This window comes from Paractinoplanes pyxinae (assembly GCF_026626335.1).
In the GTDB taxonomy this organism is placed as follows: domain Bacteria; phylum Actinomycetota; class Actinomycetes; order Mycobacteriales; family Micromonosporaceae; genus Actinoplanes; species Actinoplanes pyxinae.
The window spans coordinates 335,876-392,956 of the sequence record NZ_JAPNTZ010000009.1 but is presented as its reverse complement, the minus strand read 5'-3'; the positions used below and the strand labels follow the sequence as shown (position 1 = coordinate 392,956).

General features: G+C 69.0%; 50 protein-coding genes and 1 tRNA gene (1 of these 51 running past the window's edge). 24 read left to right on the top strand and 27 right to left on the bottom strand.

What is annotated here, in order from left to right:
• Window positions 1–295 precede the first annotated feature (295 nt).
• Window positions 296–1,411: a site-specific integrase gene (locus tag OWR29_RS26860; RefSeq protein WP_267566026.1), complete on the top strand. Its 1,116-nt coding sequence runs from the start codon at window positions 296–298 to the stop codon at window positions 1,409–1,411.
• Here OWR29_RS26860 and OWR29_RS26855 read toward each other — a convergent pair.
• The 10 genes from OWR29_RS26855 to OWR29_RS26810 form a co-directional block, all read right to left on the bottom strand.
• Window positions 1,385–1,506 (bottom strand) — tRNA-OTHER (locus tag OWR29_RS26855). The genes OWR29_RS26860 and OWR29_RS26855 overlap by 27 nt on opposite strands.
• A complete protein-coding gene (locus OWR29_RS26850) occupies window positions 1,485–3,716 on the bottom strand; it encodes a YhgE/Pip domain-containing protein (protein WP_267566025.1) in 2,232 nt (743 codons plus the stop codon). Before OWR29_RS26850 ends, OWR29_RS26855 begins: the two co-directional genes overlap by 22 nt.
• The gene (locus OWR29_RS26845; RefSeq protein WP_267566024.1) at window positions 3,713–6,388 is read right to left on the bottom strand and encodes an MMPL family transporter; all 2,676 of its coding nucleotides are present in this window, start codon (window positions 6,386–6,388) and stop codon (window positions 3,713–3,715) included. Before OWR29_RS26845 ends, OWR29_RS26850 begins: the two co-directional genes overlap by 4 nt.
• A gap of 90 nt (window positions 6,389–6,478) precedes the next feature.
• Window positions 6,479–7,606 (bottom strand): amidohydrolase family protein, encoded by a 1,128-nt coding sequence (locus OWR29_RS26840; RefSeq protein WP_267566023.1) that lies wholly within the window; start codon window positions 7,604–7,606, stop codon window positions 6,479–6,481.
• 123 nt (window positions 7,607–7,729) lie between these two features.
• Entirely contained in the window at window positions 7,730–8,632 is a 903-nt protein-coding gene (locus OWR29_RS26835) for a GGDEF domain-containing protein (protein WP_267566022.1), read from the bottom strand.
• A 66-nt stretch (window positions 8,633–8,698) separates the two neighbouring features.
• Entirely contained in the window at window positions 8,699–9,361 is a 663-nt protein-coding gene (locus OWR29_RS26830; protein WP_267566021.1) for a TetR/AcrR family transcriptional regulator, read from the bottom strand.
• 317 nt (window positions 9,362–9,678) lie between these two features.
• Window positions 9,679–10,653 carry an amidohydrolase family protein gene (locus tag OWR29_RS26825; RefSeq protein ID WP_267566020.1) on the bottom strand — a complete coding sequence of 325 codons (975 nt, stop codon included), beginning with the start codon at window positions 10,651–10,653 and terminating at the stop codon, window positions 9,679–9,681.
• A 71-nt stretch (window positions 10,654–10,724) separates the two neighbouring features.
• The gene (locus tag OWR29_RS26820) at window positions 10,725–12,275 is read right to left on the bottom strand and encodes a bifunctional 3-(3-hydroxy-phenyl)propionate/3-hydroxycinnamic acid hydroxylase (RefSeq protein ID WP_267566019.1); all 1,551 of its coding nucleotides are present in this window, start codon (window positions 12,273–12,275) and stop codon (window positions 10,725–10,727) included.
• Entirely contained in the window at window positions 12,272–13,258 is a 987-nt protein-coding gene (locus tag OWR29_RS26815) for a VOC family protein (protein WP_267566018.1), read from the bottom strand. Before OWR29_RS26815 ends, OWR29_RS26820 begins: the two co-directional genes overlap by 4 nt.
• Window positions 13,255–14,097 (bottom strand): alpha/beta fold hydrolase, encoded by an 843-nt coding sequence (locus tag OWR29_RS26810; protein ID WP_267566017.1) that lies wholly within the window; start codon window positions 14,095–14,097, stop codon window positions 13,255–13,257. Before OWR29_RS26810 ends, OWR29_RS26815 begins: the two co-directional genes overlap by 4 nt.
• Window positions 14,098–14,209: 112 nt before the next feature.
• On the opposite strand from OWR29_RS26810, the gene OWR29_RS26805 reads away from it, so the two are divergent.
• The 5 genes from OWR29_RS26805 (at window position 14,210) to OWR29_RS26785 (ending at window position 19,436) form a co-directional block, all read left to right on the top strand.
• Window positions 14,210–14,848 carry a TetR/AcrR family transcriptional regulator gene (locus OWR29_RS26805; RefSeq protein ID WP_267566016.1) on the top strand — a complete coding sequence of 213 codons (639 nt, stop codon included), beginning with the start codon at window positions 14,210–14,212 and terminating at the stop codon, window positions 14,846–14,848.
• Between the two features lie 22 nt (window positions 14,849–14,870).
• Entirely contained in the window at window positions 14,871–15,644 is a 774-nt protein-coding gene (locus OWR29_RS26800) for a 2-keto-4-pentenoate hydratase (protein WP_267566015.1), read from the top strand.
• Window positions 15,644–16,567 (top strand): acetaldehyde dehydrogenase (acetylating), encoded by a 924-nt coding sequence (locus tag OWR29_RS26795; RefSeq protein ID WP_267566014.1) that lies wholly within the window; start codon window positions 15,644–15,646, stop codon window positions 16,565–16,567. Before OWR29_RS26800 ends, OWR29_RS26795 begins: the two co-directional genes overlap by 1 nt.
• Window positions 16,564–17,577, top strand: a complete 1,014-nt coding sequence (gene dmpG / locus OWR29_RS26790) for a 4-hydroxy-2-oxovalerate aldolase (protein ID WP_267566013.1) — start codon at window positions 16,564–16,566, stop codon at window positions 17,575–17,577. The genes OWR29_RS26795 and dmpG overlap by 4 nt, the downstream gene beginning before the upstream one ends.
• A 1,022-nt stretch (window positions 17,578–18,599) precedes the next feature.
• Entirely contained in the window at window positions 18,600–19,436 is an 837-nt protein-coding gene (locus OWR29_RS26785; RefSeq protein WP_267566012.1) for an AbiV family abortive infection protein, read from the top strand.
• A gap of 362 nt (window positions 19,437–19,798) precedes the next feature.
• Here the strand turns inward: OWR29_RS26785 and OWR29_RS26780 are convergent, their stop codons facing one another.
• The 3 genes from OWR29_RS26780 to OWR29_RS26770 are packed head-to-tail and all read right to left on the bottom strand — an operon-like array spanning window position 19,799 to window position 23,986.
• Window positions 19,799–21,613 carry a glycoside hydrolase family 15 protein gene (locus tag OWR29_RS26780; RefSeq protein WP_267566011.1) on the bottom strand — a complete coding sequence of 605 codons (1,815 nt, stop codon included), beginning with the start codon at window positions 21,611–21,613 and terminating at the stop codon, window positions 19,799–19,801.
• 13 nt (window positions 21,614–21,626) lie between these two features.
• Entirely contained in the window at window positions 21,627–22,676 is a 1,050-nt protein-coding gene (locus OWR29_RS26775) for a glucose 1-dehydrogenase (protein ID WP_267566010.1), read from the bottom strand.
• Window positions 22,676–23,986, bottom strand: a complete 1,311-nt coding sequence (locus OWR29_RS26770; protein WP_267566009.1) for an NAD(P)/FAD-dependent oxidoreductase — start codon at window positions 23,984–23,986, stop codon at window positions 22,676–22,678. The genes OWR29_RS26775 and OWR29_RS26770 overlap by 1 nt, the downstream gene beginning before the upstream one ends.
• Window positions 23,987–24,218: 232 nt before the next feature.
• On the opposite strand from OWR29_RS26770, the gene OWR29_RS26765 reads away from it, so the two are divergent.
• Window positions 24,219–25,289, top strand: coding sequence for a sodium:calcium antiporter (locus OWR29_RS26765; RefSeq protein ID WP_267566008.1), 1,071 nt, complete (start codon window positions 24,219–24,221; stop codon window positions 25,287–25,289).
• Window positions 25,290–26,016: 727 nt separating this feature from the next.
• Here OWR29_RS26765 and OWR29_RS26760 read toward each other — a convergent pair.
• From OWR29_RS26760 to OWR29_RS26750, 3 genes are all read right to left on the bottom strand, one after another.
• A complete protein-coding gene (locus OWR29_RS26760; RefSeq protein ID WP_267566007.1) occupies window positions 26,017–26,718 on the bottom strand; it encodes a PP2C family protein-serine/threonine phosphatase in 702 nt (233 codons plus the stop codon).
• 321 nt (window positions 26,719–27,039) lie between these two features.
• Window positions 27,040–29,022: a SpoIIE family protein phosphatase gene (locus OWR29_RS26755; protein ID WP_267566006.1), complete on the bottom strand. Its 1,983-nt coding sequence runs from the start codon at window positions 29,020–29,022 to the stop codon at window positions 27,040–27,042.
• A gap of 325 nt (window positions 29,023–29,347) precedes the next feature.
• Window positions 29,348–30,286: an AraC family transcriptional regulator gene (locus tag OWR29_RS26750; RefSeq protein ID WP_267566005.1), complete on the bottom strand. Its 939-nt coding sequence runs from the start codon at window positions 30,284–30,286 to the stop codon at window positions 29,348–29,350.
• 442 nt (window positions 30,287–30,728) lie between these two features.
• Here OWR29_RS26750 and OWR29_RS26745 point away from each other — a divergent pair, with 442 nt between their 5' ends.
• Entirely contained in the window at window positions 30,729–31,103 is a 375-nt protein-coding gene (locus tag OWR29_RS26745) for an STAS domain-containing protein (protein WP_267566004.1), read from the top strand.
• Window positions 31,104–31,344: 241 nt separating this feature from the next.
• Window positions 31,345–32,085 carry a GAF and ANTAR domain-containing protein gene (locus tag OWR29_RS26740; RefSeq protein WP_267566003.1) on the top strand — a complete coding sequence of 247 codons (741 nt, stop codon included), beginning with the start codon at window positions 31,345–31,347 and terminating at the stop codon, window positions 32,083–32,085.
• Between the two features lie 470 nt (window positions 32,086–32,555).
• On the opposite strand, the gene OWR29_RS26735 is transcribed toward OWR29_RS26740, so the two are convergent.
• Together OWR29_RS26735 and OWR29_RS26730 are read right to left on the bottom strand one after the other, a co-directional pair.
• The gene (locus tag OWR29_RS26735; protein WP_267566002.1) at window positions 32,556–33,530 is read right to left on the bottom strand and encodes a helix-turn-helix domain-containing protein; all 975 of its coding nucleotides are present in this window, start codon (window positions 33,528–33,530) and stop codon (window positions 32,556–32,558) included.
• A 447-nt stretch (window positions 33,531–33,977) separates the two neighbouring features.
• Window positions 33,978–34,610, bottom strand: a complete 633-nt coding sequence (locus OWR29_RS26730; RefSeq protein ID WP_267566001.1) for a chemotaxis protein CheB — start codon at window positions 34,608–34,610, stop codon at window positions 33,978–33,980.
• Between the two features lie 434 nt (window positions 34,611–35,044).
• Between OWR29_RS26730 and OWR29_RS26725 the strand changes: the two genes are divergently transcribed.
• The 4 genes from OWR29_RS26725 to OWR29_RS26710 are packed head-to-tail and all read left to right on the top strand — an operon-like array spanning window position 35,045 to window position 37,446.
• A complete protein-coding gene (locus OWR29_RS26725; RefSeq protein ID WP_267566000.1) occupies window positions 35,045–35,494 on the top strand; it encodes a hypothetical protein in 450 nt (149 codons plus the stop codon).
• A gap of 7 nt (window positions 35,495–35,501) precedes the next feature.
• Window positions 35,502–36,734: an NRAMP family divalent metal transporter gene (locus OWR29_RS26720; RefSeq protein ID WP_267565999.1), complete on the top strand. Its 1,233-nt coding sequence runs from the start codon at window positions 35,502–35,504 to the stop codon at window positions 36,732–36,734.
• Window positions 36,735–36,737: 3 nt separating this feature from the next.
• A complete protein-coding gene (locus OWR29_RS26715) occupies window positions 36,738–37,109 on the top strand; it encodes a PRC-barrel domain-containing protein (protein WP_267565998.1) in 372 nt (123 codons plus the stop codon).
• Window positions 37,099–37,446: a PRC-barrel domain-containing protein gene (locus OWR29_RS26710; protein WP_267565997.1), complete on the top strand. Its 348-nt coding sequence runs from the start codon at window positions 37,099–37,101 to the stop codon at window positions 37,444–37,446. The genes OWR29_RS26715 and OWR29_RS26710 overlap by 11 nt, the downstream gene beginning before the upstream one ends.
• A gap of 131 nt (window positions 37,447–37,577) precedes the next feature.
• Here OWR29_RS26710 and OWR29_RS26705 read toward each other — a convergent pair whose 3' ends face one another.
• Together OWR29_RS26705 and OWR29_RS26700 are read right to left on the bottom strand one after the other, a co-directional pair.
• On the bottom strand, window positions 37,578–38,126 hold the full coding sequence (locus OWR29_RS26705) for an ATP-binding protein (protein ID WP_267565996.1): 549 nt from the start codon (window positions 38,124–38,126) through the stop codon (window positions 37,578–37,580).
• A gap of 24 nt (window positions 38,127–38,150) precedes the next feature.
• Window positions 38,151–38,543: an MEDS domain-containing protein gene (locus OWR29_RS26700; RefSeq protein WP_267565995.1), complete on the bottom strand. Its 393-nt coding sequence runs from the start codon at window positions 38,541–38,543 to the stop codon at window positions 38,151–38,153.
• Window positions 38,544–39,094: 551 nt separating this feature from the next.
• Here OWR29_RS26700 and OWR29_RS26695 point away from each other — a divergent pair.
• Window positions 39,095–40,330 carry a PP2C family protein-serine/threonine phosphatase gene (locus OWR29_RS26695; RefSeq protein ID WP_267565994.1) on the top strand — a complete coding sequence of 412 codons (1,236 nt, stop codon included), beginning with the start codon at window positions 39,095–39,097 and terminating at the stop codon, window positions 40,328–40,330.
• A gap of 27 nt (window positions 40,331–40,357) precedes the next feature.
• Here OWR29_RS26695 and OWR29_RS26690 read toward each other — a convergent pair whose 3' ends face one another.
• The 5 genes from OWR29_RS26690 to OWR29_RS26670 all read right to left on the bottom strand — a co-directional run bounded on the left by OWR29_RS26690 (window position 40,358) and on the right by OWR29_RS26670 (window position 45,367).
• A complete protein-coding gene (locus tag OWR29_RS26690) occupies window positions 40,358–41,164 on the bottom strand; it encodes an RNA polymerase sigma factor SigF (protein WP_267565993.1) in 807 nt (268 codons plus the stop codon).
• A gap of 146 nt (window positions 41,165–41,310) precedes the next feature.
• Window positions 41,311–41,697, bottom strand: coding sequence for an ATP-binding protein (locus tag OWR29_RS26685; protein WP_267565992.1), 387 nt, complete (start codon window positions 41,695–41,697; stop codon window positions 41,311–41,313).
• A 212-nt stretch (window positions 41,698–41,909) separates the two neighbouring features.
• Window positions 41,910–42,518, bottom strand: coding sequence for a flavodoxin family protein (locus OWR29_RS26680; RefSeq protein ID WP_267565991.1), 609 nt, complete (start codon window positions 42,516–42,518; stop codon window positions 41,910–41,912).
• A 156-nt stretch (window positions 42,519–42,674) separates the two neighbouring features.
• Complete coding sequence (locus tag OWR29_RS26675; protein WP_267565990.1) at window positions 42,675–43,814, bottom strand: glutathione-independent formaldehyde dehydrogenase; 1,140 nt, start codon at window positions 43,812–43,814, stop codon at window positions 42,675–42,677.
• Window positions 43,811–45,367, bottom strand: a complete 1,557-nt coding sequence (locus OWR29_RS26670; RefSeq protein WP_267565989.1) for an alpha/beta hydrolase fold domain-containing protein — start codon at window positions 45,365–45,367, stop codon at window positions 43,811–43,813. The genes OWR29_RS26675 and OWR29_RS26670 overlap by 4 nt, the downstream gene beginning before the upstream one ends.
• A 136-nt stretch (window positions 45,368–45,503) precedes the next feature.
• Between OWR29_RS26670 and OWR29_RS26665 the strand changes: the two genes are divergently transcribed.
• Window positions 45,504–46,157: a TetR/AcrR family transcriptional regulator gene (locus OWR29_RS26665; protein ID WP_267565988.1), complete on the top strand. Its 654-nt coding sequence runs from the start codon at window positions 45,504–45,506 to the stop codon at window positions 46,155–46,157.
• Window positions 46,158–46,510: 353 nt separating this feature from the next.
• Here the strand turns inward: OWR29_RS26665 and OWR29_RS26660 are convergent, their stop codons facing one another.
• Together OWR29_RS26660 and OWR29_RS26655 are read right to left on the bottom strand one after the other, a co-directional pair.
• Window positions 46,511–46,981 (bottom strand): hypothetical protein, encoded by a 471-nt coding sequence (locus tag OWR29_RS26660; RefSeq protein WP_267565987.1) that lies wholly within the window; start codon window positions 46,979–46,981, stop codon window positions 46,511–46,513.
• Window positions 46,981–49,470, bottom strand: a complete 2,490-nt coding sequence (locus OWR29_RS26655) for a molybdopterin oxidoreductase family protein (RefSeq protein ID WP_267565986.1) — start codon at window positions 49,468–49,470, stop codon at window positions 46,981–46,983. Before OWR29_RS26655 ends, OWR29_RS26660 begins: the two co-directional genes overlap by 1 nt.
• A 93-nt stretch (window positions 49,471–49,563) precedes the next feature.
• Here OWR29_RS26655 and OWR29_RS26650 point away from each other — a divergent pair, with 93 nt between their 5' ends.
• The 9 genes from OWR29_RS26650 to OWR29_RS26610 form a co-directional block, all read left to right on the top strand.
• Entirely contained in the window at window positions 49,564–49,878 is a 315-nt protein-coding gene (locus OWR29_RS26650; protein WP_267565985.1) for a hypothetical protein, read from the top strand.
• Window positions 49,879–49,924: 46 nt separating this feature from the next.
• Window positions 49,925–50,752 carry a site-specific integrase gene (locus tag OWR29_RS26645; protein WP_267565984.1) on the top strand — a complete coding sequence of 276 codons (828 nt, stop codon included), beginning with the start codon at window positions 49,925–49,927 and terminating at the stop codon, window positions 50,750–50,752.
• 204 nt (window positions 50,753–50,956) lie between these two features.
• Window positions 50,957–51,109, top strand: coding sequence for a hypothetical protein (locus OWR29_RS26640; protein ID WP_267565983.1), 153 nt, complete (start codon window positions 50,957–50,959; stop codon window positions 51,107–51,109).
• Between the two features lie 566 nt (window positions 51,110–51,675).
• Complete coding sequence (locus OWR29_RS26635) at window positions 51,676–52,617, top strand: ferritin-like domain-containing protein (RefSeq protein WP_267565982.1); 942 nt, start codon at window positions 51,676–51,678, stop codon at window positions 52,615–52,617.
• A 79-nt stretch (window positions 52,618–52,696) separates the two neighbouring features.
• On the top strand, window positions 52,697–53,944 hold the full coding sequence (locus tag OWR29_RS26630; protein WP_267565981.1) for an Nramp family divalent metal transporter: 1,248 nt from the start codon (window positions 52,697–52,699) through the stop codon (window positions 53,942–53,944).
• Between the two features lie 134 nt (window positions 53,945–54,078).
• A complete protein-coding gene (locus OWR29_RS26625; RefSeq protein ID WP_267565980.1) occupies window positions 54,079–54,693 on the top strand; it encodes a sigma-70 family RNA polymerase sigma factor in 615 nt (204 codons plus the stop codon).
• On the top strand, window positions 54,690–55,427 hold the full coding sequence (locus OWR29_RS26620; protein WP_267565979.1) for an anti-sigma factor: 738 nt from the start codon (window positions 54,690–54,692) through the stop codon (window positions 55,425–55,427). Before OWR29_RS26625 ends, OWR29_RS26620 begins: the two co-directional genes overlap by 4 nt.
• A 72-nt stretch (window positions 55,428–55,499) precedes the next feature.
• Entirely contained in the window at window positions 55,500–56,144 is a 645-nt protein-coding gene (locus OWR29_RS26615) for a fasciclin domain-containing protein (RefSeq protein ID WP_267565978.1), read from the top strand.
• On the top strand, window positions 56,144–57,081 hold the 5' portion of the coding sequence (locus tag OWR29_RS26610; RefSeq protein WP_267565977.1) for a sulfite oxidase. 535 nt of this gene lie beyond the right edge of the window; the window shows 938 of its 1,473 coding nt (coding positions 1–938); its start codon is at window positions 56,144–56,146; its stop codon lies off the right edge, out of view. The genes OWR29_RS26615 and OWR29_RS26610 overlap by 1 nt, the downstream gene beginning before the upstream one ends.

Here is a 57,081-nt window from a genome sequence, read left to right as displayed (position 1 = left end):
CTTCCCGTCACAAGCGGCCGCCCGGCAGGCCCGCGACGAGTTCGTGGCTGCCAGCACCGCCAGCCGGACCGCGCAGGGATGGACGGTCGAGCGGTGGCTACGACACTGGCTCGACTCCCGCACCCACATCCGGCCAACGACCCGGTTCCACTACACCCGCGACGTCGACACCGTCCTGATCCCCCACCTCGGTCACTACCGGCTCGCCGACCTCGACGCCCAGCTGCTGCGGACAGCCTTCGCCGCCATCGGCGACACCTGCAACAGCAAAGGCCGACCGCAGTCCCCGTCAGCGATGAACCACCTGCGGACCACCCTGCGCGCCGCGCTCAACCTGGCCGTTAAAGAAGGCGTGCTCGAGTGCAACCCGGCCCGGCACATCGAGATCACCGGCTATCGCCAACCCCACGCCAAGGTCTGGACCGAAGCACGGATCGAATCCTGGAAACAGACCGGCGCCCACCCGAGCGTGGCAGTCTGGACCGCCGACCAACTCGCCGCGTTCCTCGGCTCCGTCAACGACGACCCGATGCTCGCCCTCTGGTGGCTCGCCGGGCTCCGCGGTCTTCGCCGTGGTGAGCTGTGCGGGCTGCGCTGGGCCGACATCGACATCGACCTCGACCGCGCCACCCTGACCATCGAACGGAATCGCACCACCGCCGGCTACCAAGTGGTCGAAGGCGACCCGAAAACCGCCGCCGGCCGGCGGGCCGTCGCCTTGGACAAACGCAGCGTGCAAATCCTGCGGGTGCACCGCCGCCACGAGCAGGACCGCAAAGCGGAAGCGGCCGAGAACGGGAAACCGTGGCTCGACAGCGGGTATGTGTTCACCCGCTCCGATGGGCTGCCGATCAACCCGAACTACGCCACCACCCGGTTCGCCATCCTCGTCCGCCGCGCAGGCTTGCCGCCGGTGAGGCTGCACGACCTGCGGCACGGCGCCGCCTCCCTCGCTCATGAGGCCGGCGCCGACCTGAAGACCCTGCAGGACCTGCTCGGGCACTCCAGCATCGTGGTCACCGCCGACACCTACACCAGCGTCCTGCCGCAGATCCAGCGCCGCTGCGCCGACGCCACCGCCCAGCTCGTGCTGAACGCCGCCCGCCGCACCCGCAAGAAGATCAAAACCAAAGCCCGGAAGAACCGGCCCGACCGCGGCCCCAAACCCAGCACGTCAGCACCGGCGAAACTGCAAACAGGTGCTCCCGCCCCAGCGAAGCGGAAGCCGTCCGTAAACGCCCAGGTCACGGGTCGGTCACGGGACGAAAACGCCGTTTCCGGTGTGACACCCAAGTCGCACCCACGTGACACCCATCGTCCGAATGCGACGGACAACAGAAAAGGCCCGAACTGCGTTTCCGCAGCTCAGGCCCTTCCAAATCTGTGCGCCCGAAGGGACTCGAACCCCTAACCTTCTGATCCGTAGCAGCGCCGCAATCAGAAGAGCTGGGCGTGCCGCAGGTTGCCTTGGTGGTAGCGGCCGGTCATGACCACACCAGCACCCGCGACGTTCGGCGACGGCTGATGGCCAACAGGTATCCGGCCGCGCCGAGGCCGAGCCACAGCAGTGTGTAGGCGATGCCGGTCGGTCCGAGACCGGCGTCGGCGGTGATGGCGCGGATGGCCAGAACCGGCCCATAACCGGGCAACAGGTTGTCGAGGGTAGTTAGCCAGCCGGGGATGCCGGCGACGGCCGCAGTGGCGAGCACGACCGCCGGCACGATGGTGGCCACGATCCGGCCCCGGTTGCCGAAGGCTACGACGAGGGCCTGGTTGATCATCACGAAGGTGACGCTCACCAGAATGTCGACGGTCAGCAGGGCCAGCAGGTCGATGGCACCGCGGGTGAGGAACGCCTCGGCGGCTCCGGTGACCAGAAGTGCTTGAGCCAGGGCGAGCAGTGCGGGCTGGCGGGCGTTGCGGATCGCGAGTTGCCAAATCGGTCCGTGCCAGGTCAGCGGGTCGTGCCGGGTGGCCGGGGTGATCAGGAGGATGAGCATGGCGCCGATCCAGAGGGCGATCACGATGATCGCTGCGGCGCTCAGTCCGCCGAGGTCACCGAAGTCGTGCAGGTCGGCCGTGACGGGGGTGGCGGCGACGGTCTTGAGGTGGTCGCGATCGGCGGCGGTGTAGGTGGGGACCTGGTCGCGGCCGTCGTCGAGGGAGCTGACCAGTTCACCGGCGCCGTCGGCGAGTCGGTCGGAGCCGTCGGCGAGTTGCTGTCCGGCGGAATCGGCCTGGCGGGCGCCGCTGGTGAGGTCGTCGGCGCCGTCGGCGGCCTCGGCCGTGCCGGCGGCCAGTTGATCGGCGCCGTCGGCCGCGTCGTCCGCGCCGGTCGCGAGTCGGCCGGCTCCGGCGGCGAGTTGCTCTGCCCCGCTGGCGAGTCGATGGGCGCCGGTGTCGACTTGAGCGGCTCCGGTGGCGGCCTGGTCGGCGCCGTTGGCGAGCTGGTCTGCCCCGGTGGCGGCTTGGCCGATGGCGGACACTAGTTGGGGGGTTTGCTCGGCGAGCTCGGCGGTGCCGTCGGCGACCTGCTGGGCGCCGTCGGCGAGGTCGGTGATGTTGGTCTTGACGGCGACGACCTGGCCACGGACATCGGATTTGGCCGTCTCGGCTTGCTGGGCGTCGGCGACGAGTTGTTCGGCGATGGCCTGTAGCTGCTGGCACAGGGATGCGGGGGTTTCGCACTGCGCGGCGAGGTCCTCGGCGCGTTCGGCCTCGGCGGTCAGGTCGGGCAGGGCGTCGATGCCGTCGATGGCCTTGTCGGCGAGCGGGACGACGGTGTCGGCCAGTTCCTGGTTGCCGTCGGCCACCTGCTGGGCGCCGCCAGCGAGCTGGTGGGTCTGTGCGGGTAGGTCGGTGACGCTTTTGTCGAGGGTGTCGAGTCCGGTAGCGAGGGTGTCGGCGCCGTCGGCGACCTGGCGGGTGCCGGTGGTCAGTGAGGTGGTGCCGGTGGCGAGGGTGGCGGCGCCGTTGCTGAGTTGCCGGGTCCGGGTGGCCAGTTCGGTGGCGCCGTCGTTGAGCCGGCCGATGCCGTCGGCGAGGTTCTGGCTGCCGGTGTCGAGCTGGTCGAGGCCGGTGGCCAGGTCGGTGCTGCCGTCGGCGAGCCGGCCGAGGCCGACGACGAGTTGGTTGCTGCCGTCGGCGAGCTGGCCGGCGCCGTCGGACAGTTTTCCGGCGCCGTCGGCGGCGTCGCCGAGTTGTTCGTGCATGGTGTTGAAGCCGAGGTAGATGTTGTCGAGGTAGGTCTCGACGACGGTGCGGTTGAGCGCGTCTACGGCGGCGTCGGTCAGGGTTTTGGTGATGATCGGGTCGACGGCGTTGGTGGTGCGGGATGCGGTGACGTCGATGCGGGCCTGGGTGGCAGTGTTCGGGTCGTCGCCGGCGGTGGAGGTCGCGGCCCGGGAGAAGTATTGCGGGATGGTGACGGCGACGGCGTATTCGCCGGTCTTGAGGCCGGCGGTGGCGTCGTCAGGGTCGGTCAGGACCCAGGTGTAGTTGTCGCCGGTGTGGTTGACCAGGCGGCCGGCGAGTTCGCGGCCAAGGGGGACGGTCTTGCCGTCGATCTCGACCGGCTCGTCGTTGTTGACCACGGCGGCCCTGACGGTGCTCAGGTGGTCGGCGGGGCTGTCGAACGCGGCGAGTAGTGAGGTGGCGACCAGCACGGGGATCAGCAGGATTGCCGGACGGGACAGCCGGCGCAGGGCCGATGTCATGCGTACACCTCCGTGGCGGTCAGCGTGATGATCTGGGTGGCGGGCAGGCCGGGATCGTGCTCGTGGCGGGTGACGATGACGGTCGTTCCCTTCGCGGTGGCCGTCTGGAGTTCGCGGTGCACGGCGTCTCGCTCGTGCCTGGCGAGTACCAGGTCGAGACCGTCGATCAACAGCAGTGGTGGCGCTTGCCGCGCGGTCTCGACGATGGCCGGGCCGGGATCGGGGAGGTGCGCACATCGCATCAACCGCGTCTTGGTGCGTACGGCGGAAGCACGCTGCGGGAGCACGTCGCCGAGGGTCTTGACCGTGCCCTGGATGTCGGTGACACGTCCGCCGAGGGCCAGCAGGAAGGGGCTGGTCGCGGCCGGGTCGCCGATCACTTCGACGATCTCGCCCGGCCTGATGCGCAGGTGCTGGGGTGCGAACGGCGCCGGGGTGAGAGTGAAGTCGTCGGTGGCGATCACGTCGGTGCTGCCCGGTTCGGGCCAGTCGGCCAGGGCCAGCTCGTGGGTGATGCCTTCGCCTTCGACGTCGAAAGACGGCATGGCCCGGTCCCAGCTCTTCGGTAGCCACCAGGCCCGGTCACCGAGCAGCGCGAGCACCGCTGGGACCAAGGTCATCCGGACCAGGAACGCGTCGACGAAGACGCCGACGGCCAGGCTGAACGCGATGGGCTTGAGGGTGGCGTTGCCTTCGGGCACGAAGGAGGCGAAGACGCCGAACATGATGACGGCGGCGGCGACGACAACGGGTGCGGAGCCGCGGAAGCCGGCGTCGATGGCGTGCCGGGCGTCGCCGGTGTGGACGTACTCCTCACGGATGCGGGAGACGAGGAAGACCTCGTAGTCCATGGCGAGTCCGAACAGGACGCCCATCAGGATGATCGGCAGGAAGCTGATCACGCTGCCGGTGTGCGCCACGGTGAGCGCGTCGGCGAACCAGCCGCGCTGAAAGACCAGTGCGGTCGCCCCGAAGGCGGTGCCCACCGAGAGCAGGTAGCCGGCGGTTGCCTTGATCGGTACGGCGACCGACCGGAACACCATGGTCAGCAGGACCAGGGAGAGTCCGACCACGAGCAGGCCGAAGGGCAGCAGGGCACCGCCGAGCCGGGCGGAGACGTCGATGCCGACGGCGGTGATGCCGGTGACCGCGGTGTGCACCCGATACTCGTCGTAGAAGTGGTGTTCAAGGTCGCGCAGCCGGTTGACCAGGTCGGTGGTGGCCTGCGAGTCGGGGGCGCTGTCGGGGACGACCTGGACGATGCCGACCTGGCCCTTGGGGTCGGGGGTGGCAAGCGGAACCAGTGCGACGCCGGGCAGCGCGCCGATCTCCGCACCGAGCCGGTCCATCACGCCGACGGGGTCGGTGCTGGAGATGATGTTGGCGGTGACCAGCAGCGGGCCGTTGTAGCCAGGCCCGAAGTGCTCGCTGATCGTCTCGTACGTCTCGCGGGCGGCGCTGCCGTGTTCCTCGCTGGCGTTGTCGGGCAGCGCGAGCCGCAGCTCTCCGGCGGGCAGAGTGGCCGCGCCGAGACCGAGAACAATCACCACGATGGTGATCACCGGACGGCGGGTCGCCAGCGTCACCCACCGGCGGAAGACCCCGTCGGCGGAGACCCTCGGCAGCCGGACTCGCCCTGGGCGGCGGGGCTTGGGGCGCAGGCGCTCGCCGGCGGAGGCGAGCAGCGCCGGGATCAGGGTGATGGCGATCAGGACGGCCACCGCGACCGCCGCCGCCGCGGACAGGCCCATCGTGGTGAGGAACGGGATACCGGCCACCACCAGCCCGACTAGGGCGATGATCACGGTGAGGCCGGCGAACAGCACCGCCGAGCCGGCGGTGGCGACCGCCCGGGCGATCGACTCGTCCACGGTCAGCCCGTCGTGGAGCTGACTGCGGTGGCGCGACGGGATGAACAGCGCGTAGTCGATGCCGACGGCCAGGCCGAGCATCAGGGCCAGGCTGACCGCGGTGGAGGGGATGTCGAGTATCGCGGTGGCGCCGTAGAGCAGCGCGACTGACAGGCCCACGCCCAGCACCGCGGTCAGCAGCGGGATGCCGGCGGCGATCAGCGACCCGAAGGTGATCAGCAGGACCATCAGCGCCACCACCAGGCCCAGCCCTTCGGTGGCGCTGGGTTTGGGCACTCGGTTGGCGTAGGCGTCCCCGCCGACCACCACGCGTGCGCCCGTTCCGGCGTGGTCCTGCAGGGTCGCGCCGATGGCGGTGAGCTGCTGTTTGGTGACCGCCTGGACACCGGTGAAGGGTTCGTCGAGCTGGACGGTGATGATCGCCGCGGCGCCGTCGGCGGCAATGGCGCCTTTGACGGTCCCGTCGTAGGGCGAGACGACCTCGATGACCTGGTCGGTCTTCTTCGCGGCGTCGACCGCGTCGCCGACGGCGTCGCGGATCGCCTGCCCGTGCAGGTCCGTGCCGGGTGGAACGGTCAGGACGATCTGCGCCGACGAGCCGCTGACCTGAGGGAAGATCCGGGAGAGGATGTCCAGGGCGTCCTGTGACGAGGAACCGGGAATGGTGAACTCGTCGTCGGTGCCTGCTGAGATCGACGCGCCGGCGCCGGCCAGCAGCAGGATCGCGAGGAACCAGACGGTGATGGTGCGCCGACGGTGCCGTACGACGGCGGCCGCGGCGCGGTACAGGGTCGAGGACACGAACTTCCTCTCCAAGGGGTACGCGGAAACGCGCGAGGGGATGCCCGGCCCCGCCGAGGGACACAGGAGGGGCCGGGCGGTATCGGGGTGTCAGCCGGCCAGGCGGGCAGCGAGCAGCGGGAACTGGGCCAGGGCGTTGGTGCGCTCGACCTGCAGCCGCTGCGCGGCGGTGAAGGTGTCACTCAGCTGCGGCGCCGGGTCTCCCGGCACGGCGAAGACAGCCGAGGAGAACGGCCAGTCGGTGGCGAACAGGATGTGCGAGTCGGGGGTGACCTCTCGCACCGACTTCATGGCGGCGGCCACCGGCGACAGCGCCGTGTCGTAGAACAGCTTGGCGTACTGCACGTTCGCGTCGTCGAACGCGGTGATCCCGAGGTTCTGCGCGATCACCGGGTACAGCGTCAGCATGCTGGTGCGGTACGACAGGTAGGGCAGGGCGCCACCGGCGTGCGCCAGCAGCCACCGGATCTTCGGGAAGCGCGTGTAGACCCGCCGGTAGAGCATGTTGACGGCGGCGCGGGTGGTGTCGAACGGGAACTCGTACAGGAAGGTCGGCAGTTTCAGGTCCGGGTACTGCACCGGCGTCACCGGGTGCACGAAGACCATGGCGCCCAGGTCGTTGAGCACGGCCATCAGCAGATCGAGGCGCGGGTCGCCGAGGTAGACGCCTTCGTAGTTGCTGAAGATGCCGATGCCGTCGAGTTTGAGCTCGGTGATGGCCCGTCGGGCTTCGCGGCCGGCGTTGCGGATGTCGGTGGGGCCGAGGTCACCCAGCGGTAGAACCGCGAACCCGCCGAACCGTTTGGCGGTCACGGTGTCCGTGGTGTGTACGAGGGTCTTGCTGGTGTAGTCGTTGATCTCGGCGGCCAGGTCGCGGCGATCGGCGGCGCTGTTCAGGAACGTCACGCCGGGTTCGGAGATGGAGACGACCTGGGTCTGGATGCCGTACCTGTCCATGAAGTTCACGGCCAGCGTCGGGCTCCAGGCCGGGATCGGGACTCCGCCGGCGGTCAGCACACCGTGACTGGTCAGCGCCGCGCGGTAGAAGTCGGGGATGTGATGGCAGTGCACATCCACCCGATACGGCGAGGAGGTGTTCACTGTCGCCGCGCCGGCGGCCGGGCCGGTAAGCACGCCGGCGGCTGCCAGGCCGGTGGGCAACCCGGCTTTGAGCAGAGTGCGGCGGCCCAGCGGGAAGGAAGGGAACCGAGGGGTCAAGGAAGCCTCCGGGAAGCATGAAGTGCCTGTGCTCGCGGACGCTCGGCCGCCGAACATGCAACCTGCACAGCTACGTGCAGGTTATCTTCTTGCTCACCGGTGTGCAAATAAACGTGCGTGGTTCTAGCCTGTCCGCTGCTTCATCGCGCGCTTGCGGACGTACATCGCCTCGTCGGCCTCGGCGATCAGCTGGTCCGCGGTCCGCTCATCGCCGGCCGCAGCGGTCGCGATGCCCATCGCGACGCCGATGTGCAACTGTTCGCCGGCCCAGGTGATCGGTGCGCCGACCTCCGTTTCGATGCGGTCAGCGACCTGCATCCCCTCGATGGCGCCGGCGGCTGGGCAGATCACCAGGAACTCATCTCCGCCGATGCGGCCGACGACGTCGCCGTGCCGGGTCGCGGCCGACAGGCGGTGGGCGACGACCCGCAGCACCTGATCGCCTGCCTCGTGGCCGAGCCCGTCGTTGATCGGTTTGAAGCCGTTGAGGTCGCAGAACAGCACGGACACCGGCGCGGTCGAGGTGCCCGGCATGAGCAGGTGGTCGAGGCGCGCCAGGACGTCACGGCGGTTGGGCAGCCCGGTCAGTTCGTCGAAGCGCGCCTGGTGGTCGAGCGCCCGTTTCTGCTGCGCCTGACGGCGATCGAGTTGGCGGATGCGGAGCAGCGCGACCATGGTGATCATCACCTGCCCGGCGCAGAGCATGATCACGTCCGGCGGCCGGCCACACCCGATGGCGACCGCGGCACCGACTGGGATGATCAGTAGAGCGGCGGCCAGCCGCCGCGCCCGGATGGCTGGTTCCCGCTCGCGCCCTGCCGCTCGTCCGCCCTCGGCGGGGATTGTCCGGAGCACTTGAGCGGCCGCTCCCACGAATGCCGCCGATGCCATCACCCCGGCCAGCGTCAGCACCTTCGCTGCGGCCGACGCGCCGGCTTCGGCGAGCATGGGGCCCAGCCCGGCCAGCCACAGCGGGACCGTTACGCACATGCCGGCCAGGGCGGCTTCGACCGCGGCGCCGGTCACCGCCACACGCAAAGACCTCATGTCTGTTTCATCGGCGTGTGTGCGGGAAAGCCAAGCCTCAGCAGGTCAGCCCTTGTCCGGCGCGTGGCATCGGGGGCCCGGCAGTAGTTGCGCCTGCCGGATCGCCGCATCGGCCTCGGCGGCCGGAAGTCCCGAGGCGATGAGAATGGCGGTCGCCGCCTGAGCGCCGTCGTCGACCCACAGATCGTCGTTGACCGCTTGCAGCAGTGCCAGGGTCATGGCTTGCAGGGCGGCGCCGAGCACGGGCAACGGCAGGTGGGCGGCGAAGCGGCCCTGTTCGCGTCCGCGTTGGAGCAGGGCGAGCGCCTGTGCGCTGATCGGGGCCAGCAGGTCGCGTAAGCCGGCCGCGCCGACCTCGCTCTCGGCGAGCGCGATCAGCAGGCGATACTCGTCACCAGCAAGCCAAAGGGTGAGCGTGAAATCAGCCAGCGCCACCGCGGGATCGAGGGCTGAGCGGTCCAGCTCGCCGAGTGCGGCCAGCATGTCGGCGGCGGCCTTGTCGGCGAGTCCGGCGATCAGGGCGTCCCGGTTGGGGAAGTGGGCGTAGACCGTGCGCCGGACCACGCCGGCGGCCTGAGCCAGGTCATCCATGCTGGCGTTGGGCTCGGTGGAGAGCAGCGTGCGCGCGACACGCAGGATCCGATCGCGGTTCTCTTCGGCGTCGCGGCGGCGTCGCGCCACCGGGGCGGAAGCGGTCTCGGATGTCATGGGTGTCCTTCCGCCGTAACGAACAGCCGCCATATCCGCACAGCAGCGGGCAGATGAGGCCCCTGCGCCAGGGTGAGCCGACGGCCCTGACCATTTTGCCCCGTCCGGATGCAGGCGTGGACGCCGCCGTCGGGACAGGCGGTCACCCCACCTGCGCCGGGTCTCCGCTCAGGTGCAGCCTGGGCCACGGCCGTCCTGGTCGGCAGCATGATCTCTGCCGTTCTGGTGCCGCGCCGCCGCAACCGGGCCGACGCGATCCACTGGCACCTCGCGCATGGGGCGAGGGTGACCTGGTCACCTTCGCCCCGTGGCGGTGCTCAGGCGGTGAAGAAGCGGGGGAACAGTGGGCGCGCGTTGCCGTGGTCGATGAGCGTGCGCAAGTCGCCGTCGAACGGGTAGCTCTCGAACTCCTTGGCCATGTACTTGACCGCGGGGACGGGCGCGAAGGGATAGTCGCTGCCGTACAGAATGTGAGTGGGGTCGGCGACCGCGAGCAGCGAGGGCAGGGCCGCGCGGGTAGAGGAGAGCGCGACGTCGAAGTAGAACCGCCGGATCAGGTCGATGCGCTTCTCACGGGCGCGCTCGCGGTTGAGCAGCATCCGCGCCTGCGACAGCTTCGATTCGTCGCGCAGCATGGTGAGCAGGATCCGGTCGGCGATGTAGGGCACGAACCCGCCCGCGTGCGCCAGGATGAACCGGATGCCGGGGTAGCGGTCCAGCGCACCGGACATGATCAGGCTGATCGCGGTGCGGGTGGTGTCGAGCAGGAAGTCCGCGGTGAAGGCCGGGATGCCCGGCACCGGTTCGGCGGGCAGCTCACCGGGGTGGATGAAGACGACCGCTCGGCGTTCGTTCAGGTAGCGCAGCAGTGGGTCGAAGCCGGGGTCGCCGAGGTATCGGCCCTCGTTGTTGGCCAGCAGCACCACCCCGTCGGCGTCGAGGTGGTCGAAGGCGTGGTCGGCGGTCTTGATGGCTGTGCCCACGTCGGGCAGGGTGAGCGTGGCGAAGAACCCGAACCGGCCGGGGTGGTCGGCGGCGACCTGGGCGCCGTACTCGTTGACCTCGCGCGCCCATCGCTCGGCCTCGATGGCGTCGCCGAGCCAGACTCCGGGCGTGGAGACCGACAGGATGGCGGCACGCACCCGCGTGTCGTCCATCAGGTTGAGGGCGGCCTTCGGCGACCAGTCGGGCACGGCGACGCCACCGGGGCGGATGCCCTTGTCGTTGAGCCAGGCCGCGTAGTGCGGCGGCACCACGTGGTGGTGGACATCGATGCGATCAGCATGGGACATGAGTGCCTCACAGTCCGAACGGCGTACTTGCACATTCACGTGCAGAATATAAGTTGCTCACATTTGTGCAACTACAAGGATGTGACCGGATCGGCAGGGCCGCGGCCTGATGTGAACGGCGCGGGCGGCAGTACGCCATCGGCGCCCGCGCCGTAGACCAGGACATCAGGACGCAGTGCCAATACGGTGGTGTCCCGCTCGCGCATCCAGCGGATCAGGACGTCGTCGCAGTCGACGATGGTTCCGGGCGCCGGCGGCGATCCGGCTGGCGTGACGCGCAGCCGCGCCACGGTGTCCGGCCAACTCGGCCAGTCCTGCTGCGCGCCGAGGTGCAGCAGGGTCCAGCGTCCGGCGAGCACGTCGTCGAGGCGGGCGCGGTTGCCGTCCGGGGCGAGGACCCAGGGTTGCGGCGGATATTGGCCGGCTACCGTCGCCTTTCCGATGCGGTCGAGCAGGCCGTCACGATGCTCGGTCATCGGCAGCCAGCGGGCCTCGCGGGCATAGGCGCGCAGGGCGGGAATACGCAGACCGAGACGGAATACCACGTTGCGCAGAGCGGCGAGAGCGCGGCGACGTTCGGTGATGATCTTTCCGACGGCGACCGCTCGGCTGGTCACGACGCGCACGTGCGGCTGGCGTTCGATCTCGTAGGTGTCGAGGGCGGAATCGGGCAGCTCGCCGTTCAGGACGGCGGCCAACTTCCAGCAGAGGTTGGCCACGTCGCGCACGCCGGAGGCCATACCCTCACCGATCCAGGGCGGCATGACGTGGGCGGCGTCGCCGGCCAGGAAGATCCGTCCGATGCGCCAGCGAGTGGCGAACCGGACGTGGTGGCTGTAGATGACGGCCCGCAGGATTTCCACCTCGTCAGGGGTGCGCCCGTGCCGGCGCAGCAGTTTCCAGATGTGGTCGTGTTCGACCAGTTGCTGTTCGTCCTCGCCGGGCAGGACGGGGAACTCCCAGCGGTGGTGGCCGAGAGGGGTGGGGCAGTCGACGGCCGGGCGGGCCGGGTCGCAGTGGAAGCGCAGCCGGTCGACGCTGTCCCAGCCGCGGTGGACCTTGGTGTCGATAACCAGCCAGCGGTCCTCGTAGGTGCGGCCGTCGAAGCCGACGCCGAGCCGGGTGCGGATCGGGCTGGAGCCGCCGTCGGCGGCGATCAGGTAGCTGCCGTGCAGGGTGCCGAGACCGTCGGCCTCGACGGCGACACCGTCCGCGGTTTCGGTCACGCCGGTGCACTCGTGGCCGCAGAAGACCTCGACGTTCGGGTAGCGGCCGACGCCGTCGCGCAGCGTCTGCTCCAGGGCCGGCTGGTAGATGAACAGCTGCGGCGGGTAACCGTTGCCGCGGGTGACCGGTTTGATGCTCAGGAAGGAGCGGCCGCGGGCGTCGACGAAGTCGATCGGCCGTTCGGCGAGCATGTCCTTGAGCAGCTGGTCGACGAGGCCGATGCGCTGCCAGATCCGCAGGATCTCCTCGTCGGTGGAGATGGCCCGGGCGCGGGCGTAGATGTCCGGTTCCTTCTCGACGACGGCGACCGTCAGGCCCATGCCGCCGAGCAGGTTCGCGGCGGTGACGCCGACCGGTCCGTAGCCGACGATGATCACGTCGTAGCGCCCGTTCATGCCGGTACTCCGCTCAGCGCCGCGACGGTTTCCTCGCGTCGGCGCAGCGAGGCCGCGCCGAGCCGGAACTGGTTGAGCTTGTCGATGATCGTCTGTGCTTCGGGCCGGTGGCCCCAGAGGCTGATGCCTTTGTGGGTGGTGGGTTCCCAGGTTGATTCGTCGACGACGATCGGGTTCCAGCCCATCTCCCATTCGAAGCCCGAGGGGGTACGGGCGTAGTAGCTCAGTTCCTTGTCGTTGGTGTGCTGCCCGATGCCGAGCGCCATGCCGAATCCGAGCTGCTTGAGCCGCAGGTAGGCGTGCATCATGTCGTCGAGGCTGGCGGCCTGGACGTTGAGGTGCTGGATCCGGGTGCGGACCGGGTCGACGCGTAGTCCTTCGGTGTTGGCCACGGCGACCGAGTGGTGCCGGCCGTTGACCCGCAGGAACCGGATCCGTAGCCGTATCCCGCTGATCGTCTCGGTGATGAAGTCGCTGAGCCGGGCGTCGAACAGGGCGTCGTAGTAGCCGTGGATAGCCTCCGGTCGGCGTGATGTGATCGCCAGATGCCCCATCCCGGCCTCGCCGGTGACGAACCCGCTGGTCGTCATCGTCAGCGGCGCGGCCGCGGTGAGCGCGGTGGTGTAGAGCTCCTGGGCGATGCCCTTCGGCCCGGGGAACCGCACGAGACGTTCCACCCCGCGCAGGGCGGCCTCTTCGGTGGTCCCGTCCTCGACGGGCACCCCCTTGGCCCGCAGCCGGGTCAGGATCGCCTCGTAGGTGTCGTGGTCGTCGACGTGCCAGCCGGCCGAGGTGACGTCCTCGGCCGGGCCGTGCTCCAGCAGGAACCGGCACTGCTGCTCGTCGAGGCGGAACCGCATCCGGCCGGTGTCGAGGTCGTCGACGTGCAGGCCGACGCCGTCGGCGCCGAAGCGCCGCCAGTCGCTGAACTTGCGGGTCTCGATGCGCAGATAGCCGAGCTGGACGTTGCCGAACACGCTCATCGGACGCCTTCCAGAAACGCTGCCGTCAGGGTGTTGAACAGCTCCGGGCGTTCCCATTGCACCCAGTGGCCGGTGTTGGCGACCGTGTACAGGTCGCAGTCGGGCATCCGGCCGGCCAGCATCGGGCCGCCGGAAGGCCGGTTCACACGGTCCTGTGCACCCCAGAGGACGAGGGTGGGTGTTCGCAGAGCCGCGAGTCGCCGGTCACGGGTGAAGTCCATCCGCAGCAGCGTCTTGAGGCCGTCCGGCCGGCGTAGCGGCGGATGGGCTACCACCTCGGGGTCGATGCTCGCCGCGTACCTCTCGTCGATCACCGACGCGGGAACAGCGGTGCCGTCGAAGACCAGCGAGGTCCGGATGAAGTCGTCGAGCTTCTCCCGGCTCGGGCCGGTCCCGCCGTAGTAGGCGAGCAGCTTCTTCAGTCCCGCGGTCGGCAGTCCTCGGCTGGTTCCGATCCCGCCGGGGCCCATCAGCACCATCCGCGACACCCGGCCCGGCGCTTCCAGGGCCAGACGCAACGCCGCCGCCCCGCCGTAGGAGTTGCCGACCAGGTGTGCCTTGCCGATGCCGAGGACGTCGAGCAGACCACGGATTGCCGACGCCAGATCACCGAACGGGTCGCTGTGGTCGACGCGTTTGCTGGAGCCGCCGTAGCCAGGCAGGTCCGGCACGATCACCCGGAACCGCTCTGCGAGTACGTCCACGTTGCGCACGTAGTTCGACATGCCGGACGCGCCCGGCCCGCCACCGTGCAGCAGGACCACCGGTTCCCCGCTGCCCCGTTCGGTCAGGGCGATGTCCCGGTCACCGACCCGGATTAGTCCTTGCTCCACGTCCATGAGCCCTCCCACAGAGCCATTGCTGTAGCGATCACTCCAGTTGTAATGTTCGCTACGGTAGGGATCGGCGAAGACATCGTCAAGAAACCGATTCGCAACAAGGGAGTCCCTGATGACTGACGGCCGCGGCGAACGCAAGAAGCGCGCCAACGGCGAAGCATCCCGGCAGCGCATCCTCGACGCGGCCGCTGAGATCGCCGGGGAGCGCGGGTACGAGGGCACCAGCATCGCCCTGGTCAGCGCCAAGTGCGGGCTACCCGCCAGCTCTATCTACTGGCACTTCAAGAACAAGGACGACCTGATCGCGGCGGTCATCGAAAGCAGCTTCGGCATCTGGCTCGACGCCCTCGCCCTACCCGCCGACCTCGCTCCCGATCTCTCCTACGACCTGGTCGACGCCCTCGCCGCGCAGATCGGCAAAGCCCTGCTCGACCACTCCGACTTCCTGCGCCTGGGCCTGATGCTCGTGCTCGAGCGGCGACCGGACGAGCCCAGCGCCCGGACCATGTTCCTCAAGGTCCGGCACACCGCCCACACCCGCATCGCGGAAATGTTCGGCCAGTTCGCGCCCGGTCTCGACCACGACACGGTCCATCTGCTCGCCACCTACGCCGTCGCGGCCGCCGACGGGCTGTTCATCGCCAAGGAGATCGGTGGGGACGACATCGACCTCATCCGGCTCTTCGAGGTGCATGCCCGGGCCCTCTACGACCTGATCACCCGGCTGACCGGCGCCCCGCCGGCCGGCTGACCACTGCCTTCCCGGAGACCACATGACCCACGACCCGGTTGCCGCCGCCTTCGGGCGGCTGCGCGACGCCGCCGCCACCGGCACACCCTGCACGCCGGTACGCGACCTCATCGACGACCGTTCCGCTTACGCGGTGCAGCAGATGCTCACCCGGGCCCGGCTGCACGACGGCCACGCGATCGCCGGCCGCAAGATCGGCCTCACCTCCCCTGCGGTACAGCGGCAACTCGGCGTCGACCGGCCCGACTACGGCGTGCTCTTCGACGACATGGCCCGCGCCCAGTACCTGCCGATCGCCACCGACGGACTGCTCCAGCCGCGGGTCGAGGCCGAGGTCGCGTTCGTCCTGGCCGTCGACGTCCTCGAGCCTGATCGGATCCGCGAGCACGTCGCGTACGCGGTCGCCGCCCTGGAGATCGTCGACAGCCGCATCGCGAACTGGGACATCACCTTCGCCGACACCGTCGCCGACAACGGCTCCAGCGCCCTCTACGTCCTCGGCGACCACCGTGTCACTCTCGACCACTTCGAACCCCGCGACGTGCTCATGACCATGACGGCCGACGGCCGGACCGTCTCCGAAGGCTCCGGGCAGGACTGCCTCGGCGACCCGCTCCACGCACTCGCCTGGCTGGCCCGCACCGCCCTCGAACACGGCGAACCGCTGCGGGCCGGGCAGATCGTGCTCTCCGGCGCGCTCGGCCCGATGATCCCGGTCGCGCCCGGCCTGCACGTGCGCGCCCAGATCACCGGCCTCGGCACCGTCGAGGCGTCATTCGCGAAGGAGACCCGCTGATGGCCCGCACGAAGGTCGCCGTGATCGGCTCCGGCAACATCGGCACCGACCTGATGATCAAAATTCTGCGGCTGTCACCAACCTTGGAGATGGCCGCCATGGTCGGTATCGATCCCAGCTCCGACGGCCTGGCCCGGGCCCGCCGCCTCGGCGTGACCACCACCGCCAACGGGGTCGAAGGCCTGATCGGATTACCCGGCTTCGGCGAGATCGGCATCGTCTTCGACGCCACCAGCGCGGGCGCACACCGGGCCAACGCGGCTGCTCTCCAGCCGTACGGCAAGCAACTCGTCGACCTGACACCCGCCGCGCTAGGCCCCTACGTGGTCCCCGCGGTGAACCTCGACGCCCACCTCGCCGCCGGCGACGTCAACATGGTGACCTGCGGCGGTCAGGCCACCATCCCGATCGTCGCCGCGATCGCAGCCGTAACTCCGGTCGCGTACGCCGAGATCGTCGCGTCGATCGCCTCGAAGTCGGCCGGTCCCGGCACCCGGGCCAACATCGACGAGTTCACCAAGACCACCGCCGCCGCGATCGAACAGGTCGGCGGCGCCGGCCGTGGCAAGGCGATCATCGTGCTGAACCCCGCCGACCCGCCGATGATCATGCGCGACACCGTGCACTGCCTCATCGGCGACGCCGACACCGACGCGATCCGCGCGAGCATCGAGGCGATGGTCGCCGATGTCGCCGAATACGTGCCCGGCTACCGGCTCAAGCAGGCCGTCCAATTCCGCAAGATCGGCCCTGACGAGCCCGTGCACACGCTGACACCGCAACCGGTCACCACACAGGTCACCGTGCTGCTCGAGGTCGAAGGCGCCGCCCACTACCTGCCCGCATACGCCGGAAACCTGGACATCATGACCTCCGCCGCGCTGCGCGTCGCCGAGCGCCTCGCCGAAGGAGCCCGCCCGTGAGCCCGCGCCTTTACATCCAGGACGTCACCCTGCGCGACGGCATGCACGCCACCCGGCATCGCATCACCCCCGCCGACGTCACCCGGATCGTCACCGCCCTCGACGCCGCCGGCGTCGACGCCATCGAGGTCGCTCACGGCGACGGCCTGGCCGGTAGCAGCCTCACCTACGGCCCCGGCAGCCACACCGACCACGATTGGATCAAAGCCGCCGCCGACGCCATCAGCCGCGCCCGGCTCACCACCCTGATCCTGCCCGGCATCGGCACCATCAAAGAACTCAAGCAGGCGTACGCGCTGGGCGTTCGCTCGGTGCGGGTGGCCACCCATTGCACCGAGGCCGACATCGCCGCGCAACACATTGCCGCCGCCCGCGGCCTGGGCATGGACGTCTCCGGGTTCCTGATGATGAGCCATCTCGCGCCACCACACGAACTGGCCGCCCAGGCCAAACTGATGGAGTCCTACGGCGCCCACTGCGTCTACGTCACCGACTCTGGCGGCCGTCTCACCATGGACGGCATCCGCGACCGGTTCCGGGCCTACCGCGACGTCCTCGACCCGGCTACCGAGATCGGCATCCACGCCCACGAGAATCTGTCCCTGTCGGTAGCCAACAGCATCATCGCCGTCGAAGAAGGCGCCACCCGCGTTGACGCGTCACTGGCCGGTCACGGCGCCGGAGCGGGCAACTGCCCGATCGAACCGTTCATCGCCGCCGCAACCCTGCAGGGCTGGGAACACGGTTGCGACCTGTTCGCCCTGCAGGACGCCGCCGACGACATCGTCCGGCCACTGCAAGACCGGCCTGTCCGCGTCGACCGGGAAACCCTCACCCTCGGCTACGCCGGCGTCTACTCCAGCTTCCTGCGCCACGCCGAGAACGCCGGCCAGCTATACGACATCGACCCCCGCACCATCCTCATAGAAGCCGGGCGCCGCAAACTCGTCGGCGGCCAGGAGGACATGCTCATCGATATCGCGCTCGACCTTTTCAGAGAAGCAGCCTGACACAACGAACGACGCTGCCGCAGCCGAGCCATAACGTCTGACACGGCTGCGACAGTGCCGTCCACCGCCGCAGGTGGGAACGCAACAGCAGTGCCCTCCCCCAAAGCCCGTTGACCTACCTTCGGTCGGCAACGACAACAACCATGACCGTCGAGCAACGGAACAACGGAACAACAGGCGAAGCACCCAACGAGCGGTCACGGACCGTAACCAGCCACTATCGCTCACTCGGCTGGATTGCAGCAATGAAAGGCCAGCTCAAGGCGGCATTTGAAGGCCTTGGAACCAGCTGGGCAACACAGGATCACCCACCGATCACCCGCGTCCCATATAGCGGGAAGCGCGGGCCTGGAAATGGGAATGAAAAAGGCCGTGACCCTTGATCTTTTGTGCGCCCGAAGGGACTCGAACCCCTAACCTTCTGATCCGTAGGAAGGTTAGGGATGCACTCCTACGTCTAGCACTTTACACAAATTTGTCCAGGGCGCAAGCTTTAGTCCAAACGGGGGACGCCAGTCCAGCCGTGGCCGGTGCGTCCAACCCGGGTCAGAGACGGTGACGGGCGCACACGCTGGCAAAAGTCCAGAACGGGCTACTAAATCCAATTAGTAAGCCGGCGTTCGAGCACCATCCGAGCACCATCCAAGAAGGTCGATGAGACTGGCTGACCCCCCACGACAGCGGATGAGTCGACCTCGGATGGCATGAAGCTAAGGCACAGAATCCAACGCGCGGGCTCCGTCCAGCCAGCCCGACGGCGTCCGATCACCATCCGAGCACCAGCGATCGCCACCCACCACCGGCCAGGGGTGCGCCTTTCGCACCCTGTGTTTCGTGAAAACAGATGCGACCGCGCTTGGCCGGCAGTCACCGTCTGTAGCTGGAGATGGCGGCTTGTCGTCTGCAGGACGCCGGCCATTGAGTGCGGTGCCAGAGCGGCGAAGCCGCCGAGGCATCCCGGACGGCACGCTCCGGTGATATGCAGGCCAGCAAGTCTGTTGACGGATGTGGAGACTGGAAGCGTGCCGATCCGACGTCTTCCCGACCTGACGCCTGAGCAGGTCGTCAAACTGCAGGAGGCTCTGCTGGCGAACGCCAACACGCTGCTGGAGTCCGCTCTTGCAGTCCTGGATCTGGGGCACGCTGCTCTGGCCCGGTCTATCGCCATCCTCGGCCTGGAAGAGTCGGGCAAAGCCATCGCCATCCACGAGCGGCGAGTGCAGCTGGGCTACCTGCCCGACGGTGAGGTCTTCCGGTGCGAAGCACTCGACGAGCTGTGGTCCAGCCATGAGAAAAAGCTCGAGGCTGTTCACGGCTTCCTCGTCGATGAGCGGTACTGGTTCGGGGAACCCGCGGATCCCGAGCGCAACGCTGCAGCGCTGGGCAGCATTCGGGCGTGGCTGCGTCGCGACCGCATTAAGCAGCGAGGGTTCTACGTCGAGATCGACAAAGTCGGCGAGGCACTCGCGCCCGCGGGCGTGGTGAACGACATAGCCCTGCGTGAGACGATCGCCCAGGCACACCAGATCGGCTGGCAGTTACGCCTTGGCGAACACATCGAGGGCAAATATCAGGACGAGCAGGCAGCCGGCGTGCCGGCGCAAGATGATGCAGCTCTGACCTGGCTGGACGATGTCGAGGAAACCGCGGAGACCGGGTCGTTCCTCGCAGACCTCAAGCGCTCGCTGCAGAGCGGCTCACCGGGAAAAGCGCTGCCGAACTCGGCGTACAGCTTCAATCCGGCTGGCGCAGACCGGGAGCCATTCCGGAACCTCGGAAAACCTGGCTACGAAGCAGAAACGCGGGCGGTAACTCTCCTGGTTGGCGAAGGCGACGACGGTACTTCACCAGCAGGTTAGTGCAGACTGGACCAGCGGGCCGCGTGTCGCCACTGGTCGGCTACATGTCTCGGCCAGCATCTGACAATGACCGCCGACGCCGTCGCACACGGATTTTTCTCTATCGCACCAGCTTCAACCCCGGTCGCCGGTCGACCACGCCGAGCAACACTATCGGCGAGATGTTCACGATCGAGCAGTCCCGGCTGGCGCCGCTGCCGCACGAGGCGTTCGAGGCCGGCACCTGGCTCGGCCCGCGCGTTGACGCCGCGGGTACGGCGAGTTCGGGAGGCTCTTGCTGATCTCGCGGTCCCAGATGTTGTTCACGGTCACGCCGGGACCCGGTCATAAGCCGGCGCGACCCCGGCGACTAAGAAAGCAAGTCAGCCCGCAGGCTGGGTGTGTTGCCCGTCGGCGTCGGCGGAGGTGCGGGTGGTGCTTCCGCTGAGTTGTCGGGCGGAGTTGACGAGTCCGACGAGGCTGAACGCCTGTGGGGTGTTGCCCAGCTGGCGGCCGCTGGTCGGGTCGTACTCCTCCGACAGCAGGCCGACGTCGTTGCGCAGGTGGAGCAACCGTTCGAACAGATCTTCCGCCTCGGCGCGGCGGCCGATGGTGTGCAGGGCGTCGACTAACCAGAACGTGCACGCCAAGAACGCGCCCTCGGTGCCGGGCAGTCCGTCGGCGCTGTCGTGCTCAGGGCGGTACCGCAGCAGGAACCCATCCTGGAGCAGCTCACGCTGTACGGCGTCGATGGTGCCGGCCACCCGCGGGTCGGTGGTCGGCAGGAAACCGACGCGGGGGATGAGCAGCAGGGCGGCGTCGAGCCCGGCCGAGCCGTAGGACTGGGTGAAGGTGTTGCGGTCGGTGTCGAAGCCCTTGGCGCATACCTCGGCGTGGATGTCGTCGCGGATGCTGCGCCACCGGTCGATGGGACCGTCCAGGCCGTGCCGGTGCACGGCGGTGACGGCCCGGTCGAAGCCGGCCCAGGCCATGACTTTGGAGTGGACGAACTGCCGTCGTGGGCCGCGGACCTCCCACAGGCTGTTGTCGGGTTGCTGCCAGTTGCCTTCGAGGAAGTCGAGCAGGGCGCGTTGCAGGTCCCAGCCGGCGTCGGTGGCGGCGATGCCGGCTTCGCGGCTGTGGTGCAGGCTGTCGAGGACCTCTCCCCATACGTCGAGCTGCAGCTGGCTGGAGGCGGCGTTGCCGACCCGGACCGGGCTGGCTCCCTGGTAGCCGGGTAGCCAGTCGAGGGTGTACTCGGGTAGGCGGCGGGTGCCGTCGAGGGCGTACATGATCTGCAGGTCGGCGGGGTCACCGGCGACCGCGCGTAGCAGCCATTCCCGCCACGCCTTGGCCTCGGCGAGGTAGCCGGTGCCCAGCAGGGCTTGCAGGGTGAAGGTGGCGTCGCGTAGCCAGCAGTACCGGTAGTCCCAGTTACGGGGTCCGTCGAGTTGCTCGGGCAGCGACGTGGTGGCGGCGGCGAGGATGCCGCCGGTCGCCGCGTAGGTGAGGGTCTTGAGCAGGATCAGCGAGCGGCGTACGGGCTCGGGCCACCGGCCGTCGTAGTCGCAGCGGCTGATCCAGTCCGTCCAGAACCGTTCGGTGCCTGCCAGGGCGTGCTCGGCGTCGACCAGATCGGGACGCCGCAGGTGCGACGCCTGATAGGTCAGGACGAACGGCACTCGCTGCCCGGCCCGGACGGTGAACTCGGCGACGGTGGCACGGTCCTCGCCGTGGACCGGCACGTCGGTGCGCAGCCACACAGCGTCCGGGCCGGCGACCGCGGACAAGTCCTGGCCGCTGTGGCGGACCCACGGCACGACGTGGCCGTAGTCGAACCTCAGCGTCAGGTCCATGCGCATAGGCACGGCCCCGGAGACCCCATCGACGATCCGGACGACGTCGGCGGCTTGCCCGCGCAGCGGCATGAAGTCGATCACCCGCACGACCCCGTCCGGGGTGTCCCATTCGGTTTCCAGGATCAGGGTGTCGCCGCGGTATCGACGCGAGCTTGCCGGCCGGCCGTCAGCGGGGCAGAGCTGCCACCGCCCCGCGTTCCGATCGTGCAGCAGCGCGGCGAAGCAGGCAGGGGAGTCGAAGCGGGGCAGGCACAGCCAGTCGATGGAGCCGTCCCGGCCGACCAGCGCGGCGGTGTGCAGATCCCCGATGAGGGCGTAGTCCTCGATGTTTCCCGGCACGGTTCTGCCCTTGTCAGTTCAGCTCGAGGACGACTTTGATGTCGTCGGGCTGAGCGTGCAGGATCTCGCTGAAGTGCTCGAGGGGTACCCGGCGGGTGATGAGCCGGGCGAGCCAGTCGGTGTCGGCCTTCGCCAGCGCGTAGGCTGCGGCGGCGTAGTGGCTCAGGTTCGCGTTGACCGAGCCGATGACGACGTCGTTCTCCAGCACCATGTCGCGGTTGGTCGCGCCGAGGTCTACGGAGATCTTGTGGCCCACCGATGACACCCCGGTCAGGCACACGATGCCGTATCCGGCGGTGCTGGCCATGGCGTCGAAGACCACGCTGGACACGCCGGTGGCCTCGATGATGATGTCCGGCTTGCTCTTCGCGGTGGCCTCAGCCATGCCCGCGCAGTGGTACTGCGCACCGAGCGCCTTGACCACCTCGGGTTTGGGCCCGTCGGTGGCGACGTCGAGGACGTGAACCTCCAGGCCCCGCTGCACGCCCAGCAGGGCGGCGAGCAGGCCGATCGGGCCGGCTCCGGTGACCAGGACCCGTTGCGGGTCGAACCAGGACCGGGCGCCGACCTTCTCGACCTGTTCCCATGCCTTGGCGACCACCGTGGTGGGTTCCATCAGCATCCCGACGTGTTCCAACTGTGGGTCGAGTTTGACGGCGTAGTCGGTCTCGACGGTCCAGAGCTGGCTGCCGTACCCGTTGATCTGCTTGATGCCCCGCTCGGTGTATTGGCCGTTGCGGCACATGTCGAACTCGCCGTGCGCACAGGCTCCGCACGGTACCGGGTCGGGGCGGCGGACCACTCCCACGACGAGGTCCCCGGGGTGGAAGGAACTGCCGGATGGGGCGGTACGGACGCGGCCCAGCGATTCGTGGCCCAGCACCAGGCGGTCGCGGCCGGGCGGCGCCCACCCGTACTGCCCGGCGATGATCTCCCGGTCGGTGCCGCAGACACCCAGGGCAATCCCCTCGACCAGCATGTCCCCGACGCCTGGTTCCGGGTCGGGCACGTCGCGGACTTCGGCGGTGTTCGCCTGCAACGGCGTGACGGTCAACGCGCGCATCAGTGGTCCTTCCGGGACGCGATCAGTTCCGGGGCGTCGGTATCCAGCGGCACCGCGGGACCGGGCACCAGGCCGAGCTGCACCCCGGGACGCGACGAGACCGCGGTGAACAGCCAGTCGGTGGCGGTCCGAACCCGGTTCGCGGGCAGCGCAGTCAGGTGATAGCCGCGCGTCACCGCACGCGCCAGCAGACCCGACAGCGGCACGTGCAGCGGGTTCGCAGCCGCCTGCCAGCCGCCCAGATCGACTACGAAGCCGAGGTCGCGGTGCCGGTACGGCTTGCGGGTGCCGACGCCGTAGGAGGCGGCGATGTTGTGCGCGGCCAGTTTGCCCTGCCGTATCGCATGCTGCGCGGTCATCGGCGTGGGTTGCCCCGGATGCTGCGGATCGGGCACCGCGGCGCCGTCGCCGCAGGCCAGGATTTCCGGATGCCCCGGCACAGCCAGGTATTCGTCGACCTGCAGCCGGCCCTTGGTCGTGGGCAGGCCGGTAGCGGCGGTGAACGGGTCGGGGCGCACTCCGACGCACCAAACCAGTGTCCGCGATGCCACGAAACGGCCGTCGGTCAGCTTGACACCGTCGCCGGTGGCCTCGGCGACCGAGGTGCCCAGGTCGACCTCCACGCCACGTTCCCGCAGAACCCGTTCCGCCGTGCCGGCCATCCGCTCGTCCATCCCGGGTAGCACCTGCTTCGCGGTGTCCAGCAGCAGCCACCGGGCGGGGGTGCCGGCCAGGCGCGGGTGCCGGCTGAGAAGCGCGTGGGTCAGCAGGTTTCCCTGAGCGGCCACTTCCGTACCGGTGTATCCCGCCCCGACCACCACGAACGTCAACCGCGCCACCCGTTCGCCCGGGTCCTCGGCCGCATCGGCCAGCTCGACCTGCCGGATCACGTGATCACGCAGATGCAGTGCCTCCGGGATGCCCCGGAACCCGTGCGCGTGATCAGCCACCCCGGGGATGGGCAAAAGCTTGTTGATACTGCCCGCGGCCAGCACCAGCCGGTCGTACCCCAGCTCGCCCCGTTCACCCTCCGGACCGGTGAACGACACCGTCCGGGCGTCCACACCGACACCATCGGCTTGGCCGAGGACCAGCCGGACACCGGGTAGGGTGTCCGCCAACGAGATGGTGATCCGCCGCGGGTCCAGCACACCGCCGGTCACCTCCGGCAACAACGGCAGGTAGAGGAAGTAGTCGGTCGGGTTGACCAGGATGATCTCGGCTGCACCCCGCGCGGATCGAGACAAGGTCTTGGCCGTCTGATAGCCGGCGAACCCGGCCCCGACAATGACGATGCGCGGACGCGCCATACGAAGCACCTCGATGAAGTCGACAACTGGCCCTGGCTACCCCGGCATCGGCTGCAGTAACTGCCCCATGCCGTCGGAGACGCGGCGGCTCCCCGGCCAGGCGAATAGACCTCCATGCTTCCGGGGAAGGCGTTTAGTCGCTTCGGGGGCGGGCACCCGCCGATCGCGCAAGTGGGCAGCCCGTCCAGGTCCCCCGCCGCACCAGCGGCATCCACGAAACATGAGGTAGGCCGTGTCGGGTCTGTCATTGCCGCTGCTGCTGCTGATCTTCGTGGCGGCCGCCGCGGCGATCTGGGTCGCGGGCGTCCAACTGTCCAACCAGACCGACGTGCTGTCTGTACGGCTGCACCTGGGCTCGGCCCTGGGCGGGCTGATCCTGCTGGCTATCGCTACCAACTTGCCCGAGATGGCCATTGTTGCCAGCGCCGCGATCTCCGGCAACGTCGGCGTCGCTGTCGGCAACATCCTCGGCGGCATCGCCATCCAAACCGTCGTCCTAGTCGCCCTCGACGCGTTCGGTGTCCGCGGCCGCCACCCCCTCACCTACCGTGCGGCGTCGCTGGTCCTGGTGCTCGAGGCCGCCCTCGTCGTCGCCGTCCTGGCCGTCGTCATCGCCGGCAGCCAACTACCCGCCGGCCTGATCGCGCTGCGGCTGACCCCCGGCCCGGTCCTGATCGCCATCCTCTGGATCGCCGGGCTGCTGCTGCTCAAAAGGGCTGGCACAAACCTGCCCTGGCAGGAATCCGGCGAAGCCCCCGACAACCAGGGGCCTCCGCGCGGACACAGCCGACAGCAAAATGAGAAGCAGGCCACTACCAAGGGCACCAGCACCGCCCGGTCCGCGATCATCTTCGGCGTTGCCGCCCTGGTCACGCTGGCCGCCGGCGTCGTGCTGGAACGCAGCGGCGACGCCATCGCCGACCACATCGGCCTGTCCGGCGTCCTGTTCGGCGCCACCGTCCTGGCCGCCGCCACCTCCCTGCCCGAACTGTCCACCGGCCTCACCTCGGTGAAGAACGGCGACTACCAACTCGCCATGAGCGACATCTTCGGCGGCAACGCGTTCCTGCCCGTCCTCTTCCTGATGGCCACCCTCCTGTCCGGCAAGGCCGTGCTCCCCCAAGCGCAGAGCACCGACATCTACCTCACCGCCCTCGGCATGCTGCTCACCCTGGTCTACGCTGCCGGCCTACTGTTCCGCCCGCAACGCCGCATCGGCCGCATGGGCATCGACTCGCTCATCGTGCTACTGCTCTACGTGGTCGGCGTGGCCGGTCTGTTCGCCGTCGCCAACACCGGCTGAACGGGCCAGCCTTACATGGCGTCGGCGATGCACTGGTCGTCTCCTGCGACGGGCGCCGAGGACGCGTACACGATGGCCGGCGATTCGGGCGCTTGAGGTTGCTGAGCCCGGGCTACGCTCCCGCGGGTCAGCTCGAGCCATCAGCCGTGCCGACGTCCATCAGCTGCAGCGGAGACGTCAGGTATTCGAGCCCAGGGCTACCTCGGCCCACACGGTCTTTCCTGGCGGTCCGTGCCCGGTATCGCTGCCCACCTGTGCGAAAGGGCTGCGACCATGAGCAGGCCTCGGCCACCGACATGCCGAGTGCCGGGGCTGAGAAGTCGTGGCTGCCGTGGTGAGGCATCACGGGCTCCGATCCGGACGGTGTCGCGGCGCACTGTAAGGTGCAGGTGCGCTGTCGATGCTGGGGCCCGAAGGGGAAGGTGCTCCGTGTCCGTGACCCCGGTCTACCCTGCGGCGAGACCGGTACGCCGGAAGGATCATTCGGGAGCGTCACATTGTGGCAGCAACTCCGCGGCGCTGATCATCCGATGATCGCTGACCGCTAGGTTGCGTCGCCCGAACCATGGCCGAGAGCACCTTCACCGGTAGCGTGGTGCTGCTCGAAGGGGCGGCTTCGAGACCCGGGCGGTGGGTCAGGCACCGATGCGTGGCGTCAGCAGGGCGATGTCGTCGTGGGCGACGCCGGTCAGCTCGGCCAGCAGAGCGTCGCAGAGGGCGTCGACCGTCAGGTGGGCCGAGCGGGTGGCGGCGTCCGTAGCCGCTCGAGGCCCTCGTCGAGCAATTCGTGGCGCCGTTCGATCAGGCCGTCGGTGTAGAGCAGCAGCGTCGACCCGGGTTCCAGCAGCAGTTCGTGGTCGCTGCGCCGAACGCCGAGACGAGTCCCGAGAATCGGGTCGGGGCGGCGCTCGAGCACGCGTGCTTGGCCCCGTGCGTCGATCAGTACCGGGGGCGGGTGGCCGGCGTTGCACCACAGCAGGCGGTAGCGGCGCGGATCGCCGCCGGGCTGGCTCGGCTTCCAGATGTGGGCCGGCGTGGCGGAGGCGAGCACCTCGACCTGCAGGGCGGTCGAAGTTCCTTCAAGGCCCGCGAGGATCGCGGCCGGCGGGGCGCCGAGGACGTACGCGACGCCGCGCAGCGTGTTTCTGACCTGCCCCATCGCCGCCATCGCCTTGCGGTCGTTTCCGGTGACGTCACCGATCACCAGGGTCAGGGCGCCGCCGTCGGTGGCCGGGAAGGCGTCGTACCAGTCGCCGCTGGGCTGCTCATGCTCGGCAGCTGGGTGATATCGCACGGCGACTGTCAGACCGGGTGTCTGGGGCGGGTCGGTCAGCAGGTTGCGTTGCAACGCCTCCAAGGTGCGGCGCTGCTGCTCGTGGGACTGGATGCGGTCCAGGGTCTGCGCGCAGTTGGCCGCGAACGCATGCAACAGATCTCGTTCCCGACAGGTGAACGGTCGGCCGTTACGCCACCCCACCGTGAGGGAGCCCAGCATCCGCCCACTGACCTGCAGCGGCAGCGCTTCGTCCAAGACGCCGACGCGTCGTCATCTGCGGTGCAGGTAGGCCCACGGCTCGCCAGAAAGATCGGGCGCCGCTACGCGGCGTCGATCCAGGTGGCGAACGCGCATGCGTCGCAGGGGCTGTCGCTCGCCGGCACGACCAGCACGTCGCGAGTGAGGGCGATCGTGGGCAGCCACCGAACGCTACGGCGGGTGCCCGATCGTGCTCGGAATAACACCACGGCGCGTCTAACCGGCCCGGTCTAGGTGATCGCCGGCGGTGTCGGGGTCGGTGGTCGTGTGGGGCAGGTTGACCAGGCTGAGCACATGGTGGGCGGTGCTGCCGGCCGGGGCATACAGGCGTAGCGGGTAGGGGCGTCCGTCGCCGTAGCGTTGCGGCCGGTACAGCTCGGCGATCGCGGCGCTGGACAGGTGGGTGACCGCGGTCAGGTCCACGGTCAGCTCGTGGGTGCCGCCGAGGGTGAATCGGTCCAGTTCGGTGCCCAGCTCTTCGACGCTGTCGACGTCGAGGGGTCCGTGGACGGCGATGCGGCTGCTCGCCGCGTGTGGCTGCTCCAGGATGATCATCACCTCGGCGGGTTTGTCATCATCGCCGGGACGGCCGTGGCTGATCTGCGCGGCGGTGAGCAGCCGGGCCGGGTGGGAAAGCCGCCGCCGTACGGTAACTGTCGTGCCCTGTGGGCTGCGGTCGATGTCCAGGTGGTGGGCGAAGCTGGCGGTCATGGCCAGCCCGAAGCCGTGGTCGGCGCGGAACTGCTCGTCGCCCGGGCGGGTGCGGTGGCGCCAGCGTCCGTTGTCGGCGACGCGCAGCTGCGCCTCACCATCGTTGCGCAGGTCGGCGGTGACCGTCACGGTCGCGTCGCCGGCGTCGGGCCGGGCGTGCTCGGCGGCGTTGGTCACGAGTTCGACGACCGCGTGCGTCAGTGCGACGAGGTCTTCTTCACCGGCCTCGAGTGAGGTCAGCCAGTCCGTGACGGCGTTGCGGGCGATCCGCGGGGTCACCGCGGCGGCCGGACCGTTCAACTGCACCGCAGGAGGCGGGGTGCGCCGTTGCGCGGCGAGCAGGGTGATGTCGTCGATGTGCCCGGTCCGCCGGACCAGCAGCTCCAGAGTCTGCGTGCAAGCCCGCTCGACCGCGGACAGGTCGCCGGTGTCCATGCCGCGCCCGGCGACGGCGTCGACGGCGACCTGGGACAGCTCAACGGTGGCGGCGGCGGGTTCGCGGCCGGGGCGTTCGATGATGCCGTCGCTGTAGAGCAGCACCATTTCCGCGGCGGCGAGCCGGTCGGTCGCGACGGTGTATTCCGCGCCCGTGCCCAGCGGCGCGTTCCCGGACGATGGCAGGAACCGGGCGGTGTCCGCGTTGACCACCAGCGGCGGTGGATGCCCGGCGGAACACCAGGTCAGCGCGCCGTCGGCTAGATTGAGTACGACGATGCACAAGGTTGCGGCGTGGGCGGCCGGCGTCCGGCGGGCCATCCGGTCGGCGGCCCGGACCGCGGTCAGGATGTCGCCGCTGTTGTCGAGCCGGTCCTGCAGCACCGCGCGCAGTTGGCCCATCGCGGCGGACGCGGCGATGCCGTGTCCTACCACGTCGCCGACCACGAGCGCGACCCGCCCATCGGGCAGAGGTACGGCGTCGAACCAGTCGCCGCCCGCTGCGGTCTCGGTGTCGGCCAGCAGGTAGCTGCTCGCGATCCGCGCCGCGGGCAGAACCGGCAGCCCCGGGGGCAGCAGTTGCCGTTGCAGGCTGGTGATGACATCACGGGCCTGCTCATAGCGTTGCTCGGCCGCTGCGGTGCGGACCTGCGCAGCCTGCCGTTCGAGGACGCGGTCGGTCACATCGGTGGCGAATGCTCGCATACCGGCTACCGCCCCGTGCTCGTCACGAGCCGGGACCAGGTGAAAGTCGAGGTAGATCTCCCGCAGGTCACCGCCCGGCCCGGAACTGACCTGCATCCGCCATTCCCGTGCCACCTGTTCCCGGCCGGTCGCGTAGACCTCGTCGAACATCTCGAAGACCTGCTGCCCGGCGAGTTCCGGCATGGCCTCACGCACCGGCACGCCGATCAGCTGCTCGTGCTCACGGCCCACGATCCGGCGAAACGCCGCGTTGATGGCAGCGACCCGGTGATCGCTGCCCGCGTACTCGATCATGATCAGCGGCATGGACTCGAAGGCGCGCCGGACCGTTAGCGCTTCTCCAATCACCCTATCGAGGTCGTCAGCTGATGCATGGTGCACGACTCGCTCCTTAATTGCTCGAACCTGATAGGGCAAACGTCTCAGTGCGCAGCGACTGTCTGCAACACGCGAAAATTTACCTCCCTACGACCTCGCGTTCGTCGTGCGTCGACACCGTCGCGGAAAGAATGCTCAAGCAGGACATCGAGTTGGACCGGGCGGTCAGCCGGTACCCAGGCACCCGCCGAGGGCCCCTCGGACGGGCATTCTTACGGCCCAGTCCAGTATTCATTGCACGGCATCGCCGGGGTTTGCAGAGGCTCCTCAGCGGGCGGCAGGAAACACCCGCAGGTTAGGAGCGCAGCGTCTGTGACGGGGTGACGCCGTAGAGGCGGTGGTAGGTGGCCGTAAATCGGCTGTGGTTGGCGAAGCCCCAGCGGGCGGCGATCACACCGACCGTTTCCCTGCTCACATCGGCGGCTTGCAGGTCGCGGTGGGCGTGCTCCAGCCGGACCCGGCGCAGGTACTCCATCGGGGTGGTGTCGAGGTGCCGGCGGAACACGAGCTGGATGGCGCGGGTGGTGACATACGCGGCGCGGGCGATGTCGGCGACGCTCAGGTCGCGGTCGGCGTTGTCGTCGATGAACGCGATCGCCCGGCGCAGCGTCTGCGGGTGTGCGTCGTGCCGATCGGCCGTGGTGGGGTCGGCCAGGGTGTTCGAGGGAAACGCGGCGAGTGTGGCCGCGGCCAGCAGACGCGCGGCTTGCCGGTCGATCAGCGGGGCGTGGACGTTGTCCGGGCGGGTGCTCAACGTCCGGACGAACGCGGCAGTGTCCAGCCAGATCGCGGTGGCATGCGAGCTCAGAGCGCGGTACCCCGTCAGACGTACCGGCTCGTCGATACCCGGCGCGGTGGAGGCGACGTCGGACAGCAGCGCCGGATCGAGGATGACGAAATCGCAGTCGAGATAGTCCTGGGTGGCGGCGAACCCGTCGCCCGCGTAGGCGGCGACGCACAACTCCCCCGGCCCACACGGACGTTCCTCGCCCCGGCTGCGGTAGGTCGCGTGCCCGCTGCGGGGATACACGATGCCGAGAGCCCCCATCGGTTCGGCGTCGATGTCGACGTTCATGCCGTACGCCATGCTCCCGACGATGACCGACCCGACCCGGTCCTGCTCGATGGTCAAGGTGGGATCCGTCGGTCCGGGACGCAGCCGCACCGCGACGTACTGATCGCTGATCAACTGCTCGACGTCGTCGAGACCGGACGCGGACAGGACTTCGCTCATCGCCGGGGTCCGGTCGCCTCACGGCACATGCTGCTCATGACACATTGCACCATGAACAAGCGGAACCGCCCAGGTGCGTCACCGCCGCTGGCGTGAGTTGTTCTTCATCCGCAGTGCGAGGCCGCACCGGCAGGTTCGCTCGGTGCACAAACAGCCGCCGCAGCACTTCGTTATCCGTCGTTGTCCGGTCCGCGCAGCGCCTGCCATCCTGACACCGGAGCAGCCGCCACCGGCAGCGACCCCGAATCCCGCGCAGCTATCGCAGGGACATGTCAGGCCGTGAAGCAGGGAGTCCGGGTGGTCGAGGTGACGGGCACCATCCGAACCGACATCACCTGTTCTTGTCCAGCGCAGCGGCTTGCCGGAATGGAGTGGCTCCACGCGCCGATTTGCTCCTTCAAACGACGAGGGGCACGCGACCGGCGGAACCGACAGGACGGCCATGCGCACCTTCCCCACTGTCATCCCGGAGAACAAAACAGCCTATCCAGCCCCCGCCCTGACGCAGACCGTGATCATCGTCGACGCCGACACGGTCCGGCTGAGTTTCACCGGCGACCTCGACGCCGACACCGCACCCCAGTTTTCCCAAGCGATACGCCACGCGCTGAACTTCGGCCCGGCGTGGGTGCAGATCGACTTGGCCGCCGTAGGGTTCCTCGCCGCGGCCGGGATCCGTTCGCTGCTGCTGTGCCACCGGTACGCCGCCGACCAAGGGTCCCGGCTGACCATCGACCGCCCACAACCACTCGTACGGCACGTCCTTCAGGTCACCGGGGTCCTCGGCCTGCTGACCGAGGATCCGATCGTCACCTGACCTGCACGCGCCCGCATCCCACCCAACTGTCACGTCCACCGGTCACCTGGTCGCTGCCTTGTCCTCAGCCACCCGGCAGGCCCGAAGGCATATCGGCCGACCGAAGGGGAACACCGCGAAGCGGGTTCCTGCCCCGGCGCGCAGGCGCAGGGACCAAGGCTCCGGCCGGTAGACAAATCCCGACCGGAGCCGCCCCGAACCACCACGTACTCATTCGGGTCTGGCGCACCGGAGAACAGCGATGACCACCGCCGACACGCGCGCCGGCGGCACGGACGACAACCTGGCCGGCGACCTCAGAGGACCTGTCACCACCCTGCACGAGCAGGACACCGTAGCCGACACCCTGCGCGCGATCACCGCCGGTGTCATCGGCACCGTTCCCGGCGCCGACTACGCCGGGCTGATGGTCGTGCACGACGGCCGCATCGACACCCGGGCCGTCACCGACAACCTGGTCAGCCGCGTGGACCAGGCCCAGTACGAGACCGGCCAAGGCCCCTGTCTGGAAGCGGCCAACGACCGGGCCACAGTCTGGCTCAGTGACACCCGCACCGACCGGCGCTGGCCGGACTTCAGCGCCCAGGCCGCCCGCCTCGGGATCGGCAGCATGCTCTCACTGCAACTGCACGTCGCCGACGACAGCATCGGCGCCCTCAACCTGTACGCACGCCGACCGGCCGCCTTCACCCCGGAGTCCGAGCACGTCGGCCTGCTGTTCGCCATCCACGCCGCCCTGGCCATCGCCGACGCCCGCCGACGCGAACACCTCACCCGCGCCATCAACAGCCGAGACCTGATCGGACAGGCCAAAGGCATCCTCATGGAACGCCACAAAATCACCGGCGACCAAGCCTTCGCCGTACTCGTGCACACCAGCCAAGCGGCCAACATCAAACTCGCCGAGATCGCCACCCGGCTCATCGAAACCGGAGAACTCATCACCCCGCCCACCCGCAGTGCCCACGGCCATCAGCCCTGACCCGGTCGCCCACCCTCCAAGCACCGGAGCGCACACGCGGAAATGAAACGACGGACAACGCACGGCCGGAACCGTGGTGACCTCGCCATCGCCGCGCGGGATGTGACCCGACCGGGTCTGCGGGCGGCAGACGGCGCAACAACGGCGTCCGAGGCCGAGCGGCTAGACGCGCTGGGGACAGTGGCGACCTGCGGTCGCTGCGATCCGTTGGAGCAGCATCGGCACATGCCACGAGCGTCCCGGTGGCGTGCACGCTTCGCCAGCGACTCTGTGCGGCGGGTTTGGTCCGCCGCCTGCCATACCCGGCGCTACGACCTCAGGACCAAATCAACCAAGGTCGTTGTCCAGCATTGGGAGCGACCGTCAGCCGGTTCCCTTGCTCGTGGCACGGCATACTGCAGGCGTGACGCCCCGGGCAGTCCGCTCGGTGGCGGCGAAGCCATTGCGGACGCGGAACCCCCAACGTGTTTCTAGCGGTGCAGGGTGTCACGAGGCAGCCGGTTGAAGGTTCTACGGTAGTCAGCGGCAAACCGGCTCAGGTCGGCGAAGCCCCAGCGTCGGGCGATGGCGGCGACCGTAGCACCGGTGGTGGGGTCGGCGGTTTGCAGGTCGCGGTGGGCGCGTTCGAGCCGGACCCGGCGCAGGCAGGCCAGCGGGGTGGTGTTCAGGTGCCGACGGAAGCCGGCTTGCAGCGCGCGGACGCTGACCGCGGCCGAGGCGGCGATGTCCGCGCCGGTTATCGGCTGGTCGGCGTGCGCGTCGATGTAGGCGACGGCGCGGCGTACCGTCGCCGGCGGCACTCGGCCCGGGCCGGCAATGTAATCGACGGTCATGGTGGTGTTGGGAAACACGCTGAGCGCCGCGGTGACGGCGGCGTCGATCGCCGCGGTCAGCAGCAACTCGGGGATGCCGGTGCCGCCGTCGTTGGTCAGGAGCTGGGTGAGGTAGGTGTGGGTGGCCAGCCACCGCTGGTTCGCCGCGGGTGACACAGCAGTCATCGCGTCGAACCGGAAATCGGCCGGTGCCACGCCCGCGCGGGCCGCGGCCCGCGTCACCGCCTCGGCGGGGAACTGCGCGACCTCGTAGGTCGGCCAGTCTTGGACCATGTCGAGGCCGGTGCGGGGCAACAGCAGTGCCTCACCGCCGCCTACCCGGCAGCGCTGCCGCCCGGTCGATACGTCGAAGCCGCCACCACGCATGCTGATGATCAGCATGGAGTCGTGCGGATCAGCGGTGATGGCCATGCACGCCTGGTAGCTCACCCGGTCGATGCTCAGCGCCCCGGCCCCGGCGAACTGTGAGCGGAACCCGAAGCGGCGAGCGTCTCCACGCACACGGGGGACATGATCGGTGTACCGCTTATCGATCATCTCCTGAACCCAGTCCAGGTCACCGGAGCGCACCGTGACACGCTCGATGGGCAGGTGAGACTCCCGCGCGGCCATGAATCCTCTCCCTCCGCCGGTCATCACCCCGAATGAGTGTCAGGCGACGTGATTACCCCGTGGAGCGAACTTCAGCCCCGGCGTGGATTGTCGCGGACGTCAACCTGAGGTCACCTGCACGGATGGACGATCGTGCCACCGCAAGGCAGCGCGCGGAACGGTGGCATGCTACCGCCGAGCAGGCACACCGCCGGGCCGAGCAGCGTCGCGCCGCCTCGGACCGACTCGCTCATCGGGCTGCTGCCGCCCACGCCGCCGCAGCCTCCGCTCGAGCCGCCGCGACCGATGCCCGAGCCGCAACGGACGAGGCCCTCGCCCGACGCGACCAGCTACGCAGCCTGCTCAGCCGCTATTGGAGCAGGACTTCGGTGACACAAACGGATGCCCCTAGGCCATCAGCGAGGGCCGCACTCTCGTGAGGGCCGCCGGGATGCTGCGGCGTCGGGGCTAGCTGCGGTGGACGTGGTGCAAGATGGCAGCGCCGATGTCGTCGAGAGCGAGAACGTGTTGCACGTGGCCGGTGGCGATGGCGGCGGCGGGCATGGCGTCGAATTTGGCGGTGGTGTTGTCCTGGGCCAGGACGGTGCCGCCGCAGTGGGCGATGGCGCGGACGCCGGCTTGGCCGTCGTGGCCGAGGCCGGTGAGGATGACGGCCAGGGCGCGGGCGCCGCAGGTGACGGCGAGGGTGGCCAGCAGCAGGTCGGCGGAGGGTCGCGCTGGTGGCAGGGAGCCGGTTTCGATGAGTCCGAGGCGGGCTTCGGAGGTGACCAGCAGGTGCTGTCCGGGTGGGATGACCAGCACATGGCCGGGGCGCATCTCGGTGTCGCGGGTGACGACGTCAACGGGTAGGGCAGTGTGCCGCCGGAGAATGGGGACCAGCTGGTTGGGGCGGCTGGGGTCCTGATGCAGCAGGATCACGACGGCGGCGGGCAGGTCGGCGGGCAGGGGTGTCAAGACGCGGTTGAGGGCGTCGATACCGCCGGCGGAGGCGACCAGGACCACGACCGGGAACCGCACCGGGAAAGGGTCGGGGCCGGCCAGCGGGCGCAGGTCGGTGGCCGGGCCGGGCAGGTGCAGCATGGCATCGTCGTGGGCCGGGGTCAGTGGGGCTCATCGCGGGGCTCCCCGTTTCGTATCGGCCTGCGGACACCCTATGTGAGCCGGTCCCCAGTGCTGGCCGGCGTCACGCGGAGCTGTCGGCCCATGGTGTTCGTCCGCGTTTCGGCTAGATGCTCAGGTGTCCGGCTTCCAGCCGGGCCAGGTCGAGCAGGTCCCTGCGACCTGACGTTGAACCGGCCGGCGCCGCGGACGATGGTGGCGAGCATTGGGTTGAGCTGGTCCCGGTCGACAGTGTTCAGTTCGCGGTCGATCGTTTCGACGATGCCGGCATTGATCGACGACGGATTGCGCAGTTCGTGGGCGAGCGAAGCGAGCGATTCGTCTGTGGCGGGTCGGCTCGAACGGGTGACCTGCTGGCTGATACAGAGATCTCGCGGTGGGGTATACGGCCGATCATGTCGACTAGGACAAGGACGGCCGTGGCGGTGACCGCGGTGGTGCTGTTGTGGGCCGGGTTCGCCTACAACATGTCACGGCCCGCGGACTATCCGGCATACAAGCGCACCATGCTGCAGGTTGCCGCGTCAGCGCACGACGCGACGCAGACCGGCCGGCTGACCGCTCAGCAGAAGTGGGCGGATCGCATCACCACGGCATTCGCGCGGACCGCGTTCGACGAGGCCGGTCAAGCGCTGGCGGGAGCGCAGAAGAAGTTCGCCGCCCAAGGGCCACCCGATCCGCGCTCGGCCGCGCTGCGGGATGCCTTGGCGCCGCTGCTCGCGCAGGCCGTGACCACCCTCGGCGACACCGCCGAGGCATCCGACGACGGCACTCTCCGGGCCGGCGCGGCGCACCTGGACACGCTGGCGCAGCACCTCGACGACTTCATCACGGCCCACGAGTGAACCGGCCGTGAAACGCTTCCTCGCCATCGCGCTGGGCATCCTCACCGCCATCGGCGGATTCGTCGACATCGGCGACATCGTCGCCAACGCCGAAGCCGGCGCCCGGTTCGGCATCGCCCACGCCTGGGTGCTGCTGGTCGGCGTGATCGGCATCTGCGCCTACGCCGAGATGGCCGGACGGGTCACCGCGGTCAGCGGCCGGCCCGTGTTCGACCTGGTCCGCGAACGGCTTGGTCCGCGCGTCGCCCTGGCCAACCTTGCCGGGTCTCTGCTGGTCACCGTGCTCACCCTCGGCGCCGAGATCGGCGGTGTCGGCCTGGCCCTGCAACTGGCGACCAGCGTCGACTACCTGCTGTGGGTGCCGGTGGTCGCTTTCGTGCTGTGGGCGGCGCTGTGGCGCGCAAAGTTCAGCGTGCTCGAGAACATCTTCGGCCTGACCGGACTGGTCCTGATCGTCTTCGTGATCGCGTTCTTCCGACTGCCCGCCGACTACAGCAGCCTGTGGCAGCAAGCCAGCCACCCCGGCCCACCGACCGGAGAAGACTGGGGCACCTACTGGTTCTTCGCCGTCGCCCTGTTCGCCTCCGCGCTGACCCCGTACGAAGTGTTCTTCTTCTCCTCCGGCGCCGTCGAGGAACGCTGGAGCAGCAAAGACCTGCTCACCTCCCGCATCAACGTGTTCGTCGGCTTCCCACTGGGCGGGCTGCTCGCCTTCGCCCTCATGCTCACCTCCGCCACCGTCTTCCACCCGCTGTCGATGTCGGTGGACACCCTCTCGCAAGTCGCCATGCCCGCCGCGATCGCGCTCGGCAAACTCGGCCTCGCCGCGGCGATTCTCGGCTTCTTCGCCGCCACGTTCGGCGCCGCCATGGAAACCGGACTGTCCACCGGCTACACCGTCGCTCAATACTTCGGCTGGACCTGGGGCAAACTGCGCCGGCCCCGCAACGCCGCCCGCTTCCACACCGTGGTGATGATCGGCATCCTCGCCGGCGTCGGGGTGCTGATGACCACCATCGACCCGATCCAGCTCACCGAGTACACACTGGTGTTCAGCGCCGTCGCGCTGCCGCTGACCTATCTGCCCATCCTCGTGGTGGCCAACGACCGCGGCTACCTCGGCAACCGGGTCAACGGCCGCCTGGCCAACACCCTCGGCGTCATCTATCTGCTCATCGTGTTCGCCGCGGCGATCGCCGCGATCCCCCTCATGCTCACCACCCGGATGGGAGGCGGCTGAGCCATGCTCATCGGCTTCGACCTGCTCGACCGGCAGATCATCGACCGCGACGGCGCCCCCGTCGGTAAGGTCGACGACGTCGAGCTCACCTACGACGACACCGGCACCCCGCACGTCACCGCCCTGCTCCTCGGCCAGGCCGCACTCGGTGACCGCATCGGCGGGCTGCTCGGCCGCTGCATCGCCGGTACCGCACGCCGCCTGTCCGGCTCCTTGGACCGGCCACCTATGCGCATCAGCGTCGACCTCATCGACCACGTCGACAGCGCCGTCAACCTCACCGTCAACCGTGCGCTGCTGCAGGACCCGCCGCTGGAAACGTGGCTGCGAGACCACCTCATTCAGCGCATCCCCGGAGCCACCCATGAGTCCTGACCCCCGCACCGGACGCGCCAGCGACCTCCTCGGCCGCACCGTCTACGACGACACCGGCACACCGATCGGCTGCATCGCCGACCTCATCACCGAGCCCACCGCAGGCGGGAACCAGCGTGTCACCGCTGCGATCGTCGTACAGGGACGCTGGGGCCGACTGCTCGGCTACGAGCGCCGTGAAGTGAGCGGACCCTGGATCCTCGAACACCTGGCCCGACTGATCCTGCGCCGCAAGTCCCGAGATATCCCCTGGCAGCAGGTAAGGTTCACCGCACGTGAGCCCCAGCTGACACCGGTGGGCAAGACTTCCGACACAATCCCGAAGTCGCCGAGCTGAACACCAGGGCACACAGAGCCCCGCTCATGAGGTACATCTGCCGTCCGACCGACGCTCTCACTGAACGGGCAGCACCCTACCGTCACCACCGCAGACAGGGTTGAGCGTTTCACCCGGACGGCAGGGAGCCGCTATGCGGGGCTCCGGTGCATGACCTCGTACGGGAAGTGCAGCCGGACTGAGGTTCGGCCCGGCCCCGAGTCGGTGATCACGACGTCGGCCAGTTGGCGGGCCAGCCACAACCCGCGCCCACCCGGGACGAAGTGGGCCGGCCGGGGGCGCTGGTAGCCGGCCGTGGTCGGCACAGGGCGCCCGGCACTGTCGTCGCACTGGACGATCAGGGTGTCACGGTGGTGCCAGGCGCGTACGCGCACCGGCGCGGCGCCATGGCGCAGGCCGTTGGCGGCGACCTCGACGGCGGCCATGACCAGGTCGCCGGCGGGTTCGCCGGCGAAGTGGTGCTCGCCGGCCCACTGGTGCAGCATCGCGCGAAGCGGGCCCAGATCGGCCACCTCGGCCAGGATGACCTCGTGGTCGACCTCGGAGGGCGTTGCGGGAAACGGCACGTCCTGCCGTTCGCTCAGGTAGCGCTCGGGGCCCAGATACCCCGGGGACGGGATGTGGCCGACCGCAGTCAGCAGGTATGGGTGCGTGGCACGGACCCCGTCGGTGACAGCCACCGGATGGTGCCGCTGGTTCCAAATTCAGGTGAGCGTGGCGCCGTACGGATTGTAGGTGTCGTTGCAGACCGCCTCATATGCCAGATACGCAGCGGCGCGGTCGGCATGCATACCGGGGTCTATGCCGGCCGCGAGATCGGGTTCGGCGATCACGTGCACCCGCCGCCCGGCGGCGTGCTGCTCGGCCAGGTAGCGGCGGAAGCCTTCGTAGGCGAAGCCGAGCCGCTGGTAGAACGCCGAGGGGTCGCCCCAAGCCAGTGCATCGTCGAGGTCGCCGATGTGCTCGGTCAGCACGGTGCGGGTGGCCTTGGCGACGACCAGCAGGATCTCGTCATAACGGCCGGCCGAGCGCCGCAGCTCGGGTATGAGCGTATTGGTCAGCTCGTCGTCCGAGTCGATGATCACCGCGCGGTGCACAGTGCCGGGAGTGTGTTGTTGTCGCGAGGTCATGGTTGTCTCGTGGGCGGTGCTGATGTCGCGGGCGCCTCACCGGTGATCGTGTCCGTCATGTCCGGCAGTCCTTCATGCGCATGCGCAGCCCTCCGGCGTGGCTGTGCACGTCGTTGAACAATACGAGAAGTTCTCTACCCCGGCCGGGTCGGCCTTCACGTGCGGCCGCGGCTGACCGCGGGGCGCGGCTAACGGCTCGCCCCGGTCGTGTTGTCGTGGTCGTCGCGTTCCGCTCGCGTCCGGAACGGATCCCGAAGGCACTGCATCATCTCGGCGCTGCGGTCGGCCGGTGCTGAGCGCGGTATCGGAGTCGAAGCGGACTCGGTCAGGAATGTCAGCGCGGTAACGGGCACGAGGTCTCCTCAAGAACGTCAAATCGGGTGAACCTCCAAGAGCAGTACCCCTGCCATTCGTCGCCAATCTCCAGGTGACCACCCCTGGTCGAGGCCGCGGTCTCCGTCATACTGACTCCGGACATCACGCCGGTACGCTGGCCGGTGAGAGCGACGATGAGGTAGGTGAAGGTGACCGCTGGCGGACGCCGTGCCGTCACGTCGCTGCCCGGCCGGGACGGTGTGCCCCAAGGCGGCTCCGAGGCGGACGCCTCGGTGGCCGGCATCGTCATCCTGCTGATCGAGGACGACTTCGGCGACGCCGTGCTGGTGCGCGAGTACCTCGACGGCAGCGACCTCGACGCCCGCCTGGACCACGTCGACACCCTGCGCCACGCGCAGGAATTCGCTGGTGCCCCGGAGTGCATCCTGCTGGACCTGCACCTACCCGACGCGTACGGGCTCGACGGGCTACGCCAGGTGCTGCAGCGCTGGCCCCGCGCTGCGGTGGTGGTGCTGACCGGCCTGGACGACGCGGCGACCGGGTCGGCAGCGGTTGCCGCCGGGGCGCAGGACTACCTGGTCAAGGATCAGGTCGATGAGGCCGTCCTGGCCCGCACCGTCCGGTACGCGGTGCAGCGTAAACGCGTCCAGATCGCAGAACGCCGGCTCGGTGACAGCCGGTTGCAGGCCGACGAGAACACCCGCCTACAGCGCGGCCTGCTCCCGAAGCCACTGCTGGACGACGTGACGGTCACCGTGGCCAGCCGCTATCTGCCCGGGCAGCAACGATCGCTGCTCGGCGGCGACTTCTACGACGTCGTGCAGACCGCCGACGGCACCGTGCACGCGCTCATCGGCGACGTCTGCGGCAACGGACCCGACGAAGCAGCGCTCGGCGTCGGCCTGCGGTACGGCTGGCGCACCCTCACCTTGGCCGGGCTGCGCAAGGCCGACCGGATGCGGCTTCTCGAACAGGTGCTGGTCGCCGAACGACCGCACGACGGCCTGTTCGCCACCGCCTGCACGGTCGGCATCACGCCGGGCCGCGACGAGGTGATCCTGCTCAGCGCCGGCCATCCTGCACCGCTGATCATCACCGCCGGCGGCGCCTACCCCGCCCCGATCACGTACGGGCCCGGTCTGGGAATGGCACCCGGGCGAGCCCGGTGGCGTGAATCGCGAATCGCCGTGCCTGCCGGGGCCGGACTACTTCTGTTCACCGACGGGGTCATCGAGAGCTTCGCTGACGACGGCACCCGTCTCGGCGAGGACCGCTTCCTCGAGATCGCCGGCCGCTTGTCTCATATCGTCGACCCGGACGAGTACGTCGACGTCCTGCTGGCCGACATTCAGCGTGGGGACGCTGGGCGCCACAACGACGACACCGCGGTGCTCTACGTGCGCTGGCCCACCGCCTGACCAGCGCCGCGACGCGACCGGTGCGGCTCAGGCGCTGGCGTGCAGGTGGCCGCGCATCTTGGTCAGGGCTTTGGTCAGCAGCCGCGACACGTGCATCTGGGAGATACCGACCTGCTCGGCGATCTGCTGCTGAGTCAGGTTTCCCCAGAACCGCAGGCTGACGATCCTCTGCTCACGCTCGTCGAGCACCGCCATCGCCGGAGCCAGGGCCAGGCGGGTCTCGGTGAGTTCGTACTCGTGGTCCTCCCCGCCGAGGGTTTCTCCCAGCTCGGTGGTGCCGTCCGCGCTGACGGGCGTGGACAGGCTGGTCGCGTTGTACGCGCGGGCGCCTTCGAGACCTTCGAGGACGTCCTCCTCACTGATCTCGAGGTGCGCGGCGATGTCAGCAACCGTCGGGGAACGGCCCAGCGTGTGGCTCAGCGTCGTGTTGGCGCCAGTGATGGCCAGGCGCAGTTCCTGCAGCCGGCGCGGCACCCGGATCGACCAGGTGCGATCGCGGAAGTGCCGCTTGAGCTCACCCACGATCGTCGGGATCGCGAACCCGGCGAACTCGACACCGCGGTCGGCGTCGAACCGGTCGACCGACTTGATCAGCCCGACCAGCGCCACCTGGAACAGGTCGTCGGCGGGCTCGCCGCGTCCGGCGTACCGGTTGGCCAGATGCCGGGCCAGGGGCATCCACGCCTCGATCGCCCGGTCCCGCACCGCTGGGCGTGACGGGTGCCCGGCTGGGAGGGCGGAAAGGGCGGCGATCAGTTCACTGGCCCGATCGGTCGTCGCCGGCTCCTCGACCGTCTTCACGGTGCTGGTGGCGGGGCTGGCGACAACCGTCATGGAGCAAACTCCTCAAGTCTTCGACGCCGTGCAGAAGCGCGACGCGTCCACGGTACATGCCCGCCTCGCTGACCTCCTCAAACTCGTACGATCAGCTCGATGATGCCGCCGAACGGTGGAGGTGTGCGCGCGGCTCGCCACAGCCTTTATGCGGCGACGCCGACGGGTTCGGCGGCCGAGGTGGTCAGCCGCGCCCAGACGACCTTTCCCGATCCGTCGGGCCGTACGCCCCATCCGCAGGTGATGCCCGCGACCAGCAACAAACCGCGGCCACCGAGGCGGTGCGCGTCGGGTGGCTGCACCTCGGGCAGCACGGGGCTGTGGTCGCGCACCTCGATGGTGACTGTCTGAGCGTCGGCGACGAGCACGAGTTCCCCGCCGCCCCTGGTGTGCTGGGTAACGTTCTGCACCAACTCCGAGACGACCACCAGGGCGTCGGCGAGATCGTCGGGCGTCAGCCACGGAGCGAAGGCGGCCTGGGCGCATCGGCGCAGCGGCCCGGCGGGCTCGCCGTGGGCGAAGGACCAGCGCATCACTTCCACTGTTCTTCGCACCCCCGCTCTCCGCATTCGACGTCTCATCATGCCGCACGTAAGTAATCACGGCCGGTCGAGGCGGTTCGCCCGACCCGGGGCCGTGGAGAGCAGGTCCACCGTTCTCATATCGGCTGCGCCACAAATCCGAGCGGCTCCGCGTATCCGAGATCGCAGCACCCGGATTGCCGGCACCGGTCGTCGGGTGCTCGTCAGGCCGCCGGATACGGGTTCTGCGCCAGCAAGCGGGCCAGGTGCGCAGCATTGGCGGCCAAGCCTGTGGTGGCTTTGCCGGTGGTGTCGGGCTTCGGGCCGGCCTGGTCGTAGTCGACGGTCTGCATGGCCTCCCCCACCCAGTACGTCGATGCCGCGGCGGCGACAGTGAAACCGACATCGTTGAGAGCTTGCAGCACTTCGGCGGTGACATGGTGGGCGCCGTCCTCGTTACCGACCACCGCGATCCCGGCGACCTTGCCGTAGGTCAGCAGCCGGCCCTGGTCGTCGGTCTCGGACAACTCCGCGTCGAGGCGCTCCAGCACCATCTTGCACACACTGGCGGGCTGGCCCATCCAGATCGGCGTGGCAATGATCAAGATCTGGGCGTCAAGCAGCTTCGCGCGGATCTGCGGCCACGCGTCGCCGTCACCCTCGTCGATGGAGACCCCGAACCGGACGTTGTGGTCCACGACGCGGATCACCTCGCCGTCGACGTCATGGTCAGCCAAGGCGGTAAGGACTTGCCGACCCAGCAGCTCCGAGCTCGAAGGTGCCGGTGACGGCTTGAGCGAGCAACACAGGACCAGGGCACGCAGAGTCGGCATGGAGGAAACCCTTCCCAAGTAGTAGGTGACGCTCGTGGGTCAGCCGGGACATCGCTGTATTCGCAGAACTGGGCGACAACCCAGTTCTGGCATGGTGGCTGAGGGCAGGGCAGCGGGCGAGACCGGTTCTGACCGGCCGCGCCCGCCGCGACCAGGTCAGGCGTTCGGCTTGAGCAGCACTTTCGTGTAGCCGTCGACCCGCTTGTCGAACTTGTCGTAGGCGTCCGGCGCCTCGTCCAGGCCGATCTCGTGCGAGACGATGAACGACGGTGTCGCCTTGCCGGCGATGATCAGGTCGCGCAGCTGCCGGTTGTAGCGTTTGACCGGGGCCTGCCCGGTGCCCATTGACTGGCCCTTGCTGAAGAACGTGCCGTACTGCCAGCCGACCCGGTCGGCCTTTTCCGGCCGATCGAGGCCCGGGTCTTCGGGCACGTACACCCCGACCACGCCGATACCGCCGGTGCTGCGCACGATGTTGACCAGGTGGTCGAGGGTCAGTTCGGGGTGCTCGTCGCCGCCGGCGTCATGGGCCTGGAACCCGACGGCCTCGACGCCGCGGTCACAGCCCTTGCCGCCGGTGCGTTCGAAGATCTGCTCGTCGGGGTCGCCGGCGGAGAAGTCGATCAGGGTCGCGCCGATCTTCTCGGCCAGCTTGAGCCGGTCGGTGACCTGGTCGACGACGAACACCTCGCTGGCGCCGCGGATCAGCGCGCTGTGCGCGGCCATCAGCCCGACCGGGCCACCGCCGAACACCGCCACCCGGTCGCCGGGCTGGAAGCCGGACAGTTCCACGCCGTGCCAGCCGGTCGGGAAGATGTCCGACAGCATGGTGAAGTCGTTCTCGAACTCGCGGCCGGCCGGCAGGTGCAGGAGGTTGACGTCCGCGAACGGGACCCGCAGGTATTCGGCCTGACCGCCGGCGTAGGGGCCCATGTTGGCGTAGCCGTAGGCGGCGCCGTCCATGCCCTCGGTCGGGTTGGTGCGGGTGCAGAACGACCACCAGCCGGACTGGCAGTTACGGCACGTCCCGCAGGCGATGTTGAACGGCACCGACACCCGGTCCCCCGGCTTGACCTGGGTGACGCCCGGCCCGACCTCCTCGACGACGCCCATGTTCTCGTGGCCCAGCACCGTGCCCTGCTCCACGGCGGTGCGACCCTCGTACATGTGCAGATCGGAGCCGCAGATGTTGGTGGTGGTCAGGCGGATGACCGCGTCCAGCGGACCCTCGATCTTCGCGTCCGGGACCTCTTCGACGGCGACCTTCTTGGCTCCGCGGTAGACCAGGCCCTTCATGCGGTCACGCTCCCAGCGTTGAAGGCGGTGATGAAGTGCTGCGCGGCTTCCTGTTGGGCCTGCTCGGCCTTGTCCAGCACGGCGGAGGCGCCGAAGAACTCGTGCATGACACCCTCGTAGTAGCGGTGCGTCGTGGCCACGCCGGCCTTCTGCAGGTCTTGGGCGAACTGCTGGCCCTGGCTGCGCAGCACGTCGCGCTCGTCGGTGATGACCAGCGTCGGCGGCATCAGCCGGCGCTGCTCATCCGTCCAGTCCAGCAGGGCGATCCGCGGGTCCGTGGCCGCCTCCGGTTTGCCCTCGAAGGCGTGCATTGCCATCCATGACAACAGTGCCCGGTTCAGCGGCCGGCCGTCGGCGGCGTCCTCCATCGACTCGCCGAACTGGTCGGCGGTGGTCACCGGGTACACGCACACCTGCGCGACCGGGACCTGCTCGCCCGCCTGGGCCAGCTGCAGCACGGTCGCCGCCGCCATGTTCCCGCCGACCGACTCCCCGCCGATACCGACCCGGGACGGGTCCCCGCCGAGCTCGGCGGCATTGCTCACTGTCCACCGGTACGCGGCCAGCACGTCGTCATGCGAGGCCGGGAACACCGCTTCCGGCGCCCGCCGGTAGTCCGGGGACACCACGATCGCACCGGTCTTGTTCACCAGCCCGCGACAGGATGCGTCGTAGGTGTCGATGTCGAACAGCACCCAGCCGCCGCCGTGGATCCACACGATGATCGGGGTGCCGGGCTGCACGCCTTCGGGCTGGTAGACGCGCAGTGTCTGCTCACCGCCGGCCGCGTCCGGGATCTGCAGATCCTGCACCGACCCGACCGGCTCCGGACCGTCGAGGCCACGATCGGCCATGACCTTCTTCACCGCGTCGTCCGGGCCGGGCTGCTTCCGGGCCTGCGCCGGCTCGAGGATCTCGAACGGCTGCGGGCCCAGCTCGCTGTGCGCATCGACGATGGCCTGCGCCTGCGGATCGAGCAGCCCGGACGGGTCGGTGGCCAGGCGCTTCTTCTTCCCGGTGACCGCGGCCTTGAGCTGATCGATCGGCTTGGTCAGCGCCCCGACCACCTTTTCCGCGCCGCCACCGTCGGGGGCGTGCGGGTGCGCGGCGGTCGGCGCCTGACGCTTGGCCGCCAGGAACTGCTTGCCCAGCTCGGCCATCCGCTCCGCGCCGGCCTTGGCCCGGAACTCCGCGAGTTCCTCGTCCTCCTCGTCGTGCACGTGGTGACGCACCAGCGGGATCAGCTCGGCCAGGGCCTGCTCGAACTCCGGTTCGCCGGGTTCGTTCTTGTCCAGCGTCACCAGCAGCTGTTTCATCCGGTCGTGCTCGCCGCGGGCGTCCTCGTTCTCGGCCTCCATGCCGACCTCGAGCCAGATCGGATACAGCACGGTCTCCTCGGCGAACGCATGCAGCGCCAGTTCGAAACCGATCTGGTCCACCAGGGTCCGGCGGTCACCACGACCGGCCTCCAGATGCTGGAACTGCCGCTCGACGATCGCATGGTCATCGGCGATCAGGTGATCGATGTCGCCGGGCTGGGTCGGATAAGACAACGGCATGACACTCCAAGTGGTTGAGGGACGCGATCCGTCGTCTACCCGAAAAAAGCACGACCATGCGGGCTCTTTTCGTCACCTTCGCCGTGGTCCAGCCGTACGAGGTAGGTTCGCCGCCCGGTATCGTCACCGGATGGTGCCAGCAGCCAAGCGCGTCGACGTCTCCGACGGCCGGCTCCTGCGCGGACAGCGAACAAAGGGGCTGATCCTGGCCCGAGCCGTTGACGTCGCTTCCGCCGAAGGCCTCGACAGCCTGTCGCTGGCCCGGCTCGGCGCCGACCTCGACATCAGCAAGAGCGGCGTCAAAGGCCACTTCACCAGCCGTACGGACCTGCAGCTGGCCGTCATCGCGGTCGCCGCCGACCTCTACACCGACCGGGTCGTCACGCCCGCTTCGGCCGTCGCTGACGGCCTGCCGCGGTTGTGGCGTCTGTGTGAGGGATGGATCGAGTTCATGCGGTCCGGGGAACTCGCCGGCCGGTCGTTCTTCCTGACCGCCCTGGTCGAGTACGACGCCCGGCCCGGCCCGATCCACGACGAGCTGCTGCGGCTGCGGCTGCGCTGGGAACGGCTGTTCACCACCGCACTGCACAACGCGACCCGGCTCGGCCACCTGCGCCCCGTGCCGGACGCCGCCCAGGTCTTCTACGAGATCGCCGCGCTCATCGCCGGCGCCACCCTCGACGCGCAGTTGCGCGACGACGCCAGCGTCTTCGACCGAGCCCGCACAGCGGTGCTGACCCGCCTACGGTCTCTGACCCTCCAAGAGATGCTCCCGCTGTCGTGAATCGCTTGTCATGCGACGGTTGATCCCAACCGGGCCTGCCGGCATCCCATTGCCATCGCCTACCGACACAGCCCACATCAACCGATGACCGTTGGACTCGGCTGGCTGCGAGGCGTGGCGTGCACACGTCGACTCGTCATCACTGCCGTCCTGACCGGTGCGTCGCAGGGCGAGACCCCGCACCTACGGCATCTCGCAGGGCTCGCAGGCCCTGCCGAATCCCTTCGCCGAATAGTACGACCACCACCGGCCGCAACCGATCCCTTCCCGCACCGGGCCACCCCCTTACACAGAGACGGTGCCGGCGCTACCCACGAACGCGTGCATCATCCGGCGACGGCTGGCCAGGCCGGTCACCGCGCCACAATGAGCGCTTGCGGCGCGGCGGCCTTCATACGGGTGTTGAGCCAGGACAACTGCCGTGCAGTCTCGCCACCAGCGTCGCGGGCCACCTTCAGCAGGTCATGGTCACGCAGGCCCTGCGCCGCCTGGATGATCACCGTCCACGTGGTCTGGACCAGGGTGCCGAGCACGTGCAGATCCTGCAGGTCGCGTAGCAGACCGACCGGCCCGGAGCGCACCTCGGCCAGGCCGGAGGCGTGCAGCCGTTCAGGTTCTTCGACGTCGTCGCCGTGGCCCTGTTCGCCGTACCGGTCGATGATCGGGATCAGCCGGCGTACGTGTTCGTCGCTCATTTGCGCCAGGGCCTGGCAGGTGAAAAGGACGTCCGGTTCCTTTGCGTGTCCCTGCCCGACGACGCGGAACGAGTCGGCCAGGGTCTGCTCGGCGCGGTGCACGAGGCCGATGTAGGTCACCAGATGCATCAGGCACCTCCGGCGGGGACGGTCTGCGCGGGGTCGTTCGGGTAGACCGGCGTGTCCACGACCCGGCTGACGGTGGCCGCACCTCCACCGGTGGCCGGCACGCCGGGCGAGGCCGAGGCGGAAGCAGCGGTGGTGGGAGCGGGTGCGGGGCCGTCGCCGTCACGGACCTTGACGACCCGGCAGGCGGCGGTTTTGAAGTACGGCTGTTTGGACACCGGGTCCCAGACCGTCATGGTCAGTTCGTTCGCCTGCCGGCCGTCGCAGTTCGCGCCGGTCGGATCCCAGGAGCCGTAGTGGAACGGCGCGAATACCGCCCCCGCCATGACGTGGCCGACCCGGGCCCGGACCTCGATGGCGCCGCGCGGCGACTCCACCCGGACCACGTCACCCTCGGTGATGCCGAGGCGTTCGGCGTCGGGCACGGAAAGTTCGACCCACGCGTCGGGGGCGGCGCGGTTCAGGGATCGGGAGCGGCCGGTCTTGGTACGGGTGTGGAACTGGTAGACGGTCCGGCCGGTGGTGTAGAGCAGCGGGTAGTCGTCGCCGGGTTCCTCGTGCGCCGGCGTGTAGGCGGCTGCCTTGAGAAACGCCCGGCCGTCCGGGCGCATCGCCCGGTGTTCCTGTTCGGTGACCGCGGCGCCGGTGAGCAGGTCATGGCCGTAGGTCTCGCAGTAGTCGGTGGCGGTCGGGAACACCGCGTCGGCGTACAGCCGGTCGGTGCCCTCAGGGGCGCCGTCGTTGACAGGCCACGGGATGCCGGTCGGGCCGCGCAGCTTCGCATACGACAGGCCGGTGTAGTCGACCGGCCGCCCACGGGTCGTCTCCCGCCAGGCGTCGAACGCCTCCTCCGGGGTGGACCAGCCGATCAGCGGCGCCCCGTCCAGGTCTCGGAAGTCCATCGCCGCGGCATACAGGAGAAGGATGTCGAGGTCGCTCTTCGCCTCACCGGGCGGGTCGACGGCCTTCTCCGACAAGTGCACGGTCCGGTTGACGTTGGTGAACGTCCCGCTCTTCTCACCCCAGCCCGCCGCCGGTAACACCACGTCAGCGAGCTGGGCGGTCTCGGTGAGGAACAGGTCCTGCACGACGACGAAGCATTGATCGCCGCCGAGGATGCGCCGGATCCGGGCCGATTCCGGCATCGACACGGCCGGGTTCGTCGCCGAGATCCACAGCAGGCCGATCGAGCCTTCCTCGGCGTAACCGAAGATCTGCATGGCGTTAGTCGGGGGCGCCCAGTGCGGGATGGTCAGCGGATCGACGTTCCACAGGTCGGCGAGTTCCCGCACGTGCTGTTCGTTGTCCCAGTTCCGGAAACCGGTCAGGTCACCGTCCGCGCCGCACTCACGGTTGTTCTGCGCGGTCGGCTGACCGTTCATCTGCAGGATCCCCGAACCGACTTGGCCGATCAGGCCGCGCAGCAGGTGCAGGTTGTGCACCGCGACGGCTGCCGCGGTCGCCTGATGCGACTGGTAGAAGCCCTGCAGAACAGTCGAAAGGACTCGCTCACTTTCGCCGAAGATCCTCGCCGCGCGCCGCAGATCGTCCGGGTCGATACCGCAGATCCGTCCGACCTCATCCGGATGGTAGCGCTCGACACTGGTCCGCAGGTCGTCCACGCCCAGCGTGTGCGCCTGCACCCAGGCCTCATCGATCCAGCCGTTGACGAACAACTCCCGGGTCAGGCCGTTCATCAACGCCAGATTCGTGCCGACCCTCGGCGCCAGGTGCACGCCGCCGGTGCGTTCGGCCTCCTGCGCGACCGGGGTACGACGCGGGTCGACACAGACGATCACCGGCGGGTCGGCCGAGCGGGTACGGTCCAGGATGCGCATCCACAGCACCGTCTGGGTCTCGGCCATGTTGTGCCCGTACAAGAAGATCGCGTCGCAGTATTCGATATCGGTGTACGAACCGGGCTGCCCGTCGGCGCCGAACGACTCCTTGAACGCGGCCGCCGCCGTCGCCGTGCACAACCGGGTATTGCCGTCCATATGCGGCGTCCCGACACCCGCTTTCCCGATCATGGCGAGGGCGTAGTACTCCTCAAGGAACAGCTGCCCGCTGGTATAGAAGCCGTGCGACAACGGACCCTTCTCAGCAAGCAAACGCCGCGACACCTCGACCACCCGGCCCATCGCCGTGTCCCAGTCCGTCTCGACCAGCCGGCCGTTATCGCGGACCAGCGGGCGGGTGAGCCGATCAGCGGACCGCGCCCACGGGGTGCTGCCGTACAGGCCCTTCGGGCCCATCCGGCCGTGATTGACCACATCAGTGGCCCGGCCGCGCACCCCGACCATCCGGCCGTCCTTGACCGCGATGTCACAACCACAACCGTTGCTGCACAACAAACAAGCGCTCTGCACCCACCGATCGACCTCCCACTCCCCCAGCCCGTCCGCCAAGTGCAGATCCACCCGAGCCGGCCAGACAGTCCCCCGCCCGTGCGGGGTTCGGGCACCCCAGATGTCGGCGATTCGATCACTCATGTCGGCCTTCCCCGTCTCTCGTTCGGCTTTCGCCCGACACGCGGTCCAGCGGATCCCGGCCCCGATCCAGGGGCGGTTACCCCGATGACCCGAATGAATCCGAAATCCGAACAGCGAATCGACGATCCGACGACTTCGGCAGACCGTGGGTACGGGCGAGCTGGAGGGGCGCGATCCGACGCCTCCGGAGGCACCGCTCGCGGTTTCCTCGCCGGCCTGGTGTGCGATCTCGCGCCAGACCACCGCGTCGACGCCCCGGCCAGGCACCCGTGCTCGACTCGGTCCGCCGCCACCATCGTGACCTCGACACGTTCGACCACAATCGGCGCCTTCGCGGTCAACACCAAGATCGAGCGGATCGTCCACCACCCGGCTGGCACCTTCGGGAACGACGTCGAACTCGATTAGATCCCCGGCCGGTGACACCGCTGCGCCCGCCGACACCACCAGAAGGGTGATCGAATCCTCGCCCTTGAGCAACTACAGCATCCGCGCGGTCAGCGGTTCCGGCACGATCAACCCGTACATTCAGCATGTCCCCTCACGTCTGTCCTCGAGAGTGCAGGGGCCAGACGTGAGCGATTCGGCGGAAGGGACGCCGACACGGTCAGCGTCACCCGGGACAACGATGTTGCGCTGGGCGGCCGTGGACCTCGACCGCGGGCTGCTGTTCGTCGAACGCAACCACACCACCGCCGGCCACGAAATCGTCGAAGGCGACCCCAAGACCGCCGCCGGCCGCCGCGCCGTCGCCCTGGACAAACGCACCGTGCAGGTCCTGCGCGAGCACCGCCGCCGCCAACTCGACCGCCGGCACACCGCCAACATGACCTGGACCGACTCCGGCTACGTGTTCACCCGCAAGAACGGCGAACCGATCAACCCGAACTACGCCACCACCCGATTCCGCAAACTCACCGAACGCGCCGGTCTGCCACCCGTCCGATTGCACGACCTCCGCCATGGCGCCGCGTCGCTGGCCCACGAGGCCGGCGCCGACCTGAAGACCCTTCAGGACCTGCTCGGGCATTCCAGCATCGTCGTCACCGCCGACACCTACACCAGCGTCCTGCCCGACTCCCAGCGACGCTGCGCCGACGCCACCGCCGACCTGGTCCTCGCGGCGGCCCGGCACACGCGCAAGCGGATCAAGGAGAAGGCGGCGAAGAACCGGCCCGGCGGACGCGACGAAAAACAAACAACCCCAGGACAACAGCCCACCCGAACCAAGCAGAATCGCAGGTCACGACGCCGTCAACACACCGGCCGTCACGGAAAGTGACGACACCCATGAGGCACCCACACGACACCCACCGTCCATACAGGCCGGACAGCATGAAGGGCCCGAACCGCATTTCTGCAGCTCAGACCCTTAATGAGCTTGTGCGCCCGAAGGGACTCGAACCCCTAACCTTCTGATCCGTAGCGGCGAACAGGTGCTCTCTCGGCACTCGCCGACGCGGTCTGGGACGCCTACGACCCCGAGATGACCGGACACTGGCATCATGGCGCCCTCGACGCCGGCGGCCGCGACCTGGCCGCAGGACTGAGTGCAGCAGTCGCACTGCGCACCATGATCCGGCGCGCCATCAGCGCCCTGACATCCACCGGCGAAACAGACACAGAGCACGCCTATTAGGCCCTGCGCACTCGAGCAACCGGCGCTGGCTTTTCGCTGATCCAGGCCGCAACCGAGGTCATCGAGAAGAACCAGACCGGCTCCATCCCGTACATCACGGAGGGATAGGGCTGTCCTCCGCACGGCGATCCGCAGATGGCTCGAGCGGGAGCGGTGAGCGGGACGTCCAAGGGCCCCCGCCCAAGCCCGTGGCCAGCCGTTCGCCGAATCTCTCAGCTTCTGCTCAGCAATCTTAGTTTCCGGCTGACAAGTGGTTTGCGTGCTCGTACTTTCAGACGTGGGTGCAAGCGCATCGCTGACGATCGGAGTTCCCGCGACGCCTAAGCCCGGTCCTCACTCGGACCGGCGGCAACTGCACCTCACCTCACGCGGACAGCCGCTCTTCCTGGCCGGGAAGAGCGGGGATCCCGCGCGGCCTCATCGCTCAGAGCGGCAGATCACGGTCTCCGCTCCACTCATCAGGACCACTGCTTTGGCGGAGCCATGCCCTGATGACGACGGCGAACGAGCCACCCCTCACGCCCGCCGCACGCGGGCGCGCCGCAACCAGCATCGAGGAGTACCACGTGTTCGGAAAGAAGCTTGTCGGGCAGATGATCGCCCGCAGTTCGGAGAACGCCACCGACCGGCGGCGTTTCCTGCAGAGCGCCGGCGCGCTCGGGCTCGGCGTCGTCGGAGCCGGTGCGCTGGGTTCCAGCGCGGCTCTCGCCGACTCGGACATGGCCGGCACCGTCGGCGCGGAGGCCGCTCCGAGTGACGGCGCCGTCCTCAATTTCGCTCTTAACCTCGAGTACCTCGAGGCTGAGTTCTACTCGTTCGCCGTGCACGGGCACGGTCTCGCCGACGGCCTGACCACGGGCACCGGACGCCGGGGCGGGGTCACCGGCGGCAAGAAGGTGCCGTTCAAGACCAGCCGCATCCGCCAGTACGCCACCGAGATCGCGGCCGATGAACTGGCCCACGTGAAGTTCCTGCGCGGAGCGCTCGGTTCCGCCGCCGTGTCGCGACCGGCCATCAACATCCGTGACAGCTTCACGGCCGCCGCCCGGGCGGCCAAGCTGATCGGCCCGAATGCCGTGTTCGACCCGTACGCCAACGAGAACAACTTCCTGCTGGCCGCGTTCCTGTTCGAGGACGTCGGCGTGACCGCGTACAAGGGCGCCGCCCCGCTGATCACCAACAAGACCTACCTCGAGGCAGCCGCCGGCATCCTGTCGGCCGAGGCGTACCACGCAGCGACGATCCGGTCCTCGCTGTTCGAGAAGGACTTGGCGCCGCAGGTCGTGAAGCTGTCCGCGGCTCGCAACATGCTCGACGGGTACGGCGACGAGGACCAGGCGATCGTCCGCGACAAGAACGCCAACATCAACCCGACCGACAAGAACGGCATCAACTTCAGCCGTTCCTACGACCGGGTGCTGAACATCGTCTACCTCAACCCGAACAAGACCACCAAGGGCGGCTTCTACCCCTGGGGTGTCAACGGTGAGCTGAACACCAGTTCCTGAGCCGTGCCGGACGGGCCCGCCGCGACGGCGGGCCCGTGAACCCCGAGGAAGAAAACCGCAGATGGCTCAAACACCACCAATGGCGTACGCCGTACCGACGCTCGAACGCCGCGGCGCCCGCCCGGTCCGGCTGCGTGCCGCCACCGTGCTCGGCCCCGCGTTCGTCGCGGCTATCGCCTACGTCGACCCGGGCAACTTCGCCACGAACTTCGCCGGCGGCGCCAGCACCGGCTACCAACTTGTCTGGGTCGTCGTCCTGGCCAACCTCGTCGCGATGCCCATCCAGTACATGTCGGCCAAGCTCGGCGTGGCCACCGGGCGCAGCCTGCCGCACGTCTTCCGCGACGCCTTTCCCGGACCCCGCTCCTGGGTGATGTGGGGACAGGCCGAGATCGTCGCCATGGCCACCGACCTGGCCGAATTCGTCGGCGCCGCCATCGGGCTCTATCTGCTGTTCGGCATCCCGATGCCGCTGGCCGCCGCGATCACCGCGGTCATCTCATTCGCCCTGCTCGCGTTGCAGCGCCGCGGATACCGGCCGTTCGAACTGGCGATCGGCGCCATGCTCGCCATGATCTGTGCCGGCTTCCTCTACCTGGCGGTACGCGTCCCGCCCTCCGCCTCGGGCAGCCTCACCGGCCTGCTCCCGAACATCGGCGGCGACAACGTCCTGCTGCTCGCGGTCGGCATCATCGGCGCCACCGTCATGCCGCACGCCATCTACCTGCATTCGGGCTTGATGCGCGGCCGCGCAGAGGGCCGCACAGCCGCCGAGAAGCGAAAGCTGCTGCGCCTCGAACGGGTCGACATCGCCGTCGCCATGAGCATCGCCGGCCTGGTCAACCTCAGCATGCTGGCCATCGCGGCCAAACTATTCCACCGCGGCCCGGGCACCCCGGCCATCACCCTCGACGCGGTGCACATCGGCCTCGACCGACTGGTCGGCGGCGGTGCCGCGCTCGCCTTCGCCGCAGCTCTGCTCGCCTCCGGCATCGCGTCCTCCAGCGTCGGCACCGCGGCCGGTCAGATGGTAATGGACGGGTTCCTGCGTACGCGCATTCCGCTGGCGGTCCGGCGTTCGGTCACGATGGCCCCGGCGGTGGTTCTGCTCTGCTCTGGGGTCGACCCCACACAGGCATTGGTGCTCAGTCAGGTCGTCCTGTCCTTCGGCATCCCGTTCGCACTGGTCGGTCTGCTGGTGCTGACCAGCCGCCGCAGCCTTATGGGTGAACACGTCAACAGCCGGTTCACCGTGGTCGCCATGACCGCGGTCGTAGCCGTTCTCAGCGGACTCAACATCCTGCTGCTCGCCCAGCAACTCCTTTGAAGGAGCCGCCATAGCCGCAGGCCTGCTGCGACGTCGGCCGCGGTCGTCGACTTCCAGAGCCGCTGACCCCCATCCGGAGCCGCTCGTGCGCCGAATCATGGCCTGAGCGGAGGCTCCGCACGAAGGGCACGAATATGGGCGAACGAGACATCAGCCGCCGGGCCGAGCACCTCACATCGGTGCCCGGGCCAGATCCGGCACCCGACGCGGCGGCACTGCTGCTGGACGTCTCCCGGGGCGATGAAAAAGCCTTCGGCAAGTTGTACGACTTGGTGGCACCGCGGGTCTACGGTCTGATCCGGCGTGTGCTGCGCGACCCGGCACAGTCCGAGGAGGTCGCCCAAGAAGTCCTCCTGGAAGTGTGGCGGTCGGCAACCCGGTTCGACCCGGGCAAAGGCTCGGCGACCGCCTGGATTTTCACCATCGCGCACCGACGGGCGGTCGACCGGGTCCGAGCGGAACAATCGGCGGCCGACCGGACGGCGCGGGTGGGCGCGGCCACGATCGACATGCCGTTCGATTCGGTGACCGACGAGGTCGCCGCGCGTCTCGAACGGCAGCAGGTACGGCACTGCCTGGACGAACTGACCGAGCTTCAACGCCAGGCGGTCATTCTCGCCTACTACCAGGGCAACACCTACCCACAAGTTGCCGACTTGCTCCGGACCCCGCTGCCGACGATCAAATCGAGGATGCGCGACGGACTGGCCCGGCTGCGCGACTGCCTCGCCGTAGGGGCGGCGGCATGAGCGCCGACGTGCATTCCTTGATCGGTGCGTACGCGCTGGATGCGATCGACGACCTCGAACGCGCCGCGGTCGACCGGCACCTGCGTGACTGTCACGACTGCCGGGCCGAGATCGCCGAACTCAGAGAAGTCGCGGCACGCCTGGCCGACGGCGCCTGGTCGGTGCCCCCACCTCAACTGCGCGAGACCGTGATGGCCGGCATCGCGAATACCCGGCAGCTGCCGCCCGAGCCGGCCGCCCGGCCGAGCGCAACCGGACCGTCGCGCCGGATGCGGCTGATCGCGGCAGCGGCGGCGCTGGTCGCGGCAGCCGGCACCGGCTCGGTGGTCTACGCGGTGCAGGACCATCGGGTCGATCAGCAGCGTCAGCTCACCGAGGCTGCACAGGCCAGTGAGGCCCGAACGCGTGCCGTACTCGCCGCACCGGACCTGGTCGTGCGCGAGCAGCCGCTCACCAGCGGCGGCCGGGTCACGGTAGCGAGTTCGCGGCTGCGTGACGCTGGTGTGATCATGCTGGCCGCGAGTGACGCCCCGGCGGACGGACGGGTGTACCAGCTCTGGACCATCCGCGGCGGCACTCCGTCCTCGGCCGGCGCCCTGCACGAGGGACAGTCCGTAATCGTGCAGATCGTCGACGGCCTGCCGAGCTCGTCCGAGGTGGGCGTCACGCTCGAGCCCGCACCGGGTTCGGCCACTCCGACGGCGCCACTCGAGGCGCTCGTGAAATTGATCTGAGACCCGACCCATCCTGGCTGAGGACCGTTCCGAATCAATGTCAAAGCCACCCAAAACAGGAGGAAAGACTTCATGCGCGCCACCAAGATCACCGCCCTGACCGCCGCCACGCTGTTCTCGATCTCGCTGGCCGCATGCGGCAGCGACGACTCCGACAGCGGCTCCAGCACGCCGGCAGCCGCACCGACCATGACCAGCGCCGCCCCGATGGAGTCCAGCGCCGCCCCAGCCATGACCATGGAGAACTTCGGCGCCGGCTGTGCCGCCGTGCCCACGGACCCGTCGAACAAGGGCAGCTTCCAGGCCATGGCCCAGGAGCCCGTGGCCACCGCCGCGTCGGGCAACCCGCTGCTGTCGACCCTGGTCTCCGCGGTCAAGCAGGCCGGGCTGGTCGACTCGCTCAACTCGGCCGACGGCATCACCGTCTTCGCACCGACCAACGACGCCTTCAACAAGATCCCGGCGGCCGACCTCAAGAAGGTGCTGGCCGACAAGAAGACGCTGACCGACATCCTGACCTACCACGTCGTACCCGGAAAGCTGACCCCGGCCGACCTGTCCGGCACCCACAAGACCCTCGAGGGCAAGGACCTGAGCGTCATGGGCTCGGGCGAGGACTTCAAGGTCGACGGCAGCGCCTCGGTCATCTGCGGCAACGTCCAGACCGCGAACGCCAACGTCTACATCATCGACTCCGTCCTCATGCCGAAGAGCTGATGCGCGACCTGCTGCGCGACGCCGCCGCAGGGGTACTCGCCGCCGGGCTCGGGATCGCGGTCGCGGAACTGTTCGCCGCCACGACCCGGCCCGACGCGGCCCCCCTGATCGCGGTTGGCGGCGCGATCATCGACGCCACCCCGACCCCGGTCAAAGAATTTGCCGTACGGGAACTCGGTACCAACGACAAGCCGGTGCTGCTCGGTTCGGTCGGCCTGGTGCTCGCCCTGTTCGCCGCGGCCCTCGGTGTCCTCGGCCGCCGTCGCCGGATCCTGGTCCCGATCGGCACCGTCGTCCTCGGCGCGGCCGGCGCCACCGCCGCGTTGACCCGGCCCACCGCCTCGGCCTTCTCCCCGGTGCCGTCCCTGCTGGCGGCCGCGATCGCCGGAGCGACGCTGTGGTGGCTGCTGCGGACCGTCGACCAGCCCACGGGCAACCGGCGGGCCTTCCTGCGCGGCGTGGTTCTCGTCGGCGGCGCAGCCGTGCTGGCCGAAGCGGGAGCCCAACTCCTCACCCGAACGGTTGGCCGCGTACGCACCGATCTGGCACTGCCCGCACCAAGCTCCCCGGCGAAACCCGTGCCGACCGGCATCGCGCCTGGCTTCACCACCCCGAGCGCCGACTTCTACCGGGTCGACACCGCGCTGACCGTCCCCCGCGTCGACCCCGACACCTGGACGCTGCGCATCCACGGCATGGTCGGCACCGAACTGAAGCTCTCGCTGGACGACCTGCTGCGGCGGCCGCTCATCGAGCGCGACATTACCCTCAACTGCGTCTCCAACGAGGTCGGCGGCCCCTACATCGGCACCGCCCGCTGGCTCGGCGTCCCGCTGGCCCCGCTGCTCCGCGAGGCCGGACTGCGCCCGGAGGCCGACCAGATCGTCGCCCGGTCGGTCGAGGGCATGACCATCGGCACCCCCGTCGCGACCGCCCT

Excerpts from the sequence above, each read along its gene's own strand:
- OWR29_RS26860 (WP_267566026.1), top strand. The coding sequence starts at position 296 with ATGAACCACCTGCGGACCACCCTGCGCGCCGCGCTCAACCTGGCCGTT.
- OWR29_RS26850 (WP_267566025.1), bottom strand. The coding sequence starts at position 3,716 with ATGACATCGGCCCTGCGCCGGCTGTCCCGTCCGGCAATCCTGCTGATC.
- OWR29_RS26830 (WP_267566021.1), bottom strand. The coding sequence starts at position 9,361 with ATGACATCCGAGACCGCTTCCGCCCCGGTGGCGCGACGCCGCCGCGAC.
- OWR29_RS26825 (WP_267566020.1), bottom strand. The coding sequence starts at position 10,653 with ATGTCCCATGCTGATCGCATCGATGTCCACCACCACGTGGTGCCGCCG.
- OWR29_RS26820 (WP_267566019.1), bottom strand. The coding sequence starts at position 12,275 with ATGAACGGGCGCTACGACGTGATCATCGTCGGCTACGGACCGGTCGGC.
- OWR29_RS26815 (WP_267566018.1), bottom strand. The coding sequence starts at position 13,258 with ATGAGCGTGTTCGGCAACGTCCAGCTCGGCTATCTGCGCATCGAGACC.
- OWR29_RS26810 (WP_267566017.1), bottom strand. The coding sequence starts at position 14,097 with ATGGACGTGGAGCAAGGACTAATCCGGGTCGGTGACCGGGACATCGCC.
- OWR29_RS26805 (WP_267566016.1), top strand. The coding sequence starts at position 14,210 with ATGACTGACGGCCGCGGCGAACGCAAGAAGCGCGCCAACGGCGAAGCA.
- OWR29_RS26800 (WP_267566015.1), top strand. The coding sequence starts at position 14,871 with ATGACCCACGACCCGGTTGCCGCCGCCTTCGGGCGGCTGCGCGACGCC.
- OWR29_RS26795 (WP_267566014.1), top strand. The coding sequence starts at position 15,644 with ATGGCCCGCACGAAGGTCGCCGTGATCGGCTCCGGCAACATCGGCACC.
- OWR29_RS26775 (WP_267566010.1), bottom strand. The coding sequence starts at position 22,676 with ATGCGCGCGTTGACCGTCACGCCGTTGCAGGCGAACACCGCCGAAGTC.
- OWR29_RS26770 (WP_267566009.1), bottom strand. The coding sequence starts at position 23,986 with ATGGCGCGTCCGCGCATCGTCATTGTCGGGGCCGGGTTCGCCGGCTAT.
- OWR29_RS26750 (WP_267566005.1), bottom strand. The coding sequence starts at position 30,286 with ATGAGCGAAGTCCTGTCCGCGTCCGGTCTCGACGACGTCGAGCAGTTG.
- OWR29_RS26745 (WP_267566004.1), top strand. The coding sequence starts at position 30,729 with ATGCGCACCTTCCCCACTGTCATCCCGGAGAACAAAACAGCCTATCCA.
- OWR29_RS26740 (WP_267566003.1), top strand. The coding sequence starts at position 31,345 with ATGACCACCGCCGACACGCGCGCCGGCGGCACGGACGACAACCTGGCC.
- OWR29_RS26735 (WP_267566002.1), bottom strand. The coding sequence starts at position 33,530 with ATGGCCGCGCGGGAGTCTCACCTGCCCATCGAGCGTGTCACGGTGCGC.
- OWR29_RS26730 (WP_267566001.1), bottom strand. The coding sequence starts at position 34,610 with ATGCTGCACCTGCCCGGCCCGGCCACCGACCTGCGCCCGCTGGCCGGC.
- OWR29_RS26725 (WP_267566000.1), top strand. The coding sequence starts at position 35,045 with ATGTCGACTAGGACAAGGACGGCCGTGGCGGTGACCGCGGTGGTGCTG.
- OWR29_RS26715 (WP_267565998.1), top strand. The coding sequence starts at position 36,738 with ATGCTCATCGGCTTCGACCTGCTCGACCGGCAGATCATCGACCGCGAC.
- OWR29_RS26710 (WP_267565997.1), top strand. The coding sequence starts at position 37,099 with ATGAGTCCTGACCCCCGCACCGGACGCGCCAGCGACCTCCTCGGCCGC.
- OWR29_RS26690 (WP_267565993.1), bottom strand. The coding sequence starts at position 41,164 with ATGACGGTTGTCGCCAGCCCCGCCACCAGCACCGTGAAGACGGTCGAG.
- OWR29_RS26685 (WP_267565992.1), bottom strand. The coding sequence starts at position 41,697 with ATGCGCTGGTCCTTCGCCCACGGCGAGCCCGCCGGGCCGCTGCGCCGA.
- OWR29_RS26680 (WP_267565991.1), bottom strand. The coding sequence starts at position 42,518 with ATGCCGACTCTGCGTGCCCTGGTCCTGTGTTGCTCGCTCAAGCCGTCA.
- OWR29_RS26675 (WP_267565990.1), bottom strand. The coding sequence starts at position 43,814 with ATGAAGGGCCTGGTCTACCGCGGAGCCAAGAAGGTCGCCGTCGAAGAG.
- OWR29_RS26665 (WP_267565988.1), top strand. The coding sequence starts at position 45,504 with ATGGTGCCAGCAGCCAAGCGCGTCGACGTCTCCGACGGCCGGCTCCTG.
- OWR29_RS26660 (WP_267565987.1), bottom strand. The coding sequence starts at position 46,981 with ATGCATCTGGTGACCTACATCGGCCTCGTGCACCGCGCCGAGCAGACC.
- OWR29_RS26655 (WP_267565986.1), bottom strand. The coding sequence starts at position 49,470 with ATGAGTGATCGAATCGCCGACATCTGGGGTGCCCGAACCCCGCACGGG.
- OWR29_RS26650 (WP_267565985.1), top strand. The coding sequence starts at position 49,564 with ATGAATCCGAAATCCGAACAGCGAATCGACGATCCGACGACTTCGGCA.
- OWR29_RS26640 (WP_267565983.1), top strand. The coding sequence starts at position 50,957 with ATGACCGGACACTGGCATCATGGCGCCCTCGACGCCGGCGGCCGCGAC.
- OWR29_RS26630 (WP_267565981.1), top strand. The coding sequence starts at position 52,697 with ATGGCGTACGCCGTACCGACGCTCGAACGCCGCGGCGCCCGCCCGGTC.
- OWR29_RS26625 (WP_267565980.1), top strand. The coding sequence starts at position 54,079 with ATGGGCGAACGAGACATCAGCCGCCGGGCCGAGCACCTCACATCGGTG.
- OWR29_RS26620 (WP_267565979.1), top strand. The coding sequence starts at position 54,690 with ATGAGCGCCGACGTGCATTCCTTGATCGGTGCGTACGCGCTGGATGCG.
- OWR29_RS26615 (WP_267565978.1), top strand. The coding sequence starts at position 55,500 with ATGCGCGCCACCAAGATCACCGCCCTGACCGCCGCCACGCTGTTCTCG.